This is a genomic window from Mycobacterium heckeshornense, from assembly GCF_016592155.1.
GTDB classification, from domain to species: Bacteria; Actinomycetota; Actinomycetes; order Mycobacteriales; family Mycobacteriaceae; genus Mycobacterium; species Mycobacterium heckeshornense.
In genome coordinates this window covers 2004743-2060997 of sequence record NZ_AP024237.1, presented here as the reverse complement: position 1 = coordinate 2060997, position 56255 = coordinate 2004743, and the positions used below count along the sequence as shown (strand labels likewise).

54 protein-coding genes, 1 other RNA gene and 6 pseudogenes (2 of these 61 running past the window's edge) are annotated in these 56255 nt (G+C 66.7%); 27 read left to right on the top strand and 34 right to left on the bottom strand.

Features of this window, described 5'->3' with window-relative positions; translation table 11 throughout:
• Together MHEC_RS09880 and MHEC_RS09875 are read right to left on the bottom strand one after the other, a co-directional pair.
• Positions 1–152, bottom strand: partial view of a PE family protein gene (locus MHEC_RS09880; protein WP_048892454.1) — the beginning only. It extends 160 nt beyond the left edge of the window; only the first 152 of its 312 coding nucleotides appear in the window; its start codon is at positions 150–152; the stop codon falls past the left edge of the window.
• 325 nt (positions 153–477) lie between these two features.
• The gene (locus tag MHEC_RS09875) at positions 478–1458 is read right to left on the bottom strand and encodes a hypothetical protein (protein ID WP_142358683.1); all 981 of its coding nucleotides are present in this window, start codon (positions 1456–1458) and stop codon (positions 478–480) included.
• Between the two features lie 211 nt (positions 1459–1669).
• On the opposite strand from MHEC_RS09875, the gene MHEC_RS24130 reads away from it, so the two are divergent.
• Entirely contained in the window at positions 1670–1870 is a 201-nt protein-coding gene (locus tag MHEC_RS24130; protein ID WP_235434884.1) for a DMT family transporter, read from the top strand.
• Positions 1843–2112 (top strand): annotated as a pseudogene (locus MHEC_RS24125) (sterol carrier protein domain-containing protein); the annotation flags it as partial. The gene MHEC_RS24130 and the pseudogene MHEC_RS24125, both read left to right, overlap by 28 nt.
• Positions 2113–2184: 72 nt before the next feature.
• Here the strand turns inward: MHEC_RS24125 and MHEC_RS09865 are convergent.
• Positions 2185–2508 (bottom strand): annotated as a pseudogene (locus MHEC_RS09865) (NAD(P)/FAD-dependent oxidoreductase); the annotation flags it as partial.
• 270 nt (positions 2509–2778) lie between these two features.
• Here MHEC_RS09865 and MHEC_RS09860 point away from each other — a divergent pair.
• Positions 2779–3106, top strand: a pseudogene (locus tag MHEC_RS09860) (aminopeptidase); the annotation flags it as partial.
• 20 nt (positions 3107–3126) lie between these two features.
• Here the strand turns inward: MHEC_RS09860 and MHEC_RS09855 are convergent.
• Positions 3127–4899: an SDR family oxidoreductase gene (locus MHEC_RS09855; RefSeq protein WP_048892449.1), complete on the bottom strand. Its 1773-nt coding sequence runs from the start codon at positions 4897–4899 to the stop codon at positions 3127–3129.
• Positions 4900–5136: 237 nt separating this feature from the next.
• On the opposite strand from MHEC_RS09855, the gene sucB reads away from it, so the two are divergent.
• From sucB to MHEC_RS09830, 5 genes are read left to right on the top strand one after another with little or no spacing between them, the layout of a single operon-like run.
• Positions 5137–6870 (top strand): 2-oxoglutarate dehydrogenase, E2 component, dihydrolipoamide succinyltransferase, encoded by a 1734-nt coding sequence (sucB, locus tag MHEC_RS09850; protein WP_048892448.1) that lies wholly within the window; start codon positions 5137–5139, stop codon positions 6868–6870.
• Between the two features lie 17 nt (positions 6871–6887).
• Entirely contained in the window at positions 6888–7796 is a 909-nt protein-coding gene (locus MHEC_RS09845) for a TIGR01777 family oxidoreductase (protein WP_048892447.1), read from the top strand.
• A complete protein-coding gene (lipB, locus tag MHEC_RS09840) occupies positions 7768–8520 on the top strand; it encodes a lipoyl(octanoyl) transferase LipB (protein ID WP_048892446.1) in 753 nt (250 codons plus the stop codon). Before MHEC_RS09845 ends, lipB begins: the two co-directional genes overlap by 29 nt.
• Positions 8517–9455, top strand: coding sequence for a lipoyl synthase (gene lipA, locus MHEC_RS09835; RefSeq protein ID WP_048892445.1), 939 nt, complete (start codon positions 8517–8519; stop codon positions 9453–9455). The genes lipB and lipA overlap by 4 nt, the downstream gene beginning before the upstream one ends.
• A gap of 25 nt (positions 9456–9480) precedes the next feature.
• The gene (locus tag MHEC_RS09830; protein WP_048892444.1) at positions 9481–10233 is read left to right on the top strand and encodes a DUF4191 domain-containing protein; all 753 of its coding nucleotides are present in this window, start codon (positions 9481–9483) and stop codon (positions 10231–10233) included.
• Positions 10234–10257: 24 nt separating this feature from the next.
• Here the strand turns inward: MHEC_RS09830 and MHEC_RS09825 are convergent, their stop codons facing one another.
• Positions 10258–10719 carry an RDD family protein gene (locus tag MHEC_RS09825; protein WP_048892443.1) on the bottom strand — a complete coding sequence of 154 codons (462 nt, stop codon included), beginning with the start codon at positions 10717–10719 and terminating at the stop codon, positions 10258–10260.
• A 203-nt stretch (positions 10720–10922) separates the two neighbouring features.
• Here MHEC_RS09825 and glnA point away from each other — a divergent pair, with 203 nt between their 5' ends.
• Positions 10923–12359 carry a type I glutamate--ammonia ligase gene (gene glnA / locus MHEC_RS09820; protein ID WP_048892473.1) on the top strand — a complete coding sequence of 479 codons (1437 nt, stop codon included), beginning with the start codon at positions 10923–10925 and terminating at the stop codon, positions 12357–12359.
• Between the two features lie 42 nt (positions 12360–12401).
• Here glnA and MHEC_RS09815 read toward each other — a convergent pair whose 3' ends face one another.
• Both MHEC_RS09815 and MHEC_RS09810 read right to left on the bottom strand, forming a co-directional pair.
• Positions 12402–13226, bottom strand: coding sequence for a hypothetical protein (locus tag MHEC_RS09815; protein ID WP_048892442.1), 825 nt, complete (start codon positions 13224–13226; stop codon positions 12402–12404).
• Positions 13223–13828 carry a TetR/AcrR family transcriptional regulator gene (locus tag MHEC_RS09810; RefSeq protein ID WP_048892441.1) on the bottom strand — a complete coding sequence of 202 codons (606 nt, stop codon included), beginning with the start codon at positions 13826–13828 and terminating at the stop codon, positions 13223–13225. Before MHEC_RS09810 ends, MHEC_RS09815 begins: the two co-directional genes overlap by 4 nt.
• 114 nt (positions 13829–13942) lie before the next feature.
• Between MHEC_RS09810 and MHEC_RS09805 the strand changes: the two genes are divergently transcribed.
• Complete coding sequence (locus MHEC_RS09805) at positions 13943–14413, top strand: DoxX family protein (protein ID WP_048892440.1); 471 nt, start codon at positions 13943–13945, stop codon at positions 14411–14413.
• A gap of 22 nt (positions 14414–14435) precedes the next feature.
• Here the strand turns inward: MHEC_RS09805 and mddA are convergent, their stop codons facing one another.
• From mddA to MHEC_RS09750, 11 genes are all read right to left on the bottom strand, one after another.
• Positions 14436–15209: a methanethiol S-methyltransferase gene (mddA, locus tag MHEC_RS09800; protein WP_048892472.1), complete on the bottom strand. Its 774-nt coding sequence runs from the start codon at positions 15207–15209 to the stop codon at positions 14436–14438.
• A gap of 150 nt (positions 15210–15359) precedes the next feature.
• On the bottom strand, positions 15360–16946 hold the full coding sequence (locus MHEC_RS09795) for an HD domain-containing phosphohydrolase (RefSeq protein ID WP_048892439.1): 1587 nt from the start codon (positions 16944–16946) through the stop codon (positions 15360–15362).
• A 49-nt stretch (positions 16947–16995) separates the two neighbouring features.
• Positions 16996–17238 (bottom strand): hypothetical protein, encoded by a 243-nt coding sequence (locus MHEC_RS09790; protein WP_172442190.1) that lies wholly within the window; start codon positions 17236–17238, stop codon positions 16996–16998.
• A gap of 60 nt (positions 17239–17298) precedes the next feature.
• On the bottom strand, positions 17299–18666 hold the full coding sequence (locus MHEC_RS09785) for an HNH endonuclease signature motif containing protein (RefSeq protein ID WP_048892438.1): 1368 nt from the start codon (positions 18664–18666) through the stop codon (positions 17299–17301).
• A gap of 93 nt (positions 18667–18759) precedes the next feature.
• Positions 18760–19620: a TIGR03619 family F420-dependent LLM class oxidoreductase gene (locus MHEC_RS09780; RefSeq protein WP_048892437.1), complete on the bottom strand. Its 861-nt coding sequence runs from the start codon at positions 19618–19620 to the stop codon at positions 18760–18762.
• On the bottom strand, positions 19617–20243 hold the full coding sequence (locus tag MHEC_RS09775) for a PaaI family thioesterase (RefSeq protein ID WP_048892436.1): 627 nt from the start codon (positions 20241–20243) through the stop codon (positions 19617–19619). Before MHEC_RS09775 ends, MHEC_RS09780 begins: the two co-directional genes overlap by 4 nt.
• 17 nt (positions 20244–20260) lie before the next feature.
• Complete coding sequence (locus MHEC_RS09770) at positions 20261–23215, bottom strand: bifunctional [glutamine synthetase] adenylyltransferase/[glutamine synthetase]-adenylyl-L-tyrosine phosphorylase (RefSeq protein ID WP_048892435.1); 2955 nt, start codon at positions 23213–23215, stop codon at positions 20261–20263.
• A 24-nt stretch (positions 23216–23239) separates the two neighbouring features.
• Positions 23240–24580, bottom strand: coding sequence for a glutamine synthetase family protein (locus MHEC_RS09765; RefSeq protein ID WP_003918795.1), 1341 nt, complete (start codon positions 24578–24580; stop codon positions 23240–23242).
• A 49-nt stretch (positions 24581–24629) separates the two neighbouring features.
• On the bottom strand, positions 24630–26174 hold the full coding sequence (locus tag MHEC_RS09760; RefSeq protein WP_099869414.1) for an alpha/beta hydrolase: 1545 nt from the start codon (positions 26172–26174) through the stop codon (positions 24630–24632).
• Between the two features lie 58 nt (positions 26175–26232).
• Positions 26233–27795, bottom strand: a complete 1563-nt coding sequence (locus tag MHEC_RS09755) for an alpha/beta hydrolase (RefSeq protein ID WP_372507318.1) — start codon at positions 27793–27795, stop codon at positions 26233–26235.
• Positions 27796–27847: 52 nt separating this feature from the next.
• A complete protein-coding gene (locus MHEC_RS09750; RefSeq protein ID WP_048892433.1) occupies positions 27848–29239 on the bottom strand; it encodes a WS/DGAT/MGAT family O-acyltransferase in 1392 nt (463 codons plus the stop codon).
• Positions 29240–29424: 185 nt separating this feature from the next.
• Between MHEC_RS09750 and panB the strand changes: the two genes are divergently transcribed.
• Entirely contained in the window at positions 29425–30270 is an 846-nt protein-coding gene (gene panB / locus MHEC_RS09745) for a 3-methyl-2-oxobutanoate hydroxymethyltransferase (protein WP_048892432.1), read from the top strand.
• A 162-nt stretch (positions 30271–30432) separates the two neighbouring features.
• Positions 30433–31932, top strand: coding sequence for a CYTH and CHAD domain-containing protein (locus MHEC_RS09740; RefSeq protein WP_048892431.1), 1500 nt, complete (start codon positions 30433–30435; stop codon positions 31930–31932).
• A gap of 25 nt (positions 31933–31957) precedes the next feature.
• On the opposite strand, the gene rnpB is transcribed toward MHEC_RS09740, so the two are convergent.
• Positions 31958–32367, bottom strand: an RNA gene (gene rnpB, locus MHEC_RS09735) — RNase P RNA component class A.
• A 153-nt stretch (positions 32368–32520) separates the two neighbouring features.
• Between rnpB and MHEC_RS09730 the strand changes: the two genes are divergently transcribed.
• The 3 genes from MHEC_RS09730 (at position 32521) to MHEC_RS09720 (ending at position 34836) form a co-directional block, all read left to right on the top strand.
• Positions 32521–33237 carry a 2OG-Fe(II) oxygenase gene (locus MHEC_RS09730; RefSeq protein WP_048892430.1) on the top strand — a complete coding sequence of 239 codons (717 nt, stop codon included), beginning with the start codon at positions 32521–32523 and terminating at the stop codon, positions 33235–33237.
• Positions 33238–33303: 66 nt separating this feature from the next.
• On the top strand, positions 33304–34488 hold the full coding sequence (locus tag MHEC_RS09725; protein ID WP_048892429.1) for a cytochrome P450: 1185 nt from the start codon (positions 33304–33306) through the stop codon (positions 34486–34488).
• A 153-nt stretch (positions 34489–34641) separates the two neighbouring features.
• A complete protein-coding gene (locus MHEC_RS09720) occupies positions 34642–34836 on the top strand; it encodes a ferredoxin (protein ID WP_048892428.1) in 195 nt (64 codons plus the stop codon).
• Here the strand turns inward: MHEC_RS09720 and MHEC_RS09715 are convergent.
• Complete coding sequence (locus MHEC_RS09715; RefSeq protein ID WP_048892427.1) at positions 34820–35911, bottom strand: Zn-dependent alcohol dehydrogenase; 1092 nt, start codon at positions 35909–35911, stop codon at positions 34820–34822. The genes MHEC_RS09720 and MHEC_RS09715 overlap by 17 nt on opposite strands.
• Before the next feature lie 103 nt (positions 35912–36014).
• Between MHEC_RS09715 and MHEC_RS09710 the strand changes: the two genes are divergently transcribed.
• From MHEC_RS09710 to MHEC_RS09695, 4 genes are all read left to right on the top strand, one after another.
• Positions 36015–37499: an aldehyde dehydrogenase family protein gene (locus MHEC_RS09710; RefSeq protein ID WP_048892426.1), complete on the top strand. Its 1485-nt coding sequence runs from the start codon at positions 36015–36017 to the stop codon at positions 37497–37499.
• A 71-nt stretch (positions 37500–37570) separates the two neighbouring features.
• Positions 37571–38767: an amidohydrolase family protein gene (locus MHEC_RS09705; RefSeq protein ID WP_048892425.1), complete on the top strand. Its 1197-nt coding sequence runs from the start codon at positions 37571–37573 to the stop codon at positions 38765–38767.
• Positions 38761–40482, top strand: a complete 1722-nt coding sequence (locus tag MHEC_RS09700) for an N-acyl-D-amino-acid deacylase family protein (RefSeq protein ID WP_048892424.1) — start codon at positions 38761–38763, stop codon at positions 40480–40482. The genes MHEC_RS09705 and MHEC_RS09700 overlap by 7 nt, the downstream gene beginning before the upstream one ends.
• Positions 40479–41696, top strand: a complete 1218-nt coding sequence (locus MHEC_RS09695) for a cytochrome P450 (RefSeq protein WP_048892423.1) — start codon at positions 40479–40481, stop codon at positions 41694–41696. The genes MHEC_RS09700 and MHEC_RS09695 overlap by 4 nt, the downstream gene beginning before the upstream one ends.
• Before the next feature lie 42 nt (positions 41697–41738).
• Here the strand turns inward: MHEC_RS09695 and MHEC_RS09690 are convergent, their stop codons facing one another.
• The 4 genes and pseudogenes from MHEC_RS09690 to cobC form a co-directional block, all read right to left on the bottom strand.
• Positions 41739–42848: a bifunctional RNase H/acid phosphatase gene (locus MHEC_RS09690; RefSeq protein WP_048892422.1), complete on the bottom strand. Its 1110-nt coding sequence runs from the start codon at positions 42846–42848 to the stop codon at positions 41739–41741.
• The gene (locus MHEC_RS09685; protein ID WP_048892421.1) at positions 42845–43582 is read right to left on the bottom strand and encodes a zinc ribbon domain-containing protein; all 738 of its coding nucleotides are present in this window, start codon (positions 43580–43582) and stop codon (positions 42845–42847) included. Before MHEC_RS09685 ends, MHEC_RS09690 begins: the two co-directional genes overlap by 4 nt.
• A pseudogene (locus MHEC_RS09680) lies at positions 43579–44719 on the bottom strand (Nif3-like dinuclear metal center hexameric protein). The gene MHEC_RS09685 and the pseudogene MHEC_RS09680 overlap by 4 nt, the downstream one beginning before the upstream one ends.
• Positions 44716–45694, bottom strand: a pseudogene (gene cobC, locus MHEC_RS09675) (Rv2231c family pyridoxal phosphate-dependent protein CobC). Before cobC ends, MHEC_RS09680 begins: the two co-directional pseudogenes overlap by 4 nt.
• A gap of 163 nt (positions 45695–45857) precedes the next feature.
• Here cobC and MHEC_RS09670 point away from each other — a divergent pair.
• The 3 genes from MHEC_RS09670 to MHEC_RS09660 are packed head-to-tail and all read left to right on the top strand — an operon-like array spanning position 45858 to position 47822.
• On the top strand, positions 45858–46517 hold the full coding sequence (locus MHEC_RS09670) for an HAD-IA family hydrolase (RefSeq protein ID WP_048892418.1): 660 nt from the start codon (positions 45858–45860) through the stop codon (positions 46515–46517).
• Positions 46510–47004, top strand: coding sequence for a low molecular weight protein-tyrosine-phosphatase (locus MHEC_RS09665; protein WP_048892417.1), 495 nt, complete (start codon positions 46510–46512; stop codon positions 47002–47004). The genes MHEC_RS09670 and MHEC_RS09665 overlap by 8 nt, the downstream gene beginning before the upstream one ends.
• The gene (locus tag MHEC_RS09660) at positions 47004–47822 is read left to right on the top strand and encodes an SURF1 family cytochrome oxidase biogenesis protein (RefSeq protein ID WP_048892416.1); all 819 of its coding nucleotides are present in this window, start codon (positions 47004–47006) and stop codon (positions 47820–47822) included. Before MHEC_RS09665 ends, MHEC_RS09660 begins: the two co-directional genes overlap by 1 nt.
• Here MHEC_RS09660 and MHEC_RS09655 read toward each other — a convergent pair.
• The gene (locus MHEC_RS09655; RefSeq protein WP_048892415.1) at positions 47794–48765 is read right to left on the bottom strand and encodes a cobalamin biosynthesis protein; all 972 of its coding nucleotides are present in this window, start codon (positions 48763–48765) and stop codon (positions 47794–47796) included. The genes MHEC_RS09660 and MHEC_RS09655 overlap by 29 nt on opposite strands.
• A gap of 116 nt (positions 48766–48881) precedes the next feature.
• Between MHEC_RS09655 and MHEC_RS09650 the strand changes: the two are divergent.
• Positions 48882–49700: pseudogene (locus MHEC_RS09650) on the top strand (oxygenase MpaB family protein).
• Between the two features lie 3 nt (positions 49701–49703).
• Here the strand turns inward: MHEC_RS09650 and MHEC_RS09645 are convergent.
• Complete coding sequence (locus MHEC_RS09645; RefSeq protein WP_160315058.1) at positions 49704–49850, bottom strand: hypothetical protein; 147 nt, start codon at positions 49848–49850, stop codon at positions 49704–49706.
• Between the two features lie 132 nt (positions 49851–49982).
• Between MHEC_RS09645 and MHEC_RS09640 the strand changes: the two genes are divergently transcribed.
• Complete coding sequence (locus MHEC_RS09640) at positions 49983–50378, top strand: VOC family protein (RefSeq protein ID WP_048892414.1); 396 nt, start codon at positions 49983–49985, stop codon at positions 50376–50378.
• Positions 50379–50399: 21 nt separating this feature from the next.
• Here MHEC_RS09640 and MHEC_RS09635 read toward each other — a convergent pair whose 3' ends face one another.
• Positions 50400–51533 carry an epoxide hydrolase family protein gene (locus tag MHEC_RS09635; RefSeq protein ID WP_048892413.1) on the bottom strand — a complete coding sequence of 378 codons (1134 nt, stop codon included), beginning with the start codon at positions 51531–51533 and terminating at the stop codon, positions 50400–50402.
• Between the two features lie 65 nt (positions 51534–51598).
• Between MHEC_RS09635 and MHEC_RS09630 the strand changes: the two genes are divergently transcribed.
• On the top strand, positions 51599–52282 hold the full coding sequence (locus tag MHEC_RS09630; RefSeq protein WP_200902195.1) for a cutinase family protein: 684 nt from the start codon (positions 51599–51601) through the stop codon (positions 52280–52282).
• 349 nt (positions 52283–52631) lie between these two features.
• Positions 52632–52922, top strand: a complete 291-nt coding sequence (locus MHEC_RS09625) for a hypothetical protein (protein ID WP_071700559.1) — start codon at positions 52632–52634, stop codon at positions 52920–52922.
• 19 nt (positions 52923–52941) lie between these two features.
• Here the strand turns inward: MHEC_RS09625 and MHEC_RS09620 are convergent, their stop codons facing one another.
• Both MHEC_RS09620 and MHEC_RS09615 read right to left on the bottom strand, forming a co-directional pair.
• Positions 52942–53514, bottom strand: a complete 573-nt coding sequence (locus tag MHEC_RS09620) for a hypothetical protein (protein ID WP_235434873.1) — start codon at positions 53512–53514, stop codon at positions 52942–52944.
• A 7-nt stretch (positions 53515–53521) separates the two neighbouring features.
• Positions 53522–53731 carry a hypothetical protein gene (locus MHEC_RS09615; protein ID WP_048892411.1) on the bottom strand — a complete coding sequence of 70 codons (210 nt, stop codon included), beginning with the start codon at positions 53729–53731 and terminating at the stop codon, positions 53522–53524.
• Between the two features lie 862 nt (positions 53732–54593).
• Here MHEC_RS09615 and MHEC_RS09610 point away from each other — a divergent pair.
• Entirely contained in the window at positions 54594–54800 is a 207-nt protein-coding gene (locus MHEC_RS09610; protein ID WP_142358689.1) for a hypothetical protein, read from the top strand.
• 166 nt (positions 54801–54966) lie between these two features.
• Here the strand turns inward: MHEC_RS09610 and MHEC_RS09605 are convergent, their stop codons facing one another.
• The 5 genes from MHEC_RS09605 to MHEC_RS09585 all read right to left on the bottom strand — a co-directional run.
• Entirely contained in the window at positions 54967–55209 is a 243-nt protein-coding gene (locus MHEC_RS09605) for a type II toxin-antitoxin system prevent-host-death family antitoxin (protein ID WP_048890573.1), read from the bottom strand.
• On the bottom strand, positions 55206–55526 hold the full coding sequence (locus MHEC_RS09600) for a type II toxin-antitoxin system RelE family toxin (protein WP_048890574.1): 321 nt from the start codon (positions 55524–55526) through the stop codon (positions 55206–55208). Before MHEC_RS09600 ends, MHEC_RS09605 begins: the two co-directional genes overlap by 4 nt.
• Positions 55527–55619: 93 nt before the next feature.
• Positions 55620–55778, bottom strand: a complete 159-nt coding sequence (locus MHEC_RS09595; protein ID WP_160315034.1) for a hypothetical protein — start codon at positions 55776–55778, stop codon at positions 55620–55622.
• A gap of 146 nt (positions 55779–55924) precedes the next feature.
• Positions 55925–56245 carry a hypothetical protein gene (locus MHEC_RS09590; RefSeq protein WP_235434753.1) on the bottom strand — a complete coding sequence of 107 codons (321 nt, stop codon included), beginning with the start codon at positions 56243–56245 and terminating at the stop codon, positions 55925–55927.
• On the bottom strand, positions 56242–56255 hold the 3' portion of the coding sequence (locus MHEC_RS09585; protein WP_142358690.1) for a hypothetical protein. 247 nt of this gene lie beyond the right edge of the window; 14 of the gene's 261 nt are visible here — the last part of the coding sequence; its start codon lies beyond the right edge, outside the window; it ends in the stop codon at positions 56242–56244. The genes MHEC_RS09590 and MHEC_RS09585 overlap by 4 nt, the downstream gene beginning before the upstream one ends.

Sequence of the window (56255 nt, the reverse complement as noted above, 5' to 3'; positions counted from 1 at the left end):
GTCAGCGCCGACACCTCGTCCGCCGCGGCGGGAACCATCCCGACGGTCGGGCTAGCCGCTGCCGCGTTCTGTGCGCTCAGGGCTGAGCCAGTGCTGGCCAAGTCGCCTGCAACGGTGACGAGCATGTCGGGTTGGACGGATACGAAAGACATTTCTTTCCTCTCGGGTCACTGTCCGCTCCGGGACGGTCGTGCACCGCCGCTGCGTTGACGCGTTGGTGCGCGATGACGCCTGCCCCGCGAAGCGAAGACAGGCGTAGTACCGGGCACCATCCGGGCGGACGGTCGGACCTTTCAGGCCGGCTCGGACGAGGTGGTCATCGAAGCCTGACAATTCGACGTCGATTATGCGGTCAATCCCTTCCCTTTCTCACGACGAAGCGAGATGTCAGCAGAGATAGTTGCACAAAATTGTCAACGGCGGCCCGATATTCGAAGAATGGTCGAATTTACAACGAATTTAAGCGTCACAAAGCTGCTAGCTGTTGCGGCGCTGCCGTTGAGTCCAGCGGCCCATAATTGAAGGTTTACGGTAGCCATCAAGATCACCAGTCGGGATGTCGAACATGTCGTCGCCCAGGTCTTGTTTCTCCCCGGGGAGAATCGGCACTTCCACACTTTTCTGAAATGACAGGGCCGCACTTTGAATCACCACTGTGACACAAAGCAGGACTATCCATAGCCATGCTTCGCGTGCACCGATATGCGCAGCCGGATTTGTCGGAGGCAACGAAACAATGGACCGTATTATCACGGCGCCGACGATGGCGACAGTAATGTATGGGATGACCCGTCGGACGGTTCGGGCGATATCGCTCGTGGGTGATTCCGAACGCCGGCGTTTGACCCCACCGAGCCATGCCGCTGCGCAGACGATCAAGATCGCTAGCGGTATGGGAATCGCAAGCTGGGTTGCGTTGTCCCAGAAGGGCTGCAGTGGCCGGTGGGTTTGCTGATCACCCAGCGCGACCGCCAGATGCGGCAGGGTGGCTTCGACAAAGAAAACGGTCATCGGGGGAACGAGCACCGTTTGCATGAATACGCAGTGTTGGGTGAGCACGCCAGCCGAACCCGAAATAAACTGCACAATGGCGTAAAGCAACATATAGGTGGAAGCCCCGAACGACACAGCGGCTAGTACTTCTACAGACGCGGCTCGGCCGTCGGTGAGGGCGCACCCCTGCTCGCCGGCCAGCAGGCTATATCGCAGGGCTGTCAGAAACAGACCAAGGAATCCGCACACCAGTGCAATTCCGACCGACGTGTCATGGTCAACCTCACGCACACCCGGCGAATGGCCGTCGGCGCGGCGCCGATAAGCACGGTCGAGCACGAGGTTTATGACGACAAACGCAAAACCGGCGAGGATACCGGTGAACTGCGCATAGCTCCGAGCCACGATCGATGGATCGAAGCCACTCCAGAGTACGCAGGAGTCGGCAATGTGTTCCGTGGGCATCGCGGACATACTATGTCAGCGGCCGACGGCGCACCGGGAAATTGATGGCCGGTTTTTGCGGGAATTCATCGCCGATTCGGCCGCGCTGGCCACATCGACGTCCGGCGGCCCATGCGTCACCTAGGTGGTTGCCGCCGGATGGTACGACTGGAAAAAGGGCAACCAGCACCGGTTGCTCACGTTGCGTCCGACATCGACGGAGACACCGCTCATGGCCTTGGCTATCGGCGCTCTGCTCGCGTTGGGTTCTGCGCTGTGCGTCGCTATCGGCGACGTAGTCCAGCAACGTGCAGCGCACCGGGTCACCGAGGGACCGGTGGGGCACGTGCAGTTGCTGGAAAAGCTGCTCCGGGACCGATGCTGGCAGTTGGGCGCGCTGGTGCCGTCGTGTTGGACGTCACAGACCCGCTGAGCGTCGCGGGCGGACGGTTCCTATTGCAGACTCGCGACGGCGCGGGGCAATGCACGCCGCATGACGGGCCCGCGGACATCAAACTCGGGCTGGGTGAGCTGGCAACGATCTACATGGGTGCGCATCGCGCATACGAACTTCACCGAGCGAACCGCATCACCGAATTGCGCAGCGGTGCGCTGCGCAATCTGGATGCCGCCTTCGCGACCGAGCGGGTGCCGTACTGCGGCACGCTGTTCTGATACCGTCATCGAGTGTGGAATTGCCACACGCATGAGACGAAATCGCATGGCATAAGCCCACATTCGACGCGGCTATTTCGTCAGCAGCGAGAGAACCGTGCGGGTCAGCTTGCGCCGCGGCCAGCCTGTCCAGCCATCTGCCGCCAACGCCGCGTTGGCGGCGTTGCGGCCGCAGGCGCCGTGCACCGAGCCTCCCGGTGTGGCTGACACGCTGCCCAGATACAGCCCTTCGACGGGGGTTTCGGCTCGGCCCATCCCGGGGGCAGGACGAAAGACCAGCATCTGCTGCAGTTGAGCGGTTCCGCCGTTGAGCGCCCCGAGATGCAGGTTCGCGTCACGGGCTTCGAGATCCGAAGGGCGTTGCGCGGACCGGTCGATCACAAGGACCCGAAACCCAGATCTGCTGGCAGGAGGCGCGCACATCACGGGACGCGGACAGCTCTCGTGTGGCAGTCATCGGCAAGGTCCTTTCGCATCGGGCTGATTGCTGCGGGGGTACCCAACGGCGCCGACGACAATGCGCCAGACTCAGGTCAACACTGCGTCGACGCAGGTCGAACGGTGACGTGGCCGCTGCTCAGCCCGGCTTCGGGCGAAATACCGTTTACCGGTCGACCGCATTGGCTAACCTCGCACTACTTGACATCGTGGGAAAGGGGCGCGGGCGTGACGGTGCGGCGGTTGATCTTGTTGGTGGGCGCGGTGCTGCTGGTGGCCGGTGTCGTCGGCCTGCTGCTACCGGTGTCGGTGACCCAAGAGGGTGGCGGATCCATTGGTTGCGGCAACGCCGTCGCGTCAAACCTCCAGGAAGCCAAGGACAAGACTCCCCCCGGACATCCCGATCGTCAGTCAGCTTGTCCCGCACCGCAATTACGTGGCCGAATGTAATTCGGAGCTGGCGGGCCGGCGCTCGTGGTCGATCCCGTTGACGGTGATCGGGGTCATCACCGTTATCGGTGCACTGTTCGTCCGAAGGTCGGGGGGGCGCGGTGGCCGGCGACGTTTGACCCCGGGCTACACCAGGCGCCCGCGCGCGGTGCTGCGCAGCACTTGCGGAGCGATCCGCGACAGCCCGTAGAGCAGGTACGCCTCCGGGGTCACCGGGCGGATCGCCTTGCGCTTTTTGACCGCGGACACGATCGCGTCGGCCACCTTGTCCGGCCCGTAGCGCCGCAACGAAAACATCCTCTGCAGCTGGTCTCGACGGCCCTCGATCCGCTCAGCGGCCCACGACGGCGCGTCGAATCGGGTGGTGTGCACGATGTTGGTGTCGATAATGCCCGGACAGACCGTGGTCAGCCCCACCCCCGCCGCGTCAAGCTCGGCGCGCAGGCAATCGGAGAACATGTACACGGCGGCCTTGGACGTGCAGTAGGCGCTCAGCGACTGCAAGGGCGCCCAGGCGGCCATCGAGGACACGTTGACGATGTGCCCGCCGGTGCCGCGCTCGACCAGCCGCCGGGCGAACGCGCGGCACCCGTTGACCACCCCGCCGAGGTTGACGTCGAGCACCCGGTCGAACCGCTCGGGTGGGGTGTCCAGGAAGCGACCGGCCTGCCCGATGCCGGCGTTGTTGACGACGATGTCGGGCACGCCGTGCTCGGCGCAGAGCTGTTCGGCGAACGCCTCGACGGCGTCGGCGTCGGCGACGTCAAGGGGATACGGGTGCGCGACGCCGCCTTCGGCGGCGATTTGCGCGGCGGTGTCCTTGGCTGCGGTTTCATCGATGTCGCTGACCACGACCTCGGCACCCTCGCGCGCGAACGCCCGGGCGGTGGCGCGGCCGATGCCGCTGCCGGCTCCGGTCACCGCGACCAGCATGTCGCCGAAGCACTTTCGGCTGCGCCCGACCTCAGCGCGCAGCAGCGCGCGGCAGGGCGGTTTGCCGTCGAGGAAATCGACGAGTTCATGCACCGCCATGGCCAGCACCTGCGGGTGCGACATCGGTGACCAGTGGCCGGCCTTGATGTCGCGCCGCCACAGCCGCGGCACCCAGCGCGCGGTGGCGTCGTAGCCGTAGGGGCGCACGTAGGGGTCTTCGGTGTTGACGATGAGTTGAACCGGCACGGCGACATAGTGGTCTCGCCGCGCACCGGCGAAGGATCGAAAATAGTTGGCGCGGTAGGTCTTTACTGAATAGGCCGCATCACTGGCAAGGCTCGCCGAGTGGTGGACCTGCCCACCGGGAATACCTTTGACAAGTCGGCGTCGAATTGCCTTGCTGGACAGGGCTAGTCGAACAATAAGCGGTGCCAGTACCGGTATCGAGAAGACCGCCATGTAGCTCAGCCGCAATGCCTGGCTGAGCGCCCTGGCGAAGGTTCGCGGGCGGTAGGGTCGGCGCAGGCCGCTGACGATGTAGTCGACGAGATGATGTTGACTGGGACCGGACAGCGATGTGAACGAGGCGACCCGGTCGCGGGCTTCGGGGCGGCCCAGGTACTCCCAGACCCCGACCGATCCCCAGTCGTGGGCCAGCGCATGCACCGGCCGGTCCGGGCTGCAGGCGTCGATCACCGCGGCGAAGTCGTCGGCGAAATGCGCCATCGTGTAGGCCGAGGCGGGTTTGGGTGCCGCCGACCCGCCGACGCCGCGGTTGTCGTAACGGATCACCCGGAATCGTTCGGCGAGCAGCGGAACGACACCGTCCCACAGCACATGCGAGTCGGGCCAGCCGTGGACCAGCACCACGGCCGGGCCGTCGCGGTTGCCTTCTTCGTAGACGGCGATACGGACACCGTCGGCGCTGTCGACGAAGCGCTGTGCTGGTTGCTGGGACGCTGGCATAGGACCTCCGCCCGTACCTGCCAGTAGCCAATACCGTTGGTAGCAAGCACCTTGGTCCGGTTCGCCCAGCTATGTCAAGCCGGGGCCTCAGTCCGCTGCGCCCTGGCTGAATGCCGGCAGCACCACAGTGACAGGATGGTTTCGACATCAGTTGGGTGCCACCACCGGTAGACGACGGTGTGGTAAGCCGGAGGTCGAGCCACGCCGACCGCCCGATCGATCGAGGAGTCAACAAAGATGGCCTTCTCCGTCCAGATGCCGGCACTCGGTGAGAGCGTCACCGAGGGGACGGTCACCCGCTGGCTCAAGCAAGAAGGCGACACGGTCGAAGTCGACGAGCCCCTCCTGGAGGTCTCCACCGACAAGGTCGACACCGAAATCCCGTCACCGGCCGCCGGTGTGCTGACCAAGATCATCGCCCACGAGGACGAGACGGTCGAAGTGGGCGGGGAACTGGCGATCATCGGTGAAACCGCCGAAGGAGACGGCGGGCAGCCCACGGCTGAGGCGCCGACCCGGCCGGAAACAGCGGCCAAGCCCGAGCCGGAACCGCAGCCCCGGCCCCAAGCACCGCCCGCGCCGCCGGCCGCCCCGCTCTCCGGCGGCGACGGCGGCCGACGCGCTATCACGCCGGTGTTGATGCCCGAGCTCGGCGAGTCGGTGACCGAAGGCACCGTGACCCGCTGGCTGAAGAAGGTCGGCGATTCGGTGCGGGCCGACGAGCCGCTGGTGGAGGTGTCCACCGACAAGGTTGACACCGAAATCCCGTCGCCGGTGGCCGGCACGCTTCTCAGTATCACCGCCGAGGAGGACACGACGGTCCCGGTCGGTGGCGAGCTGGCCAAGATCGGCACCGGTGCCGCGCCGGCGGCTGAGCCCCAGGCCCCGCCGCCGCAGCCCGAACCGGCAGCGAAACCCACGCCACAGCCGGCGCCGACCCCGCGGGCCGAGCCCGCACCCGAGCCCCAGCCCACCGCCGAGCCGGCAGCGACGCCCGCGACCGGCGCAACACCGTACGTCACGCCGTTGGTGCGAAAACTCGCTGCCGACAACAACATCGACCTGGCCCAGGTGAAAGGCACCGGGGTGGGCGGGCGCATCCGCAAACAGGACGTGCTCGCCGCGGTCCAACAGCGGGAAGAGGCGAAGAAGGCGCCCGCACCCGCTGCGCCCGCACCCGCTGCGCCCGCAGCCGCCGCGGCCGCGAGACCCGCCGCTGCGCCGAGCCCGGCACCCAGGCTGGCACATTTACGCGGCACCACTCAAAAAGCCAGCCGCATCCGCCAGATCACCGCCGCAAAGACCCGCGAATCCCTGCTCGCCACAGCGCAACTCACGCAGACCCATGAGGTTGACATGACCAAGATCGTGGCGTTGCGGAACAGGGCCAAGGCCGCTTTCGCCGAGCGCGAAGGCGTCAACCTGACCTACCTGCCGTTCATCGCGCGGGCAGTGATCGACGCGCTCAAGATTCACCCCAACATCAACGCCAGCTACAACGAGGAGACCAAGGAGATCACCTACTACGACGCCGAACACCTCGGGTTCGCCGTCGACACTGAGCAAGGACTGTTGTCGCCGGTGATCCACAACGCCGGCGATCTGTCCCTGGCCGGGCTGGCACGCGCCATCGCCGACATTGCCGCGCGGGCCCGCTCTGGTGACCTCAAGCCCGACGAGCTGTCTGGGGGCACCTTCACGATCACCAACATCGGCAGCCAGGGCGCGCTGCACGACACGCCGATCCTGGTCCCGCCGCAGGCCGCCATGCTGGGCACCGGTGCAATCGTCAAACGGCCCCGGGTGGTCGTCGACGACAACGGCAACGAGTCGATCGGGATCCGCTCCATCTGCTATCTGCCGCTGACCTACGACCACCGGCTGATCGACGGCGCCGACGCAGGACGATTTTTGACCACCATCAAGCATCGGCTCGAGGAAGCAGCGTTCGAGGCCGACCTAGGGCTCTAGGAAAGGCTTGACACACCGTGGCCAAGGCCGTGATCGCGATCGCCGGATCGTCCGGGCTGATCGGCTCAGCCCTGGTGGCTGCGTTACGGGCCGCCGATCACCGGGTGATGCGCATCGTCCGGCGCACCCCGGCCAACAGCGGTGAAGTGCACTGGAACCCCGAGAGCGGCGAATTCGATGCCACTGCGTTAAACGGGGTCGACGCCGTCGTTAACCTGTGCGGCATCAACATCGGGCAGCGTCGCTGGTCCGGTGCCTTCAAGCAGAACCTCCGCGACAGCCGCATCACACCGACCGAAGTGCTGGCCGCTGCGGTCTCCGAGGCCGGCGTAGGCGTCCTGGTCAATGCCAGCGCGGTCGGCTATTACGGCAATACCAGAGACCGCCAAGTCGACGAAACCGCTTCAGCCGGAAACGGTTTCCTTGCTCAGCTGTGCCAAGATTGGGAAGCGGCGACGGCACCCGCCCAGCAAGGTGGCGTCCGTGTCGTTTTGGCGCGCACCGGCCTGGTGCTGGCCCCGTCGGGCGGTGTACTGGGGCGCATGCGCCCGCTGTTCTCGCTGGGCTTGGGCGCCCGCCTGGGCACCGGCCGGCAGTACATCTCCTGGATCAGCCTCGAAGACGAGGTCCGGGCGTTGCAGTTTGCGATCTCGCACGACGCGCTGCGCGGGCCGGTGAACCTGACCGGACCCGCACCCGTCACCAACGCCGAATTCACCGCGGCGTTGGGCCGCGCTGTCCGCCGGCCCACCCCGCTGGTGTTGCCGGGCTTCGCGGTGCGTGCCGCGCTCGGCGAGCTCGCCGACGAACTGCTTTGTGGCCAGCGCGCCATCCCCGCAGTCCTCGAACGCGCCGGTTTCCGGTTCCAGCACAACACGATTGGTGAGGCGCTGCGCTATGCCACCTCCCGGCCCGCCGTGGCCTAGTGCAATCCCGGGTAGCCTCGGTCGTGTGATTTCCATCCGGTCAAGCCCGGCTCCGGTGAACGTCCGCCATCTGGGCAACGTCGACTACCTCACCGCCTGGCAGCTGCAACGAGACCTGGCCAACACAAGGGTGGCCGGCGGCACCGACACACTGCTGCTTTTGGAACACCCCTCGGTGTACACCGCGGGCCGGCGCACACTGCCGCATGAGCGCCCGGTTGACGGCACGCCTGTTATCGACACCGACCGCGGCGGCAAGATCACCTGGCACGGCCCAGGGCAACTCGTGGGCTATCCGATCATCGGCTTGGCCGAACCGCTCGATGTGATCAATTACGTTCGGCGCCTTGAAGAATCACTGATCAAGGTGTGTACTGACCTGGGCCTGACGGTGGACCGGGTCGACGGCCGTTCCGGAGTATGGGTACCCGCCCGCGGCGGTCGTGGCGCCGGCAAGATCGCCGCGATCGGTGTTCGCGTGTCGCGGGCGACGACGCTGCACGGGTTCGCGCTCAACTGCGACTGTGACCTGAGCGCCTTCACCAAGATCGTGCCGTGCGGGATCACCGATGCCGGGGTGACGTCGATAACCGCCGAACTTGGCCGGCGGGTCGGTGTCGAGGACGTGCGTTCGGCGGTAGCCGACGCGGTGTGCGACGCGCTCGACGGTGTGCTGCCGGTCAGCTGTCCACCCGGCCCGGCCCGCGTAGCATCGGCACCGTGACCGTTGCGCCCGAAGGCAGAAAACTACTGCGCCTAGAGGTGCGCAACGCGCAGACCCCGATCGAACGCAAGCCGCCGTGGATCAAGACCCGGGCGCGGATGGGGCCGGCATACACCGAGCTGAAGGGCCTGGTTCGGCGTGAGAGCCTGCACACCGTGTGCGAGGAGGCCGGCTGCCCCAACATCTATGAATGCTGGGAAGACCGCGAGGCCACCTTTTTGATCGGCGGCGACGTGTGCACTCGTCGCTGTGACTTCTGCCAGATCGACACCGGCAAGCCCGCGCCGCTCGACCGCGACGAGCCGCGACGGGTGGCCGAGAGCGTGCGGGTGATGGGACTGCGGTATTCCACCGTCACCGGCGTGGCCCGCGACGACCTGCCCGACGGCGGGGCGTGGCTCTACGCCGAGACGGTGCGCGCGATCAAGCGGCTCAACCCATCCACCGGTGTTGAGCTGCTGATCCCCGATTTCAACGGCGATCCCGCCCGCCTTGAGCAGGTCTTCGATGCTCGCCCAGAAGTATTGGCGCACAACGTCGAAACGGTGCCGCGCATCTTCAAACGGATCCGCCCGGCGTTTAGCTATCAGCGCAGTCTTGACGTGCTCACCGCTGCCCGCGGCTTCGGCTTGGTCACCAAGAGCAACCTCATCCTGGGCCTGGGCGAGACGCCCGACGAGGTGCGCGCCGCCCTTGGCGATCTGCGTCAGGCGGGTTGCGACATCGTCACCATTACCCAGTATCTGCGCCCGTCGGTGCGCCACCACCCGGTGCAGCGCTGGGTCGGGCCTGAGGAGTTCGTCGAGTACTCGCGCCATGCCGAACGGCTGGGGTTCGCCGGCGTGCTGGCCGGGCCGCTGGTGCGCTCGTCGTACCGGGCCGGCCGCCTCTACCAGCGGGCCATCGAGCGGCGCCGGACCACAGCGCCGCGCTAAATGGGTTTCCGTATCCTTGGGGATCATGGCAAAATCCCGCAATTCCGCGGCGAGCAAGGCCGCCAGAGCCGAAGCCAAGGCCGCCCGCAAGGCCGCCGCCAGGGAGCGCCGGCGTCAGCTATGGCAGGCGTTCACCATCCAGCGCCGGGAAGACAAACGGCTGCTGCCCTACATGTTCAGCGCGTTCGTGCTGATCGTCGGTGGCTCAGTGGCGGCCGGCGTGGCGGCCGGCGGGTTCACCATGATCACGATGAGCGTCCTCGGCGTGGTGCTGGGCGCGCTGGTGGCGTTCATCATCTTCGGGCGGCGCGCCCAGCGGTCGGTGTACCGCAAGGCCGAAGGCCAAACCGGCGCTGCGGCGTGGGTATTGGAGAACCTGCGTGGCAAGTGGCGCGTGACTCCGGGCGTGGCCGCCACCGGTCACTTCGACGCTGTGCACCGGGTGATCGGCCGCCCCGGCGTCATCCTGGTCGGCGAAGGGTCGCCGGCCCGCGTCAAGCCGCTGCTCGCCCAGGAGAAAAAGCGCACCGCGCGACTGGTGGGTGACGTGCCGATCTACGACATCGTCGTCGGCAATGGCGACGGCGAGGTCCCGCTGGCCAGGCTGGAGCGTCATCTTGCCCGGCTGCCGGCGAATATCACCGTCAAACAGTTGGACTCGTTGGAGTCGCGGCTGAGCGCTCTCGGGTCGCGAGCCGGCGCGGCAGCCATGCCGAAGGGGCCGATGCCCACCGCCGGCAAGCTGCGTGGCGTACAGCGCACCGTGCGCCGACGGTGAGCCTTTTTGAGCCTTTTGCCGCCCTTATCGCCGCACGACCGCGGTGCGCGTCGCGCGGTCTTGCAGCCCACGGCCGTCGGCGTCGGTGAACAATGGGGGCACCACCAGCGCGATCAGCATGCCACGCGCTACGGCGCGGCCCAGCCCGACATGCGCTCGCCCGCCGAGGTCCACCACCGCCAGCCTCAGCGCCAGCTGTCCCGGGGTGAAGCCGAAGAGTCGCACAGCCGCCGCTCCTATGACGAACCAGATCACCAACACCGCGGTCGGCAGCGACGACGGGGCGATCCAGCCCAGCGTCATCGCCAGTGCCGCCAACCCGTAGGCGATCAGCCAATCGGCCACCAACGCCGGCAATCGACGGCCCATCCGGGCCAGCGAACCCGGCCCGCTTTCGGGCAAGCCGAGCGACTCACCGGGATATCGCTGCTGCCGACCGTCGGCGTTCACCGGACCGGACAGCCACGACGAGATGCCGCGGGCCATGCGCCCACAATACGGCCGGGACTACCCGCCGTAGGGCCAGGCTGCGCGGGCGCGTAACGTCAGCGCAACATGGGGTTGACTCTTGGGCAACATCGCATCCATAGCGTTCGGTCGGGTCACCAGTGCAAGGGCCAGGGCCAGTAAAGGAGAGCGCTTCAATGACCGCATTAGACTCGCAGCCCGCAGTGAAGGAGAGCGCTTCGGTGTCGGAGAAGACGGCCGACGACATCATCAAGCTCATCAAGGATGAGAAGATCGAGTTCGTCGACGTCCGGTTCTGCGACGTACCCGGAATCATGCAACACTTCACGATCCCGGCTTCGGCGTGTGACCACAGCGTTTTCACCGACGGGCTGGCCTTCGACGGGTCGTCGATCCGCGGCTTCCAGTCGATCCACGAGTCGGACATGTACCTGCTGCCCGACCCCGACACCGCGATCATCGACCCGTTCCGCGCGGCCAAGACGCTCAACCTGAACTTTTTCGTGCACGACCCTTTCACTCGTGAGCCCTACTCGCGCGACCCCCGCAATGTGGCCCGCAAAGCGGAGAACTACCTGATCAGCACCGGCATCGCCGACACCGCCTACTTCGGCCCGGAAGCCGAGTTCTACATCTTCGACTCGGTCTCCTTCGATTCGCGGATCAACGGTTCCTTCTACGAGGTCGACGCCATCTCCGGCTGGTGGAACACCGGTGTGGCCACCGAAGCCGACGGCAGCCCCAACCGCGGCTACAAGGTCCGACCCAAGGGCGGGTATTTCCCGGTGGCGCCCAACGACCAGTACGTCGATTTGCGCGACAAGATGCTGACCAACCTGATCAACGCCGGGTTCACGCTGGAAAAGGGCCACCACGAGGTGGGCAGCGGTGGCCAGGCCGAGATCAATTACAAGTTCAACACGCTGCTGCACGCGGCCGACCAACTGCAGCTGTACAAATACATCATCAAAAACACGGCGTGGCAGAACGGCAAGACCGTCACCTTCATGCCCAAACCACTGTTCGGCGACAACGGATCCGGCATGCACGTCCACCAGTCGTTGTGGAAGCACGGCGAGCCGTTGTTCTACGACGAGGTCGGTTACGCCGGGCTGTCCGATACCGCCCGGCACTACATCGGCGGCATCCTGCACCACGCGCCGTCGCTGCTGGCGTTCACCAACCCGACCGTCAACTCCTACAAGCGACTGGTGCCCGGCTTCGAGGCGCCGATCAACCTGGTGTACAGCCAGCGCAACCGCTCGGCGTGTGTGCGGATCCCGATCACCGGCACCAACCCCAAGGCCAAGCGGCTGGAGTTCCGCTGCCCGGACTCGTCGGGCAACCCGTACTTCGCGTTCTCGGCGATGCTGATGGCCGGCCTGGACGGGATCAAAAAGAAGATCGAGCCGCAGGCACCGGTCGACAAGGACCTCTACGAGCTGCCGCCGGAAGAGGCCGCGAACATTCCGCAGGCGCCGACGTCGCTGGCCGCGGTGATCGACCGGCTTGAGGCAGACCACGAATACCTCACCGAAGGCGGCGTTTTCACGTCCGATCTCATCGAAACCTGGATCACCTACAAACGCGAAAACGAGATCGAGCCGGTCAACGTCCGGCCGCACCCGTACGAATTCGCGCTGTACTTCGACGTGTAAGCCGGCTCACGCACTGAGCTTGGCGCCTGCCGTCGACATCTTTCACGGGTGTGCGACCAGATACGTTGCGCGGTCCAGGTCGGCGGTGAGTTCTTCCACGCTGAAGGGTCGGTCAAGTCGTGCGTGCAAGGCTTGCGGGTCGACGAGCAGACCGATCTCGGCAGTCTGGCGGGCGAACAGTCGTCCGAAGAATGGATAGAGCCGCCGCATGATCGCCCGCTCTGGGCGGGTGCAGCGTGATGCGCAGTAACCGACGTGGCCGATTTCGTCGGTAAGGATTTCGCTGTAGAGCAGGTCGATTCGTTGGGCGACTTCGGGTTCGTCGGCGAAGAGCCTGATGCCGACGCGACGCAGTTCGTCGAACATGATGCAGCCCGCCATCTCCGCGGCTCCGACGAAACTGAAGCCGAGGCGTTCAGGCAGGAACACTCCCGTCTTCACGAACTGCCGCATCAAAAACGGCGGGGGAACTACTTGGAATGCCAGGCCGAAGATGTCGAGTACGTACGCCAGCAGCCTGGTGTGGTAGTGCTCTTCAAGTTCGAGGTAGACGTTCTCGGGTGGCAGATTCTCATCACTGTTGCGACCGTAGGTTTCTCCGAGTCCGACCCCGAACCGTTCTGCCTGGTTGAGTTTCGCGGTTGCCAGCAGGAACAGCATTTTGCTGTCCAGGCCGGATTCGGGGCGCCGACGACGCAGGTTGCGAAGGAAAGTCGGACGGTCCACACGACGGGCTGATCGCACTGGATGAGCCGCAAGTTCCTGAAAGAACCGCTCGCGATTCGTAAGCCGCCGATTCAGTAAGTCGGCGTCGCCGTCACGCCTGGCCAGAAAATCTCGATACCCGTCGATCCCTGAGGGTCTCATTGTTTCTCCATTCCGTTGACAATCGTTGTCACATAACGACTTAACATCACGGAATCGTGTATTCCCGTGGCCAGCAGCGCGAACAGTCCAGTCAGGAAGAACATCGCAAGTTCCTCAGCCTCAGCATCTGAGGAGACCTGCCCGGCCTTTTGTGCCCGGCTGATCGCGGCTACCAGAAACTCCGCCAGTGGATGGTGCACCAACTTGTCGCCGGTCGGATGCGTTGCCGAGAAATGCAATCCCAGCATGTCCCGGAAAACGACCGAACCTAGCCGGCGTTCGGCGTCGAGCACGTGACGGACAAGCCGCAACAGGATCGACCGCAGATCGCCCGTAACGTCGCGAAGTTCACCGATGATGCGGATCTCCTCCTGGCGCTCGAGGTCGATGAGGACGTGTTCTTTCGTCGGAAAGTGGAAATAGAACGTTCCTCTCGCCACGCCCGCTGCCGCGGCGATGGCACTGACATCAGCTTCGGCTACTCCGCGCCGGGCAATCTCAGCCAATGCGGCGTCAAACAGACGCGACCGGGTTTCGAGCCGCCGTATTTCCCGAACACCCTGCGGCGATTTAGTCGCCGAGGACGCCGGTGGTGACGCCATACAGCGACGATACGCATTTTGCTGACAACTGTCAATGACGGTCGTCAACGAAGATGTGTGGTTCCCCGATGCTGTACTTCAACGGGTAGCAGCGTCTGGCCGTATCGTCAGCGCATGACGATGCGCAACCTTGAAGCCAGGCTCAATCCGTACTCACCGGTGGCCGTGGCGGTGTTCCGGCTGGTGTTCGGGCTGCTGTTCTTATGCCACGGCTTGTCCAAGCTGATCGGTTGGCCCGTGGGGCCTACTGTCCCGACCGGCGAGTGGCCCTTCTATTACGCAGGCTGGATCGAAACCGTCACCGCCGGGCTGATCATCGTCGGGCTGTTGACCCGGCCCGCTGCCTTCGTGGCGTGCGGGGAGATGGCGTACGCATACTTCAGTCAGCACTTCCCGCACGGCTTCTGGCCGATCGTCAACCAGGGTGAGCTAGCGGTGTTGTACTGCTTCGGGTTTCTGCTGTTGGTGTTTGTCGGCGCGGGAGCATACGCGCTGGACACCCGCCGCCGCGTCGGCGCGGGCCGGCGCTCGACCGGTGCGCCGTGGACTCGGTTGCGGCGAAATCGCGGGCTCGGCCGCCGATGACCGGCGACGAGGCTGCGGCACCTCAACGCATCTCTGGCTGCGCCCGGTCGGCTCCGGGCCGCGGGTGCCGCGGTCGCGGCACAGGTAGGAGCATCGGCACTCGGCGACGATAGTCGCGGTATTGTGCGCCCAGTGCTGCGACCAGGTCGCGTTCCTCGAACTGTAAGGCGATCAGGATGTAGGCGGTGCTGGCCGCCGCGAACAGTAAGTGTCCGGCCGTCATCGTCGGGATCGCCCAAAGGGCGATGATGAAGCCCAGCATCAACGGGTGACGTACCACCCGATACAGCAGCGGTGAACGAAAACCGATGTCGGTGTACGGCTCGCCACGCCACGCCAGATACACCTGCCGCAGCCCGAACAGGTCGAAGTGACTGACCATGAACGTTGACGCAAACACGATCAACCAACCGATCCAGAACACCGCCCACACCGCGACTCGGGCGGCGGGCGACCGCACGTCCCAAATCTGAGCCGGCATCGGGCGCCACTGCCAATAAAGCAGTAGTAGCACCAGGCTCGCGAACAGGACGTACGTGCTCCGCTCCACCGGCTGCGGCACGAATCGCGTCCACCACCGTTTGAACGCCGGCCGGGCCATCACGCTGTGCTGCACGGCGAACAGGCCCAGCAGCAGCGAATTCACCACCACCGCTTGGCCGACGGGAGCCGTTATGGCGTGATCAACGGTGCGCGGGACGACGATGTCGCCGACGAACCCAATGGCGTACAGGAAAGACAGCGTGAATATCAGGTAGCTGACCACGCCATAGCTGATCGCCAACGTGCGGTTGATCTTCGTCATGTCTCCGCGCCTCCTCACCCACCCCTGCGTCGTCCACTATTCGCTTTCCCGCCGAAGCGGAATAGCGTATCCGCCTACTCGAACGTTCGTCACTACTTGATGGTTCACCGCGGCCAAACACCTGCGCATGAGGCGTTTGCCTCAATTGCCATGCAAAGCCTGCGGCGCGACGAGTCCGTGCTCCATCGCGTACAGGCTGGCGCCGATCCGGTTTGACACCCCGATCTTGGCGTAGATCCGCTCGACATGGTTGCGTGCGGTCTTTTCGCTAATCACCAATGCCGCTGCGATTTCTTTGTTAGATGCCCCACGTGCAACGAGACGGAGCACCTCGGCTTCGCGGCCGGTCAATCCTCCCGGCCGCGGGTTGGGTCGCTCGGCACGACGGCCGGCCGCGTGCAGGACGGCGTCGACAGCGACTCCGTCAAGGCCACCGGCTTGGACGTCTTGGCGCAGGCGGCGTTCCGCCGCTTCGGGGGACAGCTCGGCACGGTATGGCCGCGGTTCGCATGCGGCCTGGTAGCGGACCGCGGCGGTGAGCAGACGGTCCGGCAGACCCAGCGCGGCTCCGGCAAGGCCACGCGGATAACCCGTACCGTCCACCCGCTCATGGTGATTGCCGGCGACCTGTGCAACCCGCTCCAGGCCGCGGACCTGACGGAGAATCCGCACGGTGAGGTACGAGTGCAGGCGAACCCGCTCGAACTCGCTTGGGGTCAACCGGCGCGGCGCGGACCAGATCTGGTTCGACACCCCGATTCGGCCCAAGTCGTGGACGTATCCCGCGCGGCGGGTCAGAGCCACCGTGTGTGGATCAAGGTCCATCACCGCGGCGGCGTCCGCGGCCAGGCGGGCCACCGCTTGTGAATGTCCAAGGGTGAAAGGGCATTTCAGATCGACAAAGTCGCCCAGTGCGGCCAGAAGCGCGTCAAGCGAATGCGCGTCGAGCTGTTGGTGGCGATCAGGTGCCTGCCCCAACGCCGTCGCCCAGACGTCTCCGGTCGGCGGCCCCGCCAACAACTCCTGGGGATTTTGTAGGAACGCGTCGGCGATGCGTGGGTCGAACTGGCCGCCTCGACGGCGGCGGACCATGGTGACCGCGCCCTCCAGGCCGTAGGCCCGCTGGTGAATTTCGGCCATGTCGGCAAGCTGGGCGATCCGCATCGGCAGCGGGATGTCGTCGCCCCGGGCGCCGTTGGGCAGTCCTCCCCCGTCGTAGCGTTCGAAGGCGAATGCCAACGCGGCCTGCACATCCGGACCTAAACCGATCCGCTGTGCCAATAGCGTTGCCGATGCACAGTGCGACCGCACCAGCCGGGCCAGCTGACCATGCGCGTCGGCGAACAGTGCGGCCATCACCGTCAGCCTGCGCATCAACGGCTCACCGCGCGCTACGTTGCTGAGCAAGAACCGCAGATAGGGCAAGCCGGCCCAGTCCACCAGGGCGGAATCACGGCGCACGGCAATGTCGTCTCCGAACCACCGCGCGTATTCGTGCGAATCGGCGTGACAGCCGATCCACATCACCAGGTTCGTGTAGTAGGTGCAATCACGCTGGTCGCGGCTGAGTCCGAGCCGATCGGCGATCCTGGTGCCGATCAGTGCCGCGCGAAGCATATGCTCGCTGGGCTGACCCAGACCGAGATCGATCGCCACCGACAGCGCGGCGAGCACCTCGGCGCGGCTAGGCAGCGCCGCCCCGCGCGGGTCCACACCGTCGGGGCTCATAGGCCACCATCGGACTCTGTACCGGCATTCCCTGCGAGTGGGGCGCCGGCTAGGGCGTCACAGAATTTCGGCGAGGTGATCTACCGACGCGGTAGCCGGCGGGGAAGGACATCTCGATCACTCGGAGCTGGTGATCGGCTTTCGACTCGAGCTCCAACACGATGCAGCTGTCACTGACGGCCTTGGACTCGAGAACCGTGTAGTGCTGACCGCCACCGTTGACGTCGGTGATCGGGTCACCTGAGCGCAGCGCCTCGACGGGCACCAGTTCGGGGGTTGTATGTGGCTCCACGCGGGCAACGTTAGGTCAACCAGGTCGGCGACGGGAGGCTTTCACCGGAACTGCCGTCGGCTATGGATCGGCGTCTTGCTTGGCGTCCTCTCGCAGCAGTTTCTCGGGATGATGGAACAGGTTGGTCCGCGGTTGACCGCGGTCGAGATGCGGCGGTGGAATCCATTCGGTCTCGCCGTCTTTGCGTTTGCGGGTTTGCCAGCCGCCGGGTTTGACGATCGGGTGATGCCCGCCGCATCCCAATGTCAGGTCGTTGACATCGGTGACCTGCGAGCTGGCGTAGTCGGTCACATGATGAACCTCGCAGTAGTAGCCGGCCACATCACAGCCGGGATGCGAACAACCGCGATCCTTGGCGTACAACACGATTCGCTGACCGGGTGAAGCAAGCCGCTTGGCGTGATAGAGCGCCAGGGCACGGCCGTTGTCGAAGGTTGCCAGATAGTGGTTGGCGTGGCGGGCCAAGCGGATCACGTCTGTCATCGGCAGCAACGTGCCGCCGCCGGTGAGCCCCGTGCCGGCGCCCGCCTGCAACTCAGCCAGCGTGGTGGACACGATGATGCTGGCGGGCAGCCCGTTGTGCTGGCCGAGCTCACCGCTGGCCAGCAGCGCGCGCAGCCCCGCGTGCAGCCCATCGTGGTTGCGCTGCGCGGCACTGCGCGTGTCGCGCCGCACGGCCTCTTCGCCGGGTGTGCCGTCCACGACGGGTTTGTCGTCATAGGGGTTGGCCATGCCGGGAGCGGCCAGTTTGGCCAGCACCGCCTCCACCGTGGCGCGCATCGCCGGGGTGAGCCAGCCGCGAATCGGGCTCATGCCGTCGATGTCTTGCTTGCCCAAGGTCAGGCCACGGCGCCGGGCCCGGTCCTCGTCGCTGAACTGCCCGTCGGGGTTGAGGCAGTCGGCAAGCTTGTCGGCCAGCTTAGCCAGCTGGTCGGGACGGAATTGCTCGCCCAACCGGGCCAGCTTGGCTTCGGCTCGCGCGCACGTCGCGGCGTCGATCCAACACGGCAGCTGCTCGAAAAACCGCCGGATGACCGCGACGTGCCCACTGCCGAGCTTCCCGGCCCGCTGCCCGGCCGCGGTGGCAGCCAGCCGCGGGGGCAGCGGTTCACCGGTTAAAGCCTGTCGTTCACCGAGGTCCTCGGCTTCGCGGATTCGGCGGGCGGCCTCGCTGCGGGTGATGCGCAGCCGGTCGGCCAACGCGTGCGCCAGCTTGCCGCCCAGCTCGACGGGCGTGGCCTGCGTCCGTACCCCGTTGATCAAGGCGTGACCGGCCACCGGCAGTCGGCGTTTCACCCTTTCCAGCCGTTCCACGATCAGCAACCGCTCGGGGGTGGTCAGCGCGTCGAAGCACAACGCGGTGAGGTCGTCGACTGCGGAGTCCAGCCGGTCCAGCACCGCGATGACCTCGTCACGATCCGAAAGCATGTTCGAAGCATAGCGGCGGCGTCCGACATTGATCGATTCCCAGGCCCGCAGCTGTGGATGAACACCAGGCTGTGCAGAACTGGAATTCCCGCGCTAACTGTCGAGCGCTAAGTCCTTTCGGAAGCGTCGCATGCCGTCGACCTTTTCGGTCAGGGTGGCATCGGGCCCGGCGTAGAACATCCACGGCATCGTCAGGATCCCGGTGATGCCAGCGGCCTCGGCGCGCTGATAGTCAGCGATGGTGAAGGCGTCGGTCAACGGCGTCAAGATAGTGAATTCATCGAGCGGCAAACCGTTTTCGGCTCGCAAAACGCGCAGCCTGCGCGCCGCGTCGATCGCGCGATCGGTCTTGATCAAGTCACCGATCCAGCCGTCGTTGCGGGCCGCGCGGCGAAACGCGACCTCGCTGAGCCCGCCGACATAGATTGGTATCCGCGGCGGCGTCGGCTCCATCTCCAACCGTGGCGTCCGGTAGAACTCACCGTGGAACTCCGTCCAGCCGGGCTGCCACAGTGCGCGCATCAACTCGAGCATTTCGTCGGTGCGTCTACCGCGCGCCGTGAACCGCTGCTCCACCAGCGCGAACTCCTCCTCGCACCAGCCGACGCCGATGCCAAGCTCCACTCGGCCGCCCGCCAGAACAGCAGCCGTACCAATGGCTTTGGCCGCCAAGTAGGGGTTACGCATAGCCGGGATGTAAACGGTGGTGACGAACCGAAGCCGCGTGGTCACCTGGGCCAGCGCGCCGATCAACACCCATGGATCTGGCCATTCGGTGAAGAACTGCCACCGCCGCTGCCCGTCTTTGGTGTAGGGGTAGGGGGTGGCCAGTGTTTCCAGATTGACGACGTGGTCGGGGATCCCGATGCCGTCGTAACCGAGCTCGTCGGCGGCCCTGGCGACTTCGACGATCTCGTGGGTGTTCAGGAACGCCGTGCTGATGTAGTACTTCATCGGATTTCCCGCGCCCACCCCGGCATCACGAAAATCCCTTCGGCCTCTGCCGTAGTCCCGGTGTGGTCTGAGATCGAGCCGCGCACAAACGTTTTGACGCCTTCAGTGCGCTCGATTGCGGCTTCAGCGCGCAGCTCGCCCAGTGGAGTGCCGCGCAGGTATTTCACCGAGATGGTCCCGGTGAACAGCGGTTTGGTCAGCCCCTCGCTGGCTGCCTCACCCAGGATGTGGTCCAGCACCAGGGCGCAGACGCCACCGTGCACCAGGCCGGGCGGGCCCTCGTAGGCGATGCCCAGACTGAACTCACTCCAGCAGCGCCCGCCATCATGGTGAATGGTCAGCGGCGGTGCGATCGGGTTGCGCATGCCGATCACCGCGTTACCCCATACCAGCGGGCGGCCATCGACAACGTACCGCACCGCAGCCGCCGGACTGAGCTGACTGGCGCGCAGCTTCTGGGTTACGGCTTCGATGGCGATGCGCGCGTCTTCGATAGTGTCAGCATCGACGTCAGTCAGGATGGTGGCGTCGATCAGATCTCGTACGGCGTCGGTTAACGGGCCGTACAAGCCCGCCAGCCGGCCATGCTCGTCGGCGCCGATTGGCTCGTAAGCGATGTCCACCCGAACAACCTCCTGCCTTAACTCCCGAACACCTTGCGCACCACCGACTTCGCGCGCCGGGTGATCCGCAGATAGTGATCCAGGAACTCGTTGCCGTTGCCGTTGCGCCACCCGGCCGCGGTCGCGACGGCGTTGAGCTGCCGCCCCGGCCCAGGCAGCTGGTCAGTGGGCTTGCCGCGCACCAGGACCAGCGCGTTGCGGGCCCGGGTGGCGGTCAGCCAGGCCTGGCGCAGCAGCTCCACGTCGGACTCGCCGAGCAGTCGGGCAGCGGCGATTGCGTCCAAGGTTTCCAGCGTCGAGGTGTTATGCAACGCCGGAATGTCGTGGGCGTGCTGCAGCTGCAGCAGCTGCACCGTCCACTCGATGTCGGCCAGCCCTCCCCTGCCCAGTTTGGTGTGCCGGTTGGGATCCGCGCCGCGCGGCAACCGTTCGGCATCGACACGCGCTTTGATGCGGCGAATCTCGCGCACCGTTTCGGCCGACACCCCGCCGGCCGGATAGCGAATCTTATCGGCCATCAGCATAAACCGCCGGCCCAGATCCGGATCGCCCGCGACAGCCCGCGCGCGTAACAACGCCTGCAGCTCCCACGGCTGCGCCCACTGCTCGTAGTAGGCGGTGTAGGAGGCCAGCGTGCGGACCAGCGGGCCGTTGCGGCCTTCCGGCCGCAGATCGGTGTCGAGGTCCAGTGGCGGGTCGACGCTGGGAGTGCCCAGCAGCGCCCGGACCTGTTCGGCGATGGATGCCGACCAGCGCACCGCAGCCGCGTCGTCGGCGCCGCCGACCGGCTCGCAGACGAACATCACGTCGGCGTCCGAGCCGTAGCCCAGCTCGCCGCCCCCGAGCCGGCCCATCCCGATGACCGCGAGACTGGCCGGTGCAGTGGGGTGGTCATTGGCCCGGATCACCGCGTCCAGCGCGGCCTGCAACACCGCTATCCAGACCGAGGTGAGCGCCCGGCACACGTCGGTGACCTCGAGCATCCCCAACAGGTCGGCGGAGGCGATGCGGGCCAGTTCGCGCCGGCGCAGGCTGCGGCCGGCGGCGATCGCGCGCACCGGGTCGGAGTGCCGGCTTGCCGAAGCGATCAACGCGGGGCCCACGGCTCCGGGCTCCACCTCGAGCAGCTTGGGACCCGAGGGGCCGTCGCCGTACTGCTGGATAACCTCCGGTGCACGCATCAACAGCTCCGGAACGTATTTCGACGTGCCCAGCACATGCATCAGCCGCTTGGCCACTGCGGGCTCGTCACGCAGCGTGGACAAATACCAGTGCTGCCCGGCCATCGCCTCGCTGAGCCTGCGGTAGGCCAGCAGCCCGCCGTCGGGATCGGGGGTGGTCGACAACCAGTCCAGCAGCCTGGGCAACAGCACCGACTGGACCCGGCCGCGACGCCCGCTCTGATTCGTCAGCGCGGCAAGGTGACTCAACGCGCTCTGCGGCCCCTCGTAACCGAGCGCGGCCAGCTGACGTTCGGCAGCATCGGGTGTCATACCGCGCAGATGCAAACCGGCAGGGCTGACTGATTCCAGCAGCGGCTGGTAAAAAAGCTTGGCGTGCAGCCGTGACACCCTCACGTTGTGCCGCCGCAGTTCTTCGCGCAGCACGCCGAGCGCGTCGTGGCGCGCGTCGGGGCGGATGCGTGCCGCGCGGGCCAGCCAGCGAAGTGCCTCGTCGTCGTCGAGCGGCGGCAGCATGTGTGTGCGTTTGAGACGCTGCAGCTGCAGCCGGTGCTCGAGCAGCCGCAGGAACTCGTAGGAGGCGGTCAGATTCGCAGCGTCGTCGCGCGCAATGTAGCCCCCGGCCCCCAGCGCCGCCAGCGCATCCACGGTGGACGCCACATGCAGCGACTCGTCGGTGCGCCCGTGCACCAGCTGCAGCAGTTGCACCGCGAACTCCACGTCACGCAATCCCCCACTGCCGAGCTTGATTTCGCGACTGCGCACGGCGGCAGGCACCATCTGCTCGACCCGGCGCCGCATGGCCTGCACCTCCGGGACGAAGTCCTCCCGCTCGGAGGCCCGCCAGATCATCGGACCCACCGCAGCCATGTAGCGCTCGCCGAGCTCGCGATCGCCGGTGGCCGGCCTGGCCTTGAGCAGCGCCTGGAATTCCCAGGTCTTTGCCCACCGCTGGTAGTAGGCGACGTGCGACTCGACGGTGCGGACCAGTTCGCCGTGACGGCCCTCCGGCCGCAGCCCGGCATCCACCTCGAAAAACGCTTCGGAGGCCACCCGCATCATCTCCCGGGCGACGCGTGTGCTGACCGCGTCGGCTCGCTCCGCGACGAAGATGACGTCGACGTCGCTGACGTAATTCAGTTCGCGCGCACCGCATTTGCCCATCGCTATGACGGCCAGACGGGGCGGTGGGTCGGTGCCGCACACCGTCTTTTCCGCGACAGCCAGCGCCGCGGCCAGCGCGGCATCCGCCAGGTCCGCCAAATGGGCGCCGACTGCGGTGAATGGCAGCACCGGCTCGTCTTCGACGATCGGGGCCAAGTCCAATGCAGCCAGCACCAGCAGGTGGTCGCGGTAGAGCATGCGAAGCGCCGGTATCGCTGCAGCACTTGGGTTTTCAACAACACAGTCGAGGAAGGTCCGGTGCAGCTCGTCAGCGGACGGCAGTCTCACGTTGCCGCCCAGCAGGCGCCACGACCGCGGGTGAGCGACCAGATGATCCCCAAGTGCCAACGATGAACCGAGCACCGCAAACAGCCGGCCCCGCAGGCTGCGGTCGGTGCGCAGCGCCACATCAAGCTCGTTCCATCCGGCCTCGGGAGCCTCAGCGAGCCGGACGAGAGCGTGCAAGGCGGCGTCGGCGTCCGGTGCCCGAGACAGCGACCACAACAGCTCGACGTGCGCATCGGTGTCCCAGCCCAGTTGTGCCAGGTAGGCACTCGCACGCGGATCGACCAGTCCAAGCCGGCCGGCGCTGGGCACCCTCGGACGGTGCGTGGCGGGTCTCGTCACGACGACGACGGTAGCGCAGCTGCGCTACAGCGAAAGATAGGTCTTGAGCTCGTAGGGGGTGACGTGGCTACGGTAGTTCGCCCACTCGGTGCGCTTGTTGCGCAGGAAGAAGTCAAAAACGTGCTCTCCCAACGCTTCTGCGACAAGCTCGGAGTTTTCCATCTGATGCAGCGCACTGTCGAGGCTAGACGGCAACTCGCGGTAGCCCATCGCCCGGCGCTCCTCAGGCGTCAGATCCCACACGTTGTCCTCGGCCTGCGGGCCCAGTGCGTAGTGCTTTTCCACCCCGCGCAGCCCGGCGGCCAGCAATACAGCGAAGGTCAGGTACGGGTTGCACGCCGAGTCGGGGCTGCGCACCTCGATGCGCCGCGAGGAGGTCTTTCTTGGACTGTACATGGGAACCCGCACCAGCGCCGAGCGGTTGGCCGCCCCCCACGACGCCGCGGTCGGTGCCTCGCCGCCGGTCACCAGCCGCTTGTAGGAGTTCACCCACTGATTGGTGACGGCGCTGATCTCGCAAGCGTGCTCGAGGATGCCGGCGATGAACGACTTGGCCACATCGGAGAGCTGCAGCGGGTCGTCGGGGCTGTGGAAGGCGTTGACTTCGCCTTCGAACAAGCTCATGTGCGTGTGCATCGCCGAGCCGGGGTATTGCGCGAATGGCTTGGGCATGAAGGTAGCCCGCGCGCCCTCTTCGAGTGCGACTTCTTTGATCACGTAGCGGAAGGTCATCACGTTGTCGGCCATCGACAGCGCGTCGGCATAGCGCAGATCGATCTCCTGCTGGCCGGGTGCGCCTTCGTGGTGGGTGAATTCCACCGAGATGCCCATGGATTCCAGTGCATCGATCGCCCGCCTGCGGAAGTTGGATGCCGAGTCGTGCACCGCTTGGTCGAAATAGCCGGCGTTATCGATCGGAACGGGCGGCGACCCGTCGTCGGGACCGGGCCGCAGCAAAAAGAACTCGATTTCGGGATGCACATAGCACGAAAACCCGAGTTCGTTGGCTTTGCCCAGCTGGCGGCGCAGCACGTGCCGCGGGTCGGCCCAGGACGGTGACCCGTCCGGCATTTTGATGTCGCAGAACATGCGGGCCGAGTGGTGGTGGCCGGAGCTGGTGGTCCACGGCAGGATCTGGAATGTCGACGGGTCGGGGTGTGCGACGGTGTCGGATTCCGAGACCCGCGCGAACCCCTCGATGGAGGAGCCGTCGAAACCGATGCCTTCCTCGAAGGCGCCCTCCAGTTCGGCCGGCGCGATCGCCACCGACTTGAGGAATCCGAGCACATCGGTGAACCACAACCGGACGAAACGGATGTCCCGTTCCTCCAGCGTGCGAAGCACGAATTCCTTTTGCCGATCCATGTCCCGAACAGTATGCACTGGCTGTTAATTCTGTGTTACCGCTGCCACGCTAACAGCGAAAGTTATCCGGCGGTGACACCTTGGCGACCAAGTACCGAACCACCGCCGCGTCGACGCATTTGTCGCCGTTGAACACCGCGGTGTGCTGAGTCCCGTCATAGGTGATCAGCGGGGCGCCCAGTTGACGCGCGAGCTCGACACCAGCCCGGTAGGGGGTGGCGGGGTCGTGGGTGGTGGAGACGACGACGACCTTTCCCGGCCCGGCAGATGCGGGCCGGTGCGGTGCCGAGGTCGCCGGGACCTGCCACAGTGCGCACAAATCACGCGGCGCAAAACCGGTGAATTGCCCGTAGCTCAGGAACGGCGCCGCTTGCCGGATCTGCCGGTCGGCGGCCACCCACGACGCGGCGTCGGTGGGCGCCGGCGCGTCCACGCAGCGCACCGCGTTGAAGGCATCCTGGGCGTTGTCGTAATGACCGTCGGCGTCGCGGCCGTCGTAGTCGTCGGCGAGGCGCAACAGATCACCGGGATCGGTACCGCGTTGCAGCCCCAACAGCCCGCTGGTCAGGTACTTCCAGTACTGCGGGGTGTAGAGCGCATTGATGGTCCCGGTGGTCGCGTCGGCGTAGCCGAGTCCGCGAGGGTCCGACGTCTTGGCCGGCTTGTCCACCAGCGGATCGACCAGCGCGTGGTAGCGGCTGACCCACTGGGCGGGGTCGGTGCCCAGCGGGCAGTCGGCCGAGCGCGCGCAGTCGGCGGCGTAGTCGTTGAACGCCACCTGGAATCCGGCCATCTGGTCAATGTTTTGCTGAACCGGTCCCACGCTGGGGTCGATGGCACCGTCGAGCACCATGGCCCGCACGTGGTCGCCGAACCGCTCGAGGTAGGCGGTGCCCAACTGGGTGCCGTAGCTGAAGCCGAGGTAGTTGATCTGGTCCTCGCCCAGCGCGCGGCGAACCATATCCATATCCCGGGCCACCGAGGCGGTGCCGATGTTGTGCAGGAAGGTCGGTCCCATCCGGTCGACACAGCGCTGCGCCAGCTGCTGATAGATCCGTTCGATGTGGGCCACGCCGCCGGGGCTGTAGTCGACCATCGGGTCGCGCCGGTAGGCGTCGAACTCCGCGTCGGTGCGGCAGCGCAGCTCCGGCGTCGAATGGCCGACGCCCCGCGGATCGAACCCGACGAGGTCAAAGTGCCGGGTAACCTCGCTGCCGGCCAGCGCCGCACCCATGGCCGCGACGCTGTCGACCGCCGATGCCCCGGGCCCTCCCGGATTGACCAGCAGTGAGCCAAGCCGCTGACCGGTCGCAGGAATCCGGATCATCGCGAGGTGGGCGTGGGGCCCGCCCGGATTGTCGTAGTCGACGGGCACCGCCACCGTGGTGCAGCGCGCGCCGGGGATGTCGGCGGTATCGCCGACAAACCCCTCGCAGCTGCTCCACTGCACCGCCGCGGGCTGCGGCGCCACCGTTGCAGGAGTCTGGCCGGCACCGGATTCCGGGGTGGCGCTGGCCGGGGATCCGACCGTCACCGCCAGCCCGAACGAAAGCAGCACTGAGCCCAGCTGTCTCACGCGCCCCATGGCTGTCATCGTCGCATGGGGTGCTCAGTTACAGTGACGGCCAAACGATTACACGTTGATCACGTCTTCAACACTTCGCACCCGGGGGCGGCACGGTGCCATCGATTAGGTACGCGGTCGCGTAGTCGTCGATGCAGCGGTTGCCCTGAAAGACGACGGTGTGCTGGGTTCCGTCGAAGGTGAGCAGCGCGCCGTGAAGTTGTTTGGCCAGGTCAACCCCGGCCTGGTACGGGGTGGCCGGGTCGTGGGTGGTGGATACCACGATTGTCGGCGCCAGCCCCGGCGCGGAGATCACGTGCGGCTTGCTGGTCGGCGGGACCGGCCAGAATGCGCACGCGGTCAGCGGAGCGTCGCCGGTGAACTTGCCGTAGCTCATAAACGGCGCGATCTGGCGCGAGCGGCGGTCTTCCTCGATGACCTTGGCGCGGTCCTTAACCGGCGGCTGGTCCACGCAATTGATCGCGACCCGGGCGTCGTTGGCGTTGGTGTAGTGGCCGTGCGAGTCGCGCCGCATATACATGTCGGCCAGGGCGAGCAAGGTGTCGCCGCGGTGATCGGCCAGCTCGGTCAGACCCTCGGTCAAGTGATGCCACAGTGTCGGGGTGTAGAGGGCCATGATCGTGCCCACGATGGCATCGCTGTAGCTCAGCCCGCGCGGATCCGCGGTGTGCGCGGGCCTGCTGATCAGGGGGTTGGCCGGATCGACCAACGGGTCGACCAGGCTGTGGTAGACGTCGACCGACTTGGCCGGGTCGGTGCCCAGCGGACACGTCGGGGACTTCGCACAGTCGGCGGCGAAGTCGTCGAATGCATCCTGAAAACCCTTGGCTTGTCGCAAATCCTGCTCGATCGGATCGGCATTCGGGTCCACCGCACCGTCGAGAATCATCGCCCGCACGTTTTTCGGGTAAGCCTCTGCGTAGGCCGAGCCGATCCGGGTCCCATAGGAGTAGCCCAGGAAGGTCAGTTTCTCGTCGCCGACCGCCTTGCGGATGGCGTCTAAATCGCGGGCGACATTGACCGTTCCGGCGTTCGCCAAAAACTCCTTGCCCATTTTGTCGACGCAGCGACCGACGAACTCCTTGGTCTCGCCCTCGATGTGCGCCACACCCTTGGGGCTGTAGTCGACCTGCGGCTCGGCGCGCAGCCGGTCGTTTTCGGCGTCGGAGTTGCACCAGATCGCCGGCCGCGACGACGCGACCCCGCGTGGGTCGAAGCCCACCAGGTCGAACCGCTCGCGCACCCGCGGCGGCAGCGCCTGCACCAACCCGACAGCGGCCTCGATGCCCGACTCGCCCGGGCCACCCGGGTTGACGATCAACGAGCCAATTTTGGCCCCGGTCGCCGGGAATCGAATCATCGCCAGCGTCGCGGTGCCACCGTCGCGGCGGCGATAGTCGACGGGCACCGCGATCTTGCCGCACTGGGCGCCGGGGGGAACCTTGACCGCCGAGCCACCACGAAAATGGCACGCGCCCCACTGCAGCGGCTGGCCGAGCTTGGGGCCGGCTTGTACCGGCCGCCCGGGAACCATTCTCGTGCAGCCGCCGACCAGCACCATCGCGATCATCACGATCCAGATCAGCGTGGTGGGCATGATCTTGTCGCAGCGAGGCAGGCCCATGACCAACCATGCTGCCATGCGACGGCCCCAGGTTCCGGTTGCCCTGCGCGCCGTGCCGCTACCGGCTCGCCAGGAGCAGCTCTTCCATCCCGACCGCGAAGTCGTCTGCCAGGTTCCACAAATCCGGCAGTAGTTCAGGGCAGGAGATGACTCCGACATCGAGCTTGCCGTTCAGCGACATCACAGTGATGTTCAGGCCCGAACCATGGAACACCGGCCCCAGCGGATACATCGCCTTGACCTCGCAGCCAAGCATGTACAGGGGAATCTGCGGCCCGGGCACGTTCGAGATCACCAGGTTGTGCACCGGGCGGCTCCGGGTCAGCCGGGTCCGGGCATAGGCGCGCATCGCCAGACCGAAAACCGCGGGCGCCGCAAATTGCGACCAATCCTGCAGCAGGGTGGCGCTTATGGCGGAACTATGTTGCTTAGCAACAGAATTCGCTTCAGCTATTGCCTTTAACCGCTCGGCGGGGTCGGCGATCTGGGTCTCCAGACGGGAAAACATGCCGGAAATCTGGTTGCGGCCAGGCCGATCAGACTTGCCGTGCACCGAAACCGGCACCATTGCAACCAATGACGAGCCGGGCAGTTCACCGCGGTCGAGCAGGAACTGGCGCAGCACACCGGAAACCAGCGCCATCACCACGTCGTTGACCTTGACGTTGAAGTGGTTCTTGACCGTTTTGACGTCCTCGAGGTCCAGCTGCGCATAAGCGATGTTGCGCCTGCCGGTGACGGCGGCGTTGAACGCAGTCGGCGGGGCCGCGAATGGAGGTGCCATCGCCAAACCGACACGCACCCGTGCCAGCGTCTCCACAATCGACGACACCGTGTTGGGCAACACATTCATCAAATGCAGTGGGCGCGAAGCGAACTTCGCCAGCCCGCTCAGCGCGATCTGGATCTGGTTGGCGTCGCCGACGCCGTCGACCGGATTCGGCGCGGGCGCATCAGCTTCGGTGCTGCATAGCTGTGACATCAGGTTCGCACCGGTCATGCCGTCCACGCAGGCATGGTGCACCTTGGTCATCACTGCCAGCCGGCCGTCTTGTCGGGGGTCGGTGCCCGCGACACCCTCGATGACCCACATCTCCCACAGCGGGCGGCTGCGGTCCAGCGGCAGTGACGCGATATGACCGCAGACCTCGGCCAGTTCGGCCCGGCCGCCCGGCGGCGGCAGCCCGATTCGATGCAGGTGCCGACTGACATCGAAGTTCTTGTCGTCCACCCAGACCGGATGGTCGAGATTCAGCGGGCTGTCGGCTATCTTCTCGCGAAACTGGGGCATCGCCTTGATGCGCAGCGCCAAGTTGTCGCGAAAGCGGTCGAAGGTGTAGCCGCCCGGCATCGTCGAGGTGTCCAGGTCCAGGATCGAGCAGACATGCAATGGCTGCGACGAGGTCTCCAGATACAGGAAGCTGGCGTCGAGGCCGCTGAGCCGTTGCATGCGCAGATGGTATGTCCGAGGCGACGCGGCGTCGCCGGAATCGCCTAACGACTGCGGCTGTGACAAAGTCCACTGCCCCTGCTGTAGGTGTTGGCTGCGGCAAATGGCAGACTGGCGGTGTCCAACGAACCCGGGGACCCGGCAGGGCCACGAGGATCGAACCGACTAACACTTCAAGGACAACGATGTCTGAGCACACCGTTTATGGGGCGGCGTCGGACACCACCCCCACGCCGCGAACCAAGACCCGCGTCCAGCACCTGCAGAAGATGAAGGCCGAGGGCCGCAAGTGGGCGATGCTGACTGCCTACGACTACTCAACGGCCCGGATTTTCGACGACGCCGGCATACCGGTGCTGCTGGTTGGCGATTCGGCCGCCAATGTGATTTACGGCTACGACACCACCGTGCCGATCTCGGTCGACGAGCTCATCCCGCTGGTTCGTGGCGTGGTGCGGGGTGCGCCGCATGCGCTTGTCGTCGCCGACCTGCCGTTCGGAAGCTACGAGGCAGGACCCGCAGCGGCGCTGGCCACGGCCACCCGGTTTATGAAGGAGGGCGGCGCGCACGCGGTCAAGCTTGAGGGCGGTGAGCGGGTCGCCCAGCAGATCGCCACCCTGACGGCTGCCGGGATTCCGGTGATGGCGCATATCGGGTTTACCCCGCAAAGCGTCAACAGCCTGGGCGGATTCCGGGTGCAGGGCCGTGGTGACGCCGCTGAGCAGACCATCGCCGATGCCATCGCCATCGCCGAAGCCGGGGCGTTTTCCGTTGTGATGGAGATGGTTCCCGCCGAGTTGGCCACCCAGATCACCGGCAAGCTGACCATCCCGACCATCGGGATTGGGGCCGGCCCGAACTGTGACGCCCAAGTGCTGGTCTGGCAGGACATGGCCGGGCTCACCAGCGGCAAAACCGCCCGCTTCGTCAAGCGATTCGGCGACATCGCGGGCGAATTACGCCGTGCTGCAATGCAATACGCCCAAGAGGTGGCCAGCGGGACTTTTCCCGCCGACGAGCACAGTTTCTGATTCCGACCACGGCGTTCGCCGGGCTTTGCCCCGTCACCGGACGCAAAATCCCCCAAACGCGCGCCGTTTCGGGGCTTGTACGTCTGCTCGCGCGTACATGGTGCGGTGTGGCACGCTGGATCCGTATCCACCGTTGCGGCAACGCTCCGTCGGAGGCAGCCAATGCCCGTCGAGGCTCCAACCACCTCACGTCATGTGGAAATGGAGCGCAAGTTCGACGTTGTCGACTCGACGGTGCCGCCGTCGTTCGACGGCATCGCCGCGGTCGCCCGCGTGGAGAAGTTGCCCGCACAGACGCTGGAGGCGGTGTATTTCGACACCGCCGGTCACGACCTCGCGTCCAAGGGGGTGACCCTGCGGCGGCGCACCGGTGGGACGGACGATGGTTGGCACCTGAAGTTGCCCGCCGGCCCGGATTGCCGCACCGAGGTTCGCGCTCCGTTGACGGCCCGGGACGCCGACGGCGAGACCGTGCCAGAGGAGTTGGTCGACGTGGTGCGCGCGATCGTCCGCGACCGACCACTGGCTGCGGTAGCGCGGATCACCACCGCTCGCCAGGTGCACGCGGTGTACGGCACCGACGATGCCGTGCTGGCCGAGTTTTGCGACGACCAGGTCACGGCCTGGTCGGCCGCGTGCGGCAACGGCGAGCCTACCGAGCAACGGTGGCGGGAGTGGGAATTGGAGCTGCGCAGCGTCGGCACCGCCGGTGTCGAGCTGTTGGAGCGGCTGAGCAACCGGCTGCTCGACGCCGGGGCGGTGCCGGCCCGGCACGGATCCAAGCTGGCACGGGTGCTCGCCGTCTGCCGAGACGGCGAACGGGAACCCCCGGCCGACCCAGTGCAGCAGGCACTGGCCGAGCAGGTTGACAACCTGCTGGTGTGGGATCGCGCGGTGCGCGCCAACGCCGACGATGCCGTCCATCAGATGCGGGTGACCACCCGCAAAATCCGCAGCCTGCTTCAGGCGGCGCAGGACTCGTTCGGCCTCTCCGACAGCACCTGGATCCTCGACGAACTTCGGGAGTTAGCCGGTGTGCTGGGCGCCGCCCGCGACGCCGAGGTCCTCGCCCAGCGTTACCAGCAAGCACTGGACCGCCTGCCGCCGGAGCTGGTGCGCGGACGTGTGCGAGAGCGTCTTGTCGACGAGGCCCGGCGCCGCTATGAGACCGGGCTGCAGCGATCATTGACGGCGCTGCGCTCGCAGCGATACTTCCGGCTGCTTGACGCGTTGGACGCGGTGGTCGCGAAACCACCGGCCGCTTCACCCGAACGGGCCCCGGCGACCATCGACGCCGCCTACCAGCGGGTACGCAAGGCCGCTAAAGCCGCGGCCAAGGCCACCGAAGCCGAACGCAACGATGCGTTGCACCGAATCCGCAAGAGGGCCAAGCGACTTCGCTATACGGCAGCGGCGATGGACGCGGCGAAGGTAGCGGAGCAGGCAAAGGCGATCCAGACCTTGCTCGGCGATCACCAGGACAGCGTGGTCAGCCGACAGCATCTGATTCAGCAGGCCGACGCCGCGCACGCCGCCGGGGAAGACACCTTCACTTACGGGGTGCTCTACCAGCAAGAGGCCGACTTGGCGCAGAAGTGCCGCGAACAGCTGGAACCCGCGCTGCGAAAGCTCGACAAAGCCTTGCGCAACATGCGGCGCTAAGCCGAAGTAGTGGTCCCGACAGGGGCGGACGAGTTGGCCTGTAAGCCGGATTCTGTTCCCCGCCACCGCGGATCGCGGTTAGCGGGGCGGCGACCATCCATCTGGACACACCGTCACCGGGTGCCTCAAGCGGCCTACCCGCAGGCTCGGGCGAGCAACCCTCGAACGCCTGCGCGACCGCACCGGGTGCGGTCTTCTTGGCCTTGCTTCGGGTGGGGTTTGCCTAGCCATCCCGGTCACCCGGGATGCTGGTGCGCTCTTACCGCACCGTTTCACCCTTACCACCGCGAAGGTGGCGGTCTGTTTTCTGTGGCACTTTCCCGCGGGTCACCCCGGGTTGCCGTTAGCAACCACCCTGCTCTGTGAAGTCCGGACTTTCCTCGACTCGCCTGGTCCCTGCGGACCAGGGAGAGCCGCGGCCGCCCGGCCAACTCGTCCGCGACCTTCCACCGTACTCGGCGTGCGCTGCCGGGACCAGCCGTGACAGTCAACCCTCGCCCAGCCGCAGGCATTCCGCGCTCGACCCAGCTGTGGGTTTAGGTTGTTGGTAACGACCGCGACCACAGCACACGAGGACGGTATCCGGCGATGCCCTCCACCCGGTGGCACACGCGCATCGACTCCGCCGACTGGGGAGCGATCGCCGCAGCCGTCAACGACTATGGCGGCGCGCTGCTCCCCCGGCTACTTACCCGCGCTGAGGCGGCTCGGCTGCGCACGCTCTACGCCGGCGACGATCTCTTCCGCGCCACCATAAACATGGAGCGGCGTCGCTACGGCGCCGGGGAATACCGGTACTTCCGCGAGCCCTACCCCGAGCCGATCGAGCACCTGAAGAACGCGCTGTATCCGCGGCTGTTGCCGATCGCCCGGGACTGGTGGGCCAAGCTGCGCAGAGACGCGCCCTGGCCGGACACTCTCGAGGAATGGCTGGACACCTGCCACGCCGCCGGCCAGACCAAGCCCACTGCTCTGATGCTCAAATACGGACCTGGCGATTGGAACGCCCTGCACCAAGACCTGTACGGAGACTTGGTTTTTCCGCTTCAGGTGGTGATCAATCTCAGCGATCCGGCCACCGACTACACCGGCGGCGAATTTTTGCTCGTCGAGCAGCGGCCGCGGGCGCAATCCCGCGGCACCGCAACACAGCTGCCGCAGGGGCACGGCTACGTGTTCACCACCAAAGACCGGCCGGTGCAGTCGACCCGCGGCTGGTCGGCGGCACCGGTGCGGCATGGCCTTTCCGTCGTGCGCTCCGGCGAGCGCTACGCCTTGGGACTGATCTTCCACGACGCCGCCTGAAAAACATATGAGCAACAGTTGCTCATACCGTTGCCCATTCGTCCGGTTGGTGTCAGGCTTGACAGCATGACCTCAGAACGTAACGCGCAGGACTACGTCGACCAGGCGGTGATGGGCCTGGCGGAGCCGCAGCCGATGTACAAGGCGCTGCGCGAGTCGTGCCCGGTGTTCCGCTCCCCGCAGGCAGTGGTACTCAGCCGGCTCTCCGACATCGAGATGGCGCTCAAGCACACCGAGCTGTTCTCGTCAAATATGGACGCGGTCGATCTGGGTAATCTGCGGCCACTGATCCCGCTGCAGATCGATCCACCGGAGCACGCGAAATACCGGCGAATCCTTGATCCGCTGTTCACCCCGCGCGAGATGGCCCGGCGGGAACCGGAAGTCACCAAGCTGGTCAATGAGATGATCGACGGCTTCGCCGATCGCGGCGAGTGCGACTTTCACGCCGAGTTCGCGGTGCCGCTGCCGTGCACTGTCTTCCTGCAGCTGCTCGGCCTGCCACTGGAGGACCTCGAGAAATTCCTGGTGTGGAAGGACGGCGTGATCCGCCCGGAGGGGGTGCGCGGCTACGACGAGCACGGGAAGGCCGCCGCACCCGTGGCCGAACAAATCTACGCCTATTTCGAGCGCGCCATCGACGACCACATCGCCCATCCACGCGACGACATCCTGTCCGCGTTAATTGCCGCGCGCGTCGAAGGTCAGCCGCTCTCACGTGAGGAGCTGCTCGACATCTGCTTCTTGTTCCTCATCGCAGGGCTCGACACTGTCACCGATTCGCTGGACTGCTTTTTTGTTTACCTGGCGCGCCATCCCGAGCAGCGCCGGCTGCTCGTCGAGCAGCCCGACCTCCTTCCCAGCGCCATTGAAGAGCTATTGCGTTGGGAGACACCGGTTCCCGGAGTCGCTCGGGTCGCAATGCAGGACGTCGAAGTGGGCGGATGCCCGATCAGCAAGGGTGAACGGGTGAGCCCCCTGCTCGGTGCGGCCAATACCGACCCGGCCGAGTTCCCGGACCCGGAGGTCGTCGACTTTCGGCGTAACCCGAACCGGCACCGTGCATTCGGCGCGGGTCCGCACCGCTGCCTGGGATCGCACCTGGCCCGCATGGAGCTGCGGGTGGCGTTACGCGAATTCCACCGCCGCATCCCCGATTACGAGATTCCGCCCGGCACCGAACTCAAGTACACCGCCGCACTGCGGTCGGTGGAGGCGCTGCCGCTGAGGTTCCCGGTCGGGACCCCCTGACGCGCCGGCGACGATGCAGAGCTAAGCGATGAGGAGGAGCGGCGCTGATGAGCCGCGCCGGCGACGATGCAGAGCTAAGCGATGAGGAGGAGCGGCGCTGATGAGCCGCGCCGGCGACGATGCAGAGCTAAGCGATGAGGAGGAGCGGCGCTGATGAGTAAAGTGATCGTCGATCCGGATCGCTGTACCGGACATGGACGCTGCTACAGCTTGGCCCCTGAGGTCTTCGACGCCGACGAGTGCGGGCATTCCGTCGTGCGCGTCGCCGACGTGTCGGGCGCGCTTGAGGACCAGGCCGCCAATGCGGAACAGAACTGCCCGGAGCAAGCGATCACGTTGTCTCGCTGAAGCACACCACGCTGCGTGCACCGCGCCCCGCGGCCATGTCGGCGAACGCGGCCTCGACGTCATCGATGCCGATCCGCCGCGTCACCAGCGCCTCCAGGTCGAGTCGGCCGCGCAACGCCAGCTCGACAAGGGCCGGAATGTCGCGGGCCGGATCGCTTGCCCCATAGACACTGCCGCGGATCGTCTTGCCGTCGGCCATCAGCGACAGCGCCGGAAACGTCACCGCTTCCTCGATGTCGGCCGCACCGACGATCGTCACCGTCCCGCCCCGGCGGGTGGCGTCATAGGCGGCGCGGATGGTGACCGGCTTGCCCACCACCTCGATCGCATGGTCCACCCCCACGCCCCCGGTGAGATCCCGGACCGCGCTGACCACATCGACCTCGGCCGCGTCGACGGCATCGGTCGCGCCGTTGACCGTCGCGGCGGGAAGCTGCCCCGCTGCTCGGTCGGCGGCGATGATGCGCGCCGCACCGGCCAGCCGGGCACCTTGGATTGCGGCCAAACCTACTCCGCCACAACCAATTACGAGTACACTTTCGCCCGGTCGGACGACCGCGCTGCGCAGCACCGCACCGACCCCGGTGGTGACCCCGCACCCCAGCAGCGCGGCTCGGTCCAGCGGCAGCGACCTATCGATCGGCACCACCGCCGCGGCTGGCACCAGCGTGTATTCGGCCAGGGTTGCCGCACCCATCGACGGCCACACCGGACCGACCGCACTCTCGGCGTACGGCTCGCCGAACGCATGCGCGATGCCCTGTGGACACAGGTGGGCCTCGCCCCGCAGGCAGTGCGGGCAAGAGCGGCACGGCACGATCCAGGTGAGCACCACGTGGTCACCAGGGGCCACGGTGGTGACCTCCTCACCGATCTCAGTGACGATCCCTGCGCCCTCGTGCCCGAGCGTGCAGGGCAGCAGCGACGGCATGCCACCGTCGCGCACGGACAAATCCGTATGGCAGACGCCGCTCGCGGCCACCTGGACCCGCGCCTCACGGGGCCCGAGCGGCCGCAGTGTGATCTCCTCGACCGCGCTCGGCTGACCGGTCGCCCGCAGCACGACCGCTTTCATCACGGGCCGTCTGAGATCCGCGTCACAGTGACTTACCATGGCGTGACCGCTGCACCAGGTCAAGCGCGGTTGCCGCCGAGTATGCCGGGGAAGGGAGACGCCCATGACCACGTCGGCGAACACACCCTCGCAAGCCGCGGCAGTGCTGACGATCGGCGGTCGGCAGCAAAAAGGCGGCGCCGGCACCTATCCCGTGCACAATCCGGCGCGACCCACCGAGACTGTCGGCCATGCTCCCGCCGCCGACCACGCCCAGCTCGACGCCGCGGTGCAGGCGGCGCGCCAAGCGGCGCCCGAGTGGCGCGCACGTGAGGTTAGCGACCGGGTCGCTGCAGTGATCGCCGCGGCGACCACTGCGTCCGAACAGCTCACCGGGCGGGACATCGCCCGGCTCTACACGCGCGAGCATGGCAAGGTGCTCTCGGAGGCCAGCTCGGAAATCGCCATGGCGCCCGCCGTCGCATCACTCCTGGCCGCCATGGCCGAAACGGCGCTCGCACCCGAGCAGGTCGACCCCACGCAGAGATATCCGCGGCTGCACCGCGAGCCTTACGGTGTTGCTGCCCTTGTGCTTCCCTTCAACTGGCCGCTGGCGGTGTCGATGACCAAGCTGACGTCGGCGCTGACCGCCGGCAATACCGCGGTGGTCAAGGTGCCACCGACATGTCCGTTGGCCGCGCTGGAGTTCGGCGCGGCGTTCGCCGCCGCGCTGCCGCCCGGCGTGGTGAACATGCTGGCCGCTCCCGGGCACGAGCTCGGCCAGGCGTTGGTCACCCATCCGGGCATCGACGTCATCTCGCTGACCGGCGGGGTGGCCACCGGCCGCGCGGTCATGGCGGCTGCCGCGCACCGGCTCACCCCGGTGCTGCTCGAGCTCGGCGGCAACGATCCCGCGATCATCGCGCCCGATCTCGACATCACAGACCAGCTGGTCGACCAGCTGATGAACGCCACCTACACCACCTGCGGCCAGGTGTGCATGGCTATCAAGCGGCTCTACGCGCCCAAGCGGCGCGTCGGTGAACTGGCCGACGCGGTGCTGGCCCGCTGCGACCGCGAGGTGGTCGGCGACGGCTTGGCCGACGAGACCACCCTGGGCCCGTTGCACACCGCGGCCGGACGGAACCGGGTCACCGCGCTGGTCGCCGACGCCAAGACCCACGGAGCAACGGTACGCACCGCCGGCCGGATCCGCGCCGCCGACGCCGACGCCGGGGGCTATTTCGTGCTGCCGACCGTGGTCACCGATCTGCCGCCCGATTCGGCGCTGGCCACCGAGGAGCAGTTCGGGCCGGTGCTGCCGATCTTCGGCTACGACGACATCGATGAGGCGGTGACGGCGGCCAATGCCACCGAGTTCGGGTTGACCGCGTCGGTGTGGTCGGCCGACGAGGCGCTGGCCGATCGCATCGCCGAGCAGCTGGTTGCCGGCACGGTCAGCATCAACTGTCACGGCATGGCTGCGCAGGATCCGCGGCTGCCGTTCGGCGGGGTCGGGCAATCCGGCATCGGGCGCGAGCTCGGCGTCGAAGGGATCCGCGCGTTCACCCAACCGCGGGCATTCGTGCGCCAGCCGGTGCCCCGGTAGTCGATCCGGTAGCTGATTCGGTAGTCGATCCCGTATTGACTTACAGCCGAAACCGACGATAGTCATCAGGTATGGCGCTGCTGCCAGACCCCGCTCCCCGCAAGCGTCAACACGTTGTGATCTCGGTCGACGACCATGTCATCGAGCCACCCGACATGTTCGATGGCCGGCTGCCGGCGGCGCTGGCCGACCGGGCCCCGAAGGTCGTCCAAACCGACGACGGGCGCCAGGTCTGGCGCTACGAGGACTGCGAATACCCCAATGTGGGGCTCAACGCGGTGGTCGGCCGACCGCCCGAGGAATGGAGCATCGAGCCCGCGCGGTTCGACGAGATGCGCCGCGGCTGTTGGGACATTAAAGCCCGCATCGCCGACATGGACCTGGCAGGCATCTGGGCGTCACTGAACTTCCCGTCGCTGATCGCCGGCTTCTCCGGCACCGTTTTTTGGAAGAGCAAGGACCCCGAGCTTGGGCTGGCGGTGCTGCGAGCGTGGAACGACTGGCATCTGGAGGTCTGGGCCGGCAGCTTCCCGGAGCGGATCATCCCGCTACAGCTGCCGTGGCTGGCCGACCCTCAGCTGGCCGCCGAAGAGGTGCGCCGCAACGCCGAGCGCGGCTTCAAGGCGGTCAGCTTTCCGGAGTTGCCGGCTCAGTGCGGCCTGCCCAGCCTGCACACGGGCGTGTGGGACCCGTTCTTCGCCGCCTGCGAAGAGACCGACACCGTGGTGTGCCTGCACACCGGATCGGCGCAGTGGGCACCGATTCCCGCGCCGGACACGCCGTTCGAGACCATCACCACGTTGTTTCCGGTCAACGGTTTGGTGGCCTGCGCGGACATGCTGTGGTCGGGTGTGCCGGTGCGCTTCCCCCGGTTGAACATCACGCTGGCCGAGGGCGGGCTGGGCTGGGCGGCCATGCTCGCCGACCGGGCCGACTATGTGCTCGCCCACTCCGCATCGGGACGCGACGCCGGCTCGTGGAAGAGTGATCTGTTGCCCAGCGAGGTGCTGCACCGCAACTTCTGGTTCTGCTCAATCGACGATCCGCACGCGTTCGGGGCGCTGGATGCGATTGGGGCCGAGCGCATTCTGGTCGAAAGCGACTACCCGCACGCCGACTCAACGTGGCCGGACACCCAGCAGGTGGTGGCGCGAAACGTCGCCGGCTTGTCGGCCGAGGACGCCGCGCGGATCACGCACCGCAACGCCGCCGAGCTCTTCCGCCACCCACTGCCGGACAACGGGTGGCTGAAGGAGGGCGCATGCTAGACCTGCTCGTCCGCGACGCCGACATCGTCGACGGCACTGGGGCGCCAGCTCGGCGCGGCGCCGTCGGCGTAAAGGATGGGTTGATCGCCGCGGTCGGTGACATCGATGAGCTGGCCTCGAAAACTGTTGATGCGCAAGGTTTGACGCTTGCGCCAGGTTTTGTTGACCTGCACACCCACTACGACGCGCAGCTGTTTTGGGACCCGACCGCCAGCCCGTCGGTGCAGCACGGCGTCACCACGATCTTCGGTGGTAATTGCGGGTTTACGCTGGCGCCCGCCACCGCTGAGCAACAGGACTACCTCACCCGGATGCTGGCGCGCGTGGAAGGCATGCCGCTGGACGCGCTGCGGGCCGGGCTGGACTGGCGGTGGTCCTCGTTCGGTGACTGGTTGAATCGGCTGGAGGGCCATATCAGCGTCAACGCCGGGTTTCTGGTTGGGCATTCGGCGCTGCGGCTCGCCGCGATGGGCGAGGACGCGGTCGGTGGACAGGCCAGCGACGAACAGATCAAGCGCATGGTGGAGCTGCTCGAGGAGGCGTTAGCCGAGGGTGCGCTCGGGTTGTCGACGTCGCAGTCGCACACCCACAACGACGGTTCCGGCCGGCCGGTGCCGTCGCGGGCGGCATCCCGCGACGAGCTGGTGGCGCTGGCCACCGGTGTGCGCGGTCATCCGGGCACCACGCTGGAAGCCATCGTCCCTGGTTGCCTGTCCGGCTTCACCGACGACGAGATCGCGCTGCTCACCGACATGTCGCTGGCCGCCGACAGGCCGCTGAACTGGAACGTGCTGGGCGTGTCGGCGGCGAATCCCGCTGGGCACACAGCACAACTGCGGGCCTCCGAGGTCGCCGCGCAGCGCGGCGGGCGGGTGGTGGCGCTCACCTTGCCGCACACCATGACGATTCGGCTGTCGTTTTTGACCGGCTTCGTGCTCGACGGGTTTCCGGGGTGGCGCGAGACCATGCATCTGCCGGTGCCCGAACGGCTCAAGGCGCTCGCCGATCCGCAGGTGCGCCGCCGCCTCAACGAGGGCGCCCAGTCGGAGGAGGCCGGCGTCCTGCGCGGGCTGTCGCACTGGGAGCGGCTGATCGTCGTCGAGACGTTCGCCCCCGAAAACGCCGACGCCACTGGGCGTTCCGTGGGTGAGGTCGCGGCGGCACGCGGTGCTGAGCCGTTCGACACGTTGTGTGACATCGTGGTTGCCGACGAGCTGCGCACCGGGCTCAGCCCGCCGTCGACCGGCGATGACGCTGCTGACTGGCGGGTGCGCGCCCAGGTGTGGCGTCACCCCCATGCCGTCATCGGCGGCTCGGATGCCGGTGCCCACCTTGACATGATGTGCGGTGCGATCTACACCACGTCGCTGCTCGGGCGTGGCGTCCGCGACTACCAGGTGGTGACGCTCGAGGAGGCGGTGCGGCTGATCACCGATGTGCCGGCCCGGCTCTACGGGCTGCGCCACCGCGGCCGGATCAGCCCCGGCTGGCATGCCGATTTTGTGTTGTTCGACCCGGCGAGTGTCGACCACGGGCCCGAGCGCACCCGCTACGACCTGCCTGCCGGTGCGCCCCGCTTGGTCGCCGACGCCCGCGGAATCAGCTCGGTATGGGTCGGCGGTGTCGAGGTCTGTCGCGACGGCGCGCCCACCGGAGCGATGCCGGGCACGGTGCTGCGGTCCGGGCGTGACACCGACACGGTGACGGCGTCGTGAACCCGGCGATCGACGAATTCGACCCGGCCGGACTGCAGGACGGGCTGCTCATGCAGGTGGAGAACGTGCACGAGCGCCTGCGCGAAGCACGGACGAAACACCGTGTCATGGTTGGCAATCCGTTCACGGAGACGGTTAGCCAAACCCTCGGTGTGGCGGGGGTGACGGTGCTCGGATACGACGAATGCCAGGCGGTGCTCACCGACCCCGCCAGGTTCTCCTCGTCGATCTACCAGCAGATCATGGGCCCGGTCATGGGACGCACCCTGCTTGAACTCGAGGGCGCCGAGCACCGCGCCAGCCGGGCCCTGGTGTCGCCGTCGTTTCGCACCACGCTGCTGGAGCGCTGGCGCAGCGAACTGGTGGAGGTGGTGGTTCACGAGCTCATCGACCGGTTCGCGCCGCGCGGGCGAGCCGAGCTGGTCCGCGAGTTCACCTTCGCGTTTCCGGTCCAGGTCATCGCGCGGATCATGGGCTTACCGCGTACGGACTACCCGCGCTTTCAACGGCTCTCGATCGAGCTGCTCAACGTGGTGTATGACTGGGATCGCGGAATCGCCGCCTCGGCAGCGTTGAAGGAGTACTTCGCGACGGTGCTCGCCGAGCGGCGCCGCGACCCGCAAGACGACCTGATCAGCACGCTGGCGCAATCCGAGATCGACGGCGCCCGCTTGACCGACGACGAGATCTTCGCGTTCCTGCTGCTGATCTTGCCCGCCGGGGTGGAGACGACGTATCGCGCGTCCGGCAATCTGCTGACCGCGCTGCTGAGCGCGCCCGCGCTGCTCGACGCGGTGCGCGCCGAGCGTGTCCTGGTCCGCGGTGCCCTCGAAGAAGCATTGCGCTGGGAGCCGCCGATCACCTCGGTCATGCGGGTGGCGGCCCGCGACTGCGTGCTCGGCGGCGTCGAAATCCCCGCGGGCACCAACGTCAACGTCAGCGTCGCCGCCGCCAACCGGGACCCGGACCGCTACCCTGACCCGGACCGCTTCGACCCGACCCGAAAGAACATCGCGCACTTGACATTCGGTGGTGGGCCGCACCTGTGCCTGGGCATGCATCTGGCGCGGATGGAAGCCACCGTCGCGATCAACGCGCTACTGGACCGGTTGGCGGATCTGCGGCTGGATCCCAGTGCGCCAAAGCCGCGGGTCGTCGGGGTGGCGTTCCGGTCGCCGGTGGCGCTGGCGGTGGAGTTCACGCCTGACCGCTGAGCGCCGCGCCGGGCGCCGGACTCGTCGACACGGCGCGGCCGATCACAGATACTCCGTCTGGTTCACCAGCCGCACCGACGATGCCCCGTCGGGGTAGAACTCGGCGATGCTCAGCGACGCCAGGTCGAGGTGCAAGCGGTACAACACGCCGGGCCCGGCGTCCAGCGCGATCCGCAACAGCATCTTGATCGGCGTCACATGCGACACCACCAGCACCGTCGTGCCGGTGTGCCCGGCGATGATCCGGTCACGCGCCCGCAGCACGCGCTGATGCACCTGGTCGAAGCTTTCCCCGTCGGGCGGGGTGGTACTGGTGTCGCGCAGCCAGCGGCGATGTAGGTCCGGGTCGCGTTCGGCGGCCTCGGCGAACGTCAGGCCCTCCCAGCCGCCGAAGTCGGTTTCGATCAGGTCATCGTCGACGCCCACGTCCAGACCGAGCGCTTTGGCCGCCACCGTCGCCGTGTCGTGGCACCGTTGCAGCGGTGAGGTGATCACGGCGCTGATCCCGCCCCGCTGCGCCAGGTAGCGCGCCGCAGCGTCGGCCTGCCGCCAGCCCAGGTCGGTCAGCGCCGGATCACCGCGCCCCGAGTAGCGCCGGTGCACCGAGAACTCGGTTTGCCCGTGCCGCAACAGCAACAGTCTGGTTGGGTCGCCGCGCGCGCCGGTCCAGCCGGGCGGGGTCGGGATGTCGCGCGCCGGGGCCGTTTCATGCGGCCCGGTCGCGCCCCGCACCGCAGCGGTCTCGGCCTCGGCGGCGGCGTCCATCGCTTCGTTGGCCAACCGGTCGGCGTGCACGTTGCGCTCCCGCGGCACCCAGGCAAAGCTGACCCGGTCGAACTTCGACGCCAAAGCCTTGGCCCGCTTGTACAATTCGGCGATGTCGGGATGCTTGACCTGCCAGCGCCCGGACATCTGCTCGACCACCAGCTTGGAATCCATCAGCACCGTGACGTCGGTGGCGCCCACCTTCGCCGCCTCGTCCAAACCGGCGATCAGGCCCCGGTATTCGGCGACGTTGTTGGTGGCCCGGCCAATCGCCTGCTTACTTTCCGCCAGCACCGTCGAGTGGTCGGCGTTCCAGACCACCGAGCCATAGCCCGCCGGCCCGGGGTTGCCCCGCGAGCCGCCGTCGGCCTCGACGATCACCTTCACTGATCAAAGTCCTTGAGCCGCAACAAGATTGCACTGCACTCAGGACAACGTGTCACGTCGTCATCGGCGGCGGCCGAGATCCGTGCCAGTTCACCGCGGCCGATTTCGATCCGGCAGGCACCGCACCGGCGGCCCTGCAGCGGCCCGGCGCCGGCGCCGCGGGCCGTGCGCTGTCGCTCGTAGAGCGCAACGAGGTCAGGATCTAGCGTCGCGGTCAGCTCGTCGCGCCGCGACACGCGTTGTTGCCTGATCTGGTCCAGCTCGGCGAGCGCGGTGTCGAGAGCCTGCTGTGCGCGCGTCAGTTCGGTCTGCAGCCGATCGATTGCCGTCAGCTCTGCGCTCTGCTGCGCCTGCAATTCCTCGCGGCGCTCCATCACCTCCAGCAGCGCATCTTCGAGGCTGGCCTGTCGGCGCTGCAGGGTCTGCAGCTCGTGCTGCAGCTCTGAAAGCTGCTTGGCGTCCGTCGTGCCCGATGCCAGCAGCGACCGGTCACGGCCCTCGCGCCGCCGCACCGCCTCGATCTCGGACTCATACCGCGACACCTGAGCATCGAGGTCCTCCAACGCAATTTGCACGGCCGCCAGCCGGTCATTGGCCGCGTTGTGATCGGCCTGCACCCGCTCGTATTCCTGCCGTTCCGGCAGGTGGCTGGAACGGTATGCTATCCGCGACAACTCCGCATCCAACTCGGACAGCTCGAGCAACGAACGCTGTTGTGCCACTGCGGCTTTCATTGCTGGCCTCTCCCGGTTTCTGTTTCGAGGTTCCACGGGTCGGTGCGGATCGCGCACACCCGCACCGGCAGCGACTCGCCGAAGCGTGATCGCAAGATGTCGGCGGCCTGGTTGCACCACGGGAATTCGCTGGCCCAGTGCGCGACGTCGACCAGCGCTACGTCGGAGGCCCGGCGATGCTCGTCGGCGGGATGGTGACGCAGGTCCGCGGTGACGTAGACCTGCACATCGGCCGCCGCGGCGGCGCTCAGCAACGAATCCCCGGCGCCGCCGCACACCGCGACCCGCGACACCGGCAGCTCGGCATCTCCGGCGGCGCGCACCCCCCACGACGTCGCCGGCAGCGCGGCACGAACACGAGATACGAACGTGCGCAATGGTTCCGGTTGAGACAGTGAGCCGATGCGGCCCAGCCCGGTGGCGGTGGGCGGCGGGGCCAGCGCGAAGATGTCGAACGCGGGCTCCTCGTAGGGGTGGGCCGACCGCAGCGCCGACAGCACGTCGGCCCGCAGCCGTGCGGGTGCGACGACTTCGACCCGGTCCTCGGCCACCCGTTCGACGGTGCCGATGCTGCCGATGGCCGGCGACGCCCCGTCATGCGCCAGGAACTGCCCGGTGCCGGTGACACTCCAGCTGCAGCACGAGTAGTCGCCGATACGACCGGCACCGGCGGCGAACACCGCCGCCCGCACCGCCTCCGCGTTCTCGGGCGGCACGTAGATAACCCACTTGTCTTGATCGGCCGTGTCCGCCAGCGGCTGCAGCACGTCCTCGACGGTCAGGCCGAGCGCCTGCGCGAGCGCGTCGGACACCCCCCGGCGACGCCGAGTCGGCGTTGGTGTGCGCGGTGAACAGCGAACGCCCGGAGCGGATGAGGCGATGCACCAGCGCGCCCTTGGGTGTGCTGGCCGCGACGGTGTCCACGCCGCGCAACAGCAGCGGATGATGCGCCAGCAGCAGGCCACGGTCGGGCACGTCGTCGATTACCGGCGCCGTCGCGTCTATCGCGATCGTCACCGAGTCGACAGGCTCGTCGGGATCGCCGCAGACCAGCCCGACCGAATCCCACGGCTGGGCCAGCTGCGGGGGGTAGGCCCGCTCGAGCACATCGATGACGTCGCGCAGCTTCACGGTCATCGCGGCACCCCGGTCGCGGTGAACTCGGCGATCGCGTCCACCAGCAGCGGCCACTCCGGTCGCACCGTCACACGCAGATACCGGTCATCGAGCCCGACGAACGTGTCGCAGCGACGTATCGCTATCTGCTTGCGTTGCAAGTGCTTACGCAACAGCGGGGCGCCGGGGGGTGCTGAACAACACAAACGGCGCCTGCCCGTCGACCACGTCGATGCCGACCGATTTCAGGGCGTTCGCCATCTGGCCGCGCAGTTCCGCCAGCCGCAGTGCCTCCGCCGCCGCCTCGGCCACCGCGTCCGGGGCGCAGCACGCCGCGATCGCGGCCAACTGCAGGGTGCCCACCGGCCAATGGGCACGCCGCGCGGTCAGCCGGGCCAGCAGGTCCGGGGGGCCCAGCGCGTAGCCCACCCGCAACCCGGCCAGCGACCAGGTCTTGGTGAGGCTGCGCAACACCAGCACATCGGGCAGCGCGGTACCGGCCAGCGACTCGGGCTCGCCCGGAACCGAGTCGGCGAAGGCCTCGTCGACCACCACGATCCGGCCGGGCCGGCGCAGTGCGAGGATCTGCTCGCGCGGGTGCAGCACCGAGGTGGGATTGGTGGGGTTGCCCACGACGACCAGGTCGGCGTCATCGGGAACCTTTGCGTCGGCCAAATGGAAGGGCGGCGGCAGCACGACATGGTGCGCCGGTAGCCCGGCCGCGGTCAGCACCGCATCCGGTTCGGTGAACGACGGCGCGATCAGCGCCGCCCGGGTCGGGTGCAGGTTGCCCAACAATGCAAAACCCTCGGCCGCGCCCGCGAGCAGCGCCACCTCGTCGGGGCCGCGGCCGTGGCGGGCCGCCACCGCGTGCACTGCGGCCGCCTCATCGCGGCGACTCGGGTAGCAGCCCAGATCGGGCAGCCGGGCCGCCAGCCGCTGCACCAGCCAGGCGGGCGGTCGCCGGTGGCGGACATTGACGGCGAAATCGAGCATGCCCGGCGCCGCCGCCTGATCACCGTGATACCGCGCCGCCGTCAACCGGCCTGGGTCCAGACGCACCACAGGGTCAAACAGTAGTCGGCGGCGCGGCGGCATTCCGGAGCGTGGCACGCAGGGCGGCACCGCCATCAAGGACAATGAGGACGTGACGTATCCCATGCCCGCTCGAGTTGACTGCCCGCAGCTGGTGATCTTCGACCTTGACGGCACCCTCGCCGATTCCGCACGCGGTATCGTGTCCAGCTTCTGCTATGCGTTACGCCAGGTCGGGGCCACCGTGCCCGACGGCGACCTGGTCGCCCGGATCGTCGGCCCGCCCATGCATCACACGCTGGCGTCGCTGAGGCTGGGCGAACACACCGACGCCGCGATCGCCGCCTACCGCGCCGACTACGGCACCCGCGGCTGGGCGAACAGCACGGTTTTCGACGGCGTCGAGTCGCTGCTGGCCGACTTGCGCGCCGCGGGTGTGCGGCTCGCGGTGGCGACCTCGAAGGCCGAGCCGACCGCGCGACGCATTCTGGCCCACCTGGGGATCGCCGATTATTTCGACGTTGTCGCCGGGGCCAGCGTCGACGGGTCTCGCAGCAGTAAGACCGACGTGCTGGCTCATGCCCTGGCCCAGCTGCGGCCGCTGCCGGAGCGTGTGGTGATGGTCGGCGACCGCTGGCATGACGTTCAAGGCGCTGCCGCACACGGCATCGACACGCTGGTCGTCGGATGGGGATATGGACAGGCCGATTTCACCGAGGACCGCGCGCCGGCCGTGGCACACGTTGCGACCGTCGCCGAGCTGCGGAGGGCATTGGGTGTCTGATCCCCGCCTGCACATCACCTTCGTCTGCACCGGCAATATCTGCCGTTCTCCGATGGCCGAGAAGATGTTCGCCCACCAGATCAGCCAGCGCGGCCTGCACGACGTCGTGCGAGTCACCAGTGCGGGCACCGGCAATTGGCATGTGGGCAAGTGCGTCGACGAGCGCGCCGCCAGGGTGCTGCGGGCACACGGTTACCCGACCGACCACCGCGCCGCCCAGGTCGACGCCGACCACCTGGCTGCCGATTTGGTAGTGGCGCTTAGCCGCAACCATGTCCGGCTCCTGCAGCAATGGGGAGTCGATGCCGCCCGGATACGGATGCTGCGATCCTTCGACCCGCGTTCGCCCGGGTATGCGCTGGACGTCGACGACCCCTACTACGGGGACCACGACGACTTCGAAGAGGTCTTCGCCGTCATCGAAGCCGCCCTGCCCGGCCTGCACCAGTGGGTGGACGAGCGGCTGGCGCAGAACGGCCATCGTTGATGCGGCGCTTCGGGTTTCTGCTGCGACCGGGCTGGCTGGCGCTGGCGCTGGTGGTGATCGCGTTCACCTACCTGTGCTTCAGCGTGCTCGCGCCGTGGCAACTGGGGAAGAACGCCAAAACCTCGCGCGAGAACAGCCAGATCGAGCATTCGCTGACCACTCCGCCGGTTCCATTGAAAGATCTCCTGCTACAGCAGGATTCGTCAGCATCTGACGCGCAGTGGCGACGGGTGACCGCCACCGGACATTACCTGCCCGAGGTGCAGGTGCTGGCTCGGCTGCGGGTGGTCGATGGTAATCCGGCGTTGGAGGTGTTGGCGCCGTTCGTCGTTGACGACGGACCCACCGTGCTGGTCGACCGCGGTTACGTACGACCCGAGCAGGGCTCGCAGGTGCCGCCGATACCCCCGCCGCCCAGTGGCACCGTGACCATCACAGCGCGGCTGCGCAATTCCGAAGCGACGACACAAGGTAAAGAACCGTTCTCCAAAGATGGTGTCCAGCAGGTATATTCAATCAACACTGCTCAAATCGCAGCGCTCACCGGGGTCCGGTTGGCCGGGTCGTACCTGCAGCTGATCGAGAACCAGCCGGGCGGGCTCGGCGTGGTCGGCGTACCGCACCTCGATGCCGGGCCGTTTCTGTCGTATGGCATTCAGTGGATTTTGTTCGGCGTCCTCGCGCCGATCGGTCTCGGTTATTTCGTGTTCTCTGAGATCCGCGCCCGCAAGGTGGACCGGCAGACCCCGACCGACACTGCTGCGGCACCGATGACGGTCGAGGAGAAACTCACCGACCGTTACGGCCGACGACGCTGAAGCCGATCCCGGCACATAACGCCATCGCGGCTGCTGACGCCGTCTGTACCAACCGCGAAAGCAGCACCGCTCGGCGCAGATCGGCCACCGAGGGCGTCACCCCTTCTCCCAACGTCGGTCGGATCTGCAGTTGATGCCGGTAATGCGTGGGGCCACCCAGCCGCACGCCCAACGCCCCGGCGAACGCCGCCTCGACGACTCCCGCGTTGGGGCTGGGATGTCGCGGGGCGTCACGACGCCAGGCCCGCACCGCGCCGGACGGTGAGCCGCCCACGGCGGGCGCGCACAGCACCACCAGCGCAGCCGTGACGCGGGCGCCGAGATAGTTGACCGCATCGTCCAATCGTGCTGCGGCCCAACCGAATCGGGAATAGTACGGTGTGCGATACCCGATCATAGAGTCCAGCGTGTTAATGCTGCGATACGCCAGCACCGCAGGCGCACCACCGATTGCCGCCCAGAGCAGTGGCGCCGTGTGCGCGTCGGAGGTGTTCTCGGCGACGGATTCCACCGCCGCGCGGGTCAACCCGGCTCTGTCGAGGCGCGCTGGGTCGCGCCCGCACAGCGACGGCAGCAGGCCCCGCGCGGCTTCGACGTCGTCGCGGCCTATCAACTCCGCCATTGCTTGGGCCGTGCGTGTCAGTGTTGTCCCGCCAAGCGCGACCCAGGTAGCGGTGGCGGTGGCGGCTATGGACCACAGCGGGCCCCGGCGCTCTGCCTCTCGCTGCAGCATCGCCCCCAGCACGCCGACTGCGCCGACCAGGACGCCGACATGAACGACGCCGGCAATCCTGCTGTCCCGATAGGTGACCCGCTCCAACACCGCGGCCACGCCACCGAAACCGGCGACCGGGTGACCCCGTTTCGGGTCCCCCAGCAGCGAATCGGCCAGGTATCCGATCAGGGTGCCGAGCAGCCGCACCTGGCGTGTCGTTTTGCCCACCCCGGCAGGGTCTCACACCCGGTGCGACAGCAGGTCGGCAGCGCTGCCTGCGGATCCCGGACGGCTGGCCCGATGGTGCCTGCGCCGTGGCGCCGTGGCGTGGTCTACTCGGTTGCATGACGAAACGGCACATCAGCCGGGTGGCCGACCTGTTGAACCCGGCTGCGGTGCTCCTGCCGGCCGCGAATGTGATCATGCAGTTGTCGCTGCCCGGGGTCGGCTATGGCGTACTGGAAAGCCCGGTCGACAGCGGCAACGTCTACAAGCATCCGGTCAAGCGGGCCCGCACCACCGGCACGTACCTGGCAGCGGCCACCGTCGGCACCGACGCCGACCGTGAGCTGATCCGCACCGCGGTCGACACGGCGCACCGGCAGGTTCGGTCGAGCCCTTCGAGTCCGGTGTCTTACAACGCCTTTGATCCACGGCTACAGCTGTGGGTAGCAGCCTGCCTGTATCGCTATTTCGTCGACCAACACGAGTATCTGCACGGTCCGCTCGACGACGCCGCCGCCGCCGCGATTTACCGGGACGCCAAGCGGCTGGGCACCACGTTGCAGGTCGGCGAGGACATGTGGCCGCCGGACAGGGCCGCGTTCGACGAGTAGTGGAAGCGTTCGCTCGACGACCTGCGCATCGACCCACCGGTGCGCGAGCATCTGCTCGGGGTGGCCTCGTTGGCGTTTTTGCCCCGTCCGCTGCGTGCGGTCGCCGGTAGATTCAACCTGTTCGCGACGACGGGCTTTCTCGCACCGGAGTTCCGGGCGATGATGGGGCTGCGCTGGTCGTATGCCCAGCAGCGGCGCTTCGAGCGGCTATTGTGCGCGCTGCGCCTCGCCAATCGGCTGACACCGCACTGGGTCTGGCTGCTGGGCTATCGCGCCTACTTGTGGGATATGCGATTTCGTGCTCGGCGGGGCAGGCCAATCGTGTAGCGGTTAGCCGAATACGACCAGCAGCACCATGGCGACCATGCACAGCACCGCCATCCAAAACCAGGGCTCCAGGTAGACGCGTTCGCGGCGTTGATCCGTCGTCTTGGTCCGACGCGAAGTCGTACGTTCGGGCGTCAATTGTGAAGTCATACTAACTACTGTTACCGATTGGTCGGCGCCGGGTAAATGTGTTCCTCACCTCACCACGCCGCTGTTGCGGCGCAGATCACATTGCCGGGGCACACTGGGTCCAACCGTTGACCACTGCAGAGAGGCCGATTCATGAGCATGCCGGCGCTTAACCACGTCGCGATCACCGTGCGCGACATCAACATCAGCGGCCCCTGGTACCGCACGCTGTTCGGCGCCGACCCGGTGCTCGACGAACACACCGACGCCGGATTCCGGCACATGGTGTGGCGCCTGGACGACGACACGCTATTCGGCATCCATCAGCATGACCGGCCAGCGCCCGACGACAAGTTCAGCGAGTTTCGCGTCGGCCTGGACCATGTCGGCTTTGGCTGCCGTGACCGCGCCGAGCTCCAGACGTGGGCGCAGCGGCTTGACGGGCTCGGTATCGGGCACGGCGGCATTGTGGACGCGCAGTACGGCTCGGGGCTGAGCTTCCGCGACCCGGACGGGATCGCTTTGGAGTTCTTTGCACCGCCCGGGTGAATCCACCAGCGGCACAACGCGTCAGCGTACCGTTGCGAAGAAGGCGCGCACGTCGTCGACAAAAAGCTCCGGCTGCTCGAACGCGGCGAAGTGTCCGCCGCGCGGCATTGTCGTCCAGCGGGTGATGTGGTAGTTCGGTTCACACCAGTGCCGTGGTGCGCGCAGGACCTCCCTGGGGAAGGCGGCAACACCGGTCGGCAATTCGACACGGCCCGTGGATCCGAAGCTTTTGAAGCTCTCCCAGTACAACCGGGCTGACGAGGCACCGGTGCCCGTCGCCCAGTACAACATCACGTTGTCGAGCAGCTCGTCGCGGCTGAGGACGTTTTCCGGGTGGCCGTCGCAGTCGGTCCAGTCCCAGAACTTCTCGACGATCCATGCCATTTGCCCTACCGGCGAGTCGACCAGCCCGTAACCCAACGTCTGCGGTCGAGTGGACTGCTGCTTGGAATAACCTGTGCCCCAACGCCGGTAGTGCGCCAGCGCGGCCAGCGCCTGTTGTTCTTCTTCGGTGGGCTCGCTGATGCCTCCGGCCGGCGGCCAACCAAACGGCATGTTGAGGTGGATGGCCACGCAGTGGCCACGGTTGCGGCCGATCTGGGTGGTGACGGCGGCGCCCCAGTCACCGCCCTGCGCGCCGTAGCGATCGTAGCCAAGGCGCAGCATGAGGGTCTCCCAGGCCTGTGCGATCTTTTCGACGCCCCACCCGGTGCGGGTCGGCTTGCCGGAGAAACCATATCCGGGAAGGGACGGGCAGATGACGTGGAAAGCGTCGTCGGCGCGTCCGCCGTGGGCTGTGGGGTCGGTCAGCGGCTCGATCACCTTGTGGAACTCCACGATCGAACCCGGCCAGCCGTGGGTGATCAACAGCGGGAACGCGTCGCGGTGCGGGGACCGCTGGTGGATGAAATGGATGTCCAGGCCGTCGATTTCGGTGATGAACTGATCGAATCGGTTGAGTGCGGCTTCACGAGACCGCCAGTCGTATCCGTCGGCCCAGTAGCCGGCCAGATCGCGCGCGTAGCCCAGCGGCATGCCCTGGCTCCAGTCCTCCACGCATTCGGCGTCCGGCCAGCGGGTACGCGCCAGTCGAAAGCGCAAGTCGTCGAGAACGTCGTCGGGGATGTCGATGCGGTAGGGCCTTACCTCGGTCATGGCATTACATAGTGGCCGATCCCGGTTTTGCTCCGCAGCGGGTCGGAGGATGCCAGGATTAAGACGTGAGCGGACGCCACGTCGTGCATTTGTTTGCGGTCGCGGTGCTGACTGTTCCCGCGTCGCTCTGGCACGCGCTCATCGCGCCGGCGTCCGCTGCTCCCTGCCCCGACGTGGAGGTCACGTTCGCGCGGGCCACCACCGAACCTCCGGGCGTCGGCGTGGTCGGACAGCAGTTTGTCGATTCGCTGCGCTCGCAAGTCGGCGGCAAGTCCGTCGTGGTGTACCCGGTCAACTACCCCGCCACCTACGATTTCGCGCCCTCGGCGAACACCGGAGCCAACGATGCCAGCGCTCACGTTCAGTCCACGGCCGCGAACTGTCCCACCACCAAGATCGTGCTGGGTGGATACTCGCAGGGCGCGCTGGTGATCGATCTGATCACCATCGCCCAGGCACCGGTTGCGGGCTTCGTCCCCGATTCGCTGCCGCAGGACGTGGCTGATCACGTTGCCGCGGTCGCCACCTTCGGAAATCCATCGGACAGGTATCTGGGGGCGCCGATAAGCGCGATCAGCCCGTGGTATGGGGCCAAGGCCATTGACTTGTGCGCGGACGCGGATCCGATTTGCTCGCCGGGGCCTCTGGCGCCACCGTCCCAAGACGAAATGTTTTCCCCGGCACACCTGTCCTACGCAAATTCCGGAATGCCCCGACAGGCGGCGGCTTTCGTGGCGAGCCGCCTCTAGCGCGGCAACACCGGTGGGCGCGGACGGGATCGAACCGCCGACCGCTGGTGTGTAAAGGCGTTTCAAGAGGCTGGTAGATACCACTCTGGGGTATGCCAACAGCGAAAAGACATCACTGTAGTTCACGGGATTTATCTGTAACTGTGGGCAAATTGTGGGCACGGTGTGGGCAGCAAGCCAGTAACACATAACCACGAAAACCCCCGAAGGGAGCCACATGTCCATTGAGTCCTACCGCGAGTTGTGCCGGGCGCGTGTCCCGGCTGTGTGCGCCGACGCCGACTCGTTCAACCCGAACACACGGCATAGGTGCCGGTTCGCTTGGTGTGAAACCTCACCCGATAACCCGGTGGATGCGGCCTCTCACTGGTCGGATGTCATCTACACGCCTGCCTCGGTGCGCGACGGTGACCCCGAGCTGCTGCCGCCCGGCCGGAGCCCGCTGCGGATCGGTGTGGGCTTGACCTGCGACGACCGCGAAAACGAACCCGTGTCCGTCGTGGTGCACATCGACGGCGGTGCCCTTGATCTGGACGCTCAGGCGAACCTCACGGTTGATGAGGCGCGTGCCTTGAGTGACACGCTCACGGCAGCTATCACCGCCGCCACAGGTGGCGTGGCCGGGGGTGGTGGGCGGTGAGCGGGCGCGACAGGCCCATTTAGCGGTTCGCCGGCCCTGGCCGAGACCTACGCTCTGTGGGCTCGTTGACCCAGGTTCGATAGAGCTTGTGCAAGCCGCCCGTCTCAGCGAGGCGTTGTTTCCAGTCGCCACAGGCGGCCCGCGCACCGAGTTCGATGCAACCTTCGATCACGTCTTCCAACACGATGCGAGGACCGGGAAGATGCGCCCTGAGGTTGAACCACAGGTGGATATGCGGCCGGTGTTCGGGGCTGTTCCCATCAGGGTGCCAGTGCCAGCGAATCTCGGGCCCGGCCTCAAGTTCTACCCGGTAGATGTATTCGCGCGTGGTCACGCGGTAACGCTCACTGGGTGCGTACTCGCGATGCTCCTCGGATGTCTCGATAAGTTCGAAGCGCTGTTGCGCATAAAAAGTGCCGAAACGCGGTAAGCGCATCCCGTCCGGGCCGTTCAAAATCCATGCGCCGCAGTCGCCGACGCGTTGAACGCGCTTTGTCAGCACGATCTTGGCGACGCCGTCCAGACAGGAAACGGCTTTTTGGAGCGGATCAACGTAGTTATGAACAGCCTCTGCTGGTGTCCGCCCCGGCATCGGACCTTTACCGAGCGAATGGCAGCGCGGTAGCTACCTCAGCCAAACCGGGAATTTCGTCCCAGCTCATACCCTCGAACTCACCAGCGTCCCATCGAGCGAGGAACTCGGCACCGCTGATGCCCATGTACTTGCGCGCGATCCGGTCGAACAGGTCCGCGCTCTCGCGACTGTCCACGTAGGAAACACCGCCTGTGCTTTCAGTCTTGGTAAGCATTCGGCCCCCACCTCCTTCACCCGCCTGTCTACCAGTAGGTACCGACAATACCGGACGCAGCGCTGGAACCGCGAGACCGGGCGGTGGCGGCGGTCCCTGATCGATCAAGCCCAACTACGCCACGACTGGCTCGACTGTTCTTCCTTAGTGGGGTAGGCGGCGGGTTTCCCTCGGTGCGCTGCACCCGGTATTGGCCCGTGTCGCGGACCGTTGGTGTGCGGCGCTGACAGGCACACTAGGCGACGATGGTGCAGTGTTTCACCTGCCGGGAGTGCGCTGCCCCGGCAGAGCCGGTCACCGAGGGTGGCGCGACTATCGCCGTCGTGCGTCACCAACCCGGCTGCTCGGTGCTCATCGGCGTGATACGCCGGCGCTGGCCGCTACGGCGAGACTTGAGCCTGCCGCGGTCCCCGGCCCCGCAACCGTTTGCGCAGCGCGCCGACTGGGGCCGCTGGCGCAAGGCTGTGGAAGCGATGCAAGCCAAGCCCGCCGCAATGACCCACACGCACGCACGGTCATCATGACCGCACATGCCAGTGCCGGCTCCGAGGGTCACCAGAGAAGGGCTGCAATCCTGACTCCCTGCGCGATTCGCTGGGTGTCGATCCGGACAGTCAGGCCAAGAAGCTTCGCAGCAGGTCATGGGCAACCACGGTCTTAAGCACCGTGGTTGCTGGCAAATATCACTGGACCTGGGTGCGCGTTGTTTCGGTTTCTCCCGGTTGCCCAGATGTGGCCGATCGGCCACATCTAGACAATTCGGGTCGGTGGGTGGCGTGTCGTTGGACCGAGACTGCTCGAAGATGGGTAGCGCATCCAAGGCGATCAACGCTTTTTCCCCCATCGTCAAATGACCGCCTAGATGGGGCCGATCGGCACCATCTACCGTTACCGTTTCGTTATTTACGCGGCGCTGCTCAGCTTCCCAGCGGTGCCGTTCGGCCACGGCTCGCGCTTTTTTGCGGCGGCCTTCCTCCTCCAGCAGTGGCAGCGCCTCGCACGCGATAGCCGCCCGCTGCCCCGCCGTCAAATGACCGCCAGGGTGTGGCAGATCTGCCACACCCTCTGACTGAGCTTGTTTTCCGTGTTGCGCAAGGCTGCGCGACGACGTTGCTCCTCCGCTGCCGCTCGCGCCATCTTGCGGCGGCGCTGATCTGCCACTGCTCTGGCGTTGCGCCGCTTCGCGACCGGCAACTACAACGGCCAACGTTGTGGTTGATTCAAGGCCATAGCCATCAGTTCGGCCCAAGCTCGACCATCAGTTTCTCGGCGGGAATCGTGACGCCGGTGCGCTCGTGAATGCTGAGGCGATCCTTGAGGTCTTCGATCTCGTCGAGCAACGCGTCGTAGCGGTCAGCCGAAATGATCACCGCGGCCGGTGTGGCGTGGTTCATCAACACGATGTCCTCGTCGCGTGAACGCCGCACCAGCTCGGACAGCCTCGCGCGGGCCTTGCTGATAGCCACCAACTCGCTCACCGCTTGTAAACCTCCTTCCGGTGACCGACGCGTGTAACGGTCACCATCCGCAGCACGTCATCGACGGCGTACACGATTCCAAACTGCTCGCCGACAGACTGGCACAACCAGCCCCTCTCCGGCGATGGCGTTGTCCTCATCGGCCGGTTCAAGATCAGGTGTTCCATTTGGAACACCGGGTCGGCCGGTTCAAGATCAGGTGATCGAAATTGATCACCTGATATCTCACGCTGCACCTGTCCGGCGATGGCGTCCCGGTCGGCCGGTTCAAGATCAGGTGTCTGAAATTCAGACACCTGCCGCCTGAGATCGGACATGACGGTGTTTCTGTCGGCTCCTGTTGCTGCGGCGATGGCGCGGAGGCTCAGCCCGGCGTCCCGTGTGGGGTGCGCCCGCCGCACACCACCAGATCAGAACCGCCAGTCGAGGTAGTTGCTATCGCCGTCGTCGTGTCTTGCTTGCCGGCATTGGGTCAGCAGCTCAGCCCACGGGTCGCGGTTGCCGCGCTCACCGGACAGGCTGCCCAGGATGTGATGGGCGGCCAACGCCCGCAGCAGATGCTCATCCATCACGGCTACTCACGGTTTGGGTGGGGTGCCGGTTCCCGGCCCGCCCCGAAGGGAACCTCGCGACCCCAACAGGCCAGGGAACCGGCACCCCTTCTGCGCGGGGTGAGCGACCGGGGAAAGGAGAACCCGGAACCCGCGCACGCCAATCAAGCCCAACCACCACCGTCCTCGAGGAGTTCGAGCTTCAACTGCCCGCCCGGCCCGGTGGCTATCGCCGACAGCGCCAGCGGATGCCCGTAGGTGTCGAGCAGGGGAAGTGTCACGAACTGGCCCGGTTTCAACCGGCACCCGACCTGCGGGTCCAGGGACGCCGGGTCGCCTTGGTTGACAACCACATCCGGCGCGGTGCCGCTGTCGCCGAGGCCGCCCGAACTGTTGAGCACCCACACCCCGGCCACGGGTGGCAGCGGAATCGGGGTGGTTGTCGTGCCCACCGCCACCACCGCAGGCTGGTTCGACACGCTCACTCAGGAAACC

Coding starts and splice junctions, on each gene's coding strand:
- MHEC_RS09875 (WP_142358683.1), bottom strand. CDS start 1,458: ATGCCCACGGAACACATTGCCGACTCCTGCGTACTCTGGAGTGGCTTC.
- MHEC_RS24130 (WP_235434884.1), top strand. CDS start 1,670: ATGGCCTTGGCTATCGGCGCTCTGCTCGCGTTGGGTTCTGCGCTGTGC.
- MHEC_RS09855 (WP_048892449.1), bottom strand. CDS start 4,899: ATGCCAGCGTCCCAGCAACCAGCACAGCGCTTCGTCGACAGCGCCGAC.
- sucB (WP_048892448.1), top strand. CDS start 5,137: ATGGCCTTCTCCGTCCAGATGCCGGCACTCGGTGAGAGCGTCACCGAG.
- lipB (WP_048892446.1), top strand. CDS start 7,768: ATGCCACCTCCCGGCCCGCCGTGGCCTAGTGCAATCCCGGGTAGCCTC.
- MHEC_RS09830 (WP_048892444.1), top strand. CDS start 9,481: ATGGCAAAATCCCGCAATTCCGCGGCGAGCAAGGCCGCCAGAGCCGAA.
- MHEC_RS09825 (WP_048892443.1), bottom strand. CDS start 10,719: ATGGCCCGCGGCATCTCGTCGTGGCTGTCCGGTCCGGTGAACGCCGAC.
- MHEC_RS09815 (WP_048892442.1), bottom strand. CDS start 13,226: ATGAGACCCTCAGGGATCGACGGGTATCGAGATTTTCTGGCCAGGCGT.
- MHEC_RS09810 (WP_048892441.1), bottom strand. CDS start 13,828: ATGGCGTCACCACCGGCGTCCTCGGCGACTAAATCGCCGCAGGGTGTT.
- MHEC_RS09805 (WP_048892440.1), top strand. CDS start 13,943: ATGACGATGCGCAACCTTGAAGCCAGGCTCAATCCGTACTCACCGGTG.
- MHEC_RS09795 (WP_048892439.1), bottom strand. CDS start 16,946: ATGAGCCCCGACGGTGTGGACCCGCGCGGGGCGGCGCTGCCTAGCCGC.
- MHEC_RS09785 (WP_048892438.1), bottom strand. CDS start 18,666: ATGCTTTCGGATCGTGACGAGGTCATCGCGGTGCTGGACCGGCTGGAC.
- MHEC_RS09780 (WP_048892437.1), bottom strand. CDS start 19,620: ATGAAGTACTACATCAGCACGGCGTTCCTGAACACCCACGAGATCGTC.
- MHEC_RS09765 (WP_003918795.1), bottom strand. CDS start 24,580: ATGGATCGGCAAAAGGAATTCGTGCTTCGCACGCTGGAGGAACGGGAC.
- MHEC_RS09760 (WP_099869414.1), bottom strand. CDS start 26,174: ATGACAGCCATGGGGCGCGTGAGACAGCTGGGCTCAGTGCTGCTTTCG.
- MHEC_RS09750 (WP_048892433.1), bottom strand. CDS start 29,239: ATGCAACGGCTCAGCGGCCTCGACGCCAGCTTCCTGTATCTGGAGACC.
- panB (WP_048892432.1), top strand. CDS start 29,425: ATGTCTGAGCACACCGTTTATGGGGCGGCGTCGGACACCACCCCCACG.
- MHEC_RS09740 (WP_048892431.1), top strand. CDS start 30,433: ATGCCCGTCGAGGCTCCAACCACCTCACGTCATGTGGAAATGGAGCGC.
- MHEC_RS09730 (WP_048892430.1), top strand. CDS start 32,521: ATGCCCTCCACCCGGTGGCACACGCGCATCGACTCCGCCGACTGGGGA.
- MHEC_RS09725 (WP_048892429.1), top strand. CDS start 33,304: ATGACCTCAGAACGTAACGCGCAGGACTACGTCGACCAGGCGGTGATG.
- MHEC_RS09720 (WP_048892428.1), top strand. CDS start 34,642: ATGAGTAAAGTGATCGTCGATCCGGATCGCTGTACCGGACATGGACGC.
- MHEC_RS09715 (WP_048892427.1), bottom strand. CDS start 35,911: ATGAAAGCGGTCGTGCTGCGGGCGACCGGTCAGCCGAGCGCGGTCGAG.
- MHEC_RS09710 (WP_048892426.1), top strand. CDS start 36,015: ATGACCACGTCGGCGAACACACCCTCGCAAGCCGCGGCAGTGCTGACG.
- MHEC_RS09705 (WP_048892425.1), top strand. CDS start 37,571: ATGGCGCTGCTGCCAGACCCCGCTCCCCGCAAGCGTCAACACGTTGTG.
- MHEC_RS09700 (WP_048892424.1), top strand. CDS start 38,761: ATGCTAGACCTGCTCGTCCGCGACGCCGACATCGTCGACGGCACTGGG.
- MHEC_RS09685 (WP_048892421.1), bottom strand. CDS start 43,582: ATGAAAGCCGCAGTGGCACAACAGCGTTCGTTGCTCGAGCTGTCCGAG.
- MHEC_RS09670 (WP_048892418.1), top strand. CDS start 45,858: ATGCCCGCTCGAGTTGACTGCCCGCAGCTGGTGATCTTCGACCTTGAC.
- MHEC_RS09660 (WP_048892416.1), top strand. CDS start 47,004: ATGCGGCGCTTCGGGTTTCTGCTGCGACCGGGCTGGCTGGCGCTGGCG.
- MHEC_RS09645 (WP_160315058.1), bottom strand. CDS start 49,850: ATGACTTCACAATTGACGCCCGAACGTACGACTTCGCGTCGGACCAAG.
- MHEC_RS09640 (WP_048892414.1), top strand. CDS start 49,983: ATGAGCATGCCGGCGCTTAACCACGTCGCGATCACCGTGCGCGACATC.
- MHEC_RS09635 (WP_048892413.1), bottom strand. CDS start 51,533: ATGACCGAGGTAAGGCCCTACCGCATCGACATCCCCGACGACGTTCTC.
- MHEC_RS09620 (WP_235434873.1), bottom strand. CDS start 53,514: ATGCCGGGGCGGACACCAGCAGAGGCTGTTCATAACTACGTTGATCCG.
- MHEC_RS09615 (WP_048892411.1), bottom strand. CDS start 53,731: ATGCTTACCAAGACTGAAAGCACAGGCGGTGTTTCCTACGTGGACAGT.
- MHEC_RS09610 (WP_142358689.1), top strand. CDS start 54,594: ATGGGGCCGATCGGCACCATCTACCGTTACCGTTTCGTTATTTACGCG.
- MHEC_RS09600 (WP_048890574.1), bottom strand. CDS start 55,526: ATGTCCGATCTCAGGCGGCAGGTGTCTGAATTTCAGACACCTGATCTT.
- MHEC_RS09595 (WP_160315034.1), bottom strand. CDS start 55,778: ATGGATGAGCATCTGCTGCGGGCGTTGGCCGCCCATCACATCCTGGGC.